Here is a 54,515-nt window from a genome sequence, read left to right on the forward strand (position 1 = left end):
CCGTGCGTGTCGATCTCGAGCTCGGCATGCAGATGCGATTGCAGGCCGACGGCGTGCAGCGGAACGCCCCGGTCGAGCAGATCCATGATGAGGTTGCGGTAAGCCGCGCGCTTGGCGATGAACGTGTCTTTTGCCGACTCGATGTCGTATTCGTTGATCGCGAGCTTGACGAACGGATCGGCCGCCGCCGCCGTGCGGAAGGCCAGCGGAATCCAGTTGTTGCCGAGATGCTGGGTCCAGAACGTATCGCGCCGGTCGGTGACCTTCTTCGGGTTGTCCGGGATCGGCTCGTTGACGACGTCCCACGACGTCAGCTTGTCCTTGTAGTAGGACACGACGGTGCCGATGTGGTCGACATAGGCGCGCTCGACGCCCCTGGTGTCCTTGATCTGCTTGGTCCAGTCCGGAATGTCGTGATACCAGGCGAGCGCGTGGCCACGCATGGTCAGATCGTTGTCCCGCGCGAAATCCAGGATCGCATCGGCGCGCTCGAAGTTGAACGTGTGCGCGTTCGGCCGCAGCATCGGCCATTTCAACTCGAGTACCGGCACCACCTGCGTGCAATAGGTGCTGAAGGCTTCGCCGAGCCTGGGATCGGCTTGCAGGTCCCAGAGTGTCGCCGCAGCGCCAAACCCCGGACGGCGCTGCGCGAGCTTTGACGCCGGTGCGGCCGACACCGTTGCGCTCGTTGCAAGCGTCGCGGCGCTGCCGAGGAGAAATTCACGTCGGTCGAGTTTGGTCACGTGGCGGGGCGTCCTTTCGGAACCAACGCACCATCGTACCAAGCGGCTTCTTGTGGCGCCGGGGTTTCCTGTTGTTGGGTTAACCCTTGCCGGATGCCTGGTAGGTCAACGCGCATGGCGGCGCATCGCTGTTCCAGTCTGGATCATGGTTTCGTCTCGTGATCGCGGGAACCGGTTCGCGGAAAGGGCAAATTTAACGCTAACGCGCGAAAGCGGCGTCGAAGCCTGGTTCGGCGTCCGATCTCCAAGACTTATGTGACACTGTTGGGAGATGCTGCGGCGCAGTTCATTCGTCCGCCAAGGTCCCATTGCAAGGTCCCATTGATTGACGACCGTCACAATCGCAACGCTGTTGCCGGTCCCGTGCTCGCATGCTGAACCGACATTTCTCGATTTATCTGGTCGCCTACATCCTGCCCGCGGCGGTGGGCTTCTTCGCGGTCACGGCCTATACGCGGCTGCTGACACTCGCTGAGTACGGCGTTTATGTCGTCGGCATCAGCCTTGCCGGCATTCTGGGCGCGATCTTCTTCGCCTGGATCAAGCTGTCGGTGTCCCGCTATCAGGCGATGTCGGCGGAGGTGGATTTCCGTGGCACCGCGATGGTCGCCTTCGGGCTCACGGCCGCGGTGCTTTGCGCCACGACTCCCTTGGTCTTCCTGTTCCGCAGCGATCTCAGCGTCGAACTGCTGCTGGCCAGCATGTTCGTCGCGATCATGGCCAATGCGGTCGATGTCGGCCAGGAGTTCGAGCGCGCCAAATTGCGTCCCTACCGTTTTGCGGCGATCTCGATCGTGCGCAGCGTATCGAGCGTCGGCTTCGGCCTGCTCGGCATCTGGCTCGGCTGGGGCGGATTGGGGCTGCTCGCCGCGTTCGGCCTGGGCTCGCTCACGGGCATCATCCTCAATCTCGTCGGCGACCGCACCAGGATCGCACGCTTCCAGCGCAGCCAGTTCATGCAGCTGGCGCGCTACGGCCTGCCGCTGACGCTGGCTGGTCTTTCCGTCGCGGTCTATTCCGCCTGCGACCGGCTCATCGTCGCTTACCTGCTCGGCAAGGACGCCGCCGGCATCTTTGGCGTCGCCGCCGATCTGCCGCGCCAGTTCATGGTCATGATCGCCTCCAGCGTCGCCGCGGCGACCGTGCCGCTGGTGTTCCGGTCGTTGTCGGAGAAAAACGACGAGACGACCCGGGAGCGGCTGACCGAGAGCCTCGAGCTGCTGCTCGTCGTCGTCGCGCCCGTTGCGGTCTGGCTCGCGCTCGCCGCCGACCAGGTCGCCGGCACGCTGGTCGGCATCGACTTCCGCGCCGGCGTGTCGGCACTGCTGCCGACCCTGGTACTCGCGCGCTTGTTCGGCATCGCCAACCAGTTCTATGTGCAGATCAGTTTCCAGCTCGCCGAGCGGCCCTTCATGCTGGCGATGCAATCCTTCCTCACGCTGGTCGTCAGTGTCGTCCTGATGTTCGCGCTGGTGGCCAGCTACGATCTTTACGGCGCGGCCCTGGCCACCCTTGCAACCGAGGCGATCGGCTTCGTAGTCGCCGTCGTCCTGATGCACCGCGCCCATCCCGTGCCGTTCGACCTCAACCGGCTCGCCAGTGTCGCGGTTTCGGCCGCGGCGATGGCGGCTGCGATCCTTCTTGCGCGCTCGCAAGTCAGCGGCACCGGTCTCGTGGCGTTGATCGTCGTCAGCCTCGCCGGCGGCTTCGCCTATGTTGCCGCGGCCTGGCTGCTCAACGTCGCGAATGTGCGAACCCTGTCGCTGCGCTTCCTGCGAACGTTCAACCGGAAGGCGCTGGGCACGTAGCGCTGCCTTGCGAGAATACCGGCGCAATTGACCAGGAACGCGGTAGAAGGCGCGCTTTGCCCAAGGCGAACGCCGCCGTGCGCCAGGAGTGGCTCGAGGTCTGGCGCCGCCTTCGGTGCGCATACGCACCCCGACACGATGGGGGCATGGCGCAATTTTCTGTGATTGCGGTCACATCCTGCTGCCCCGATTCTGTCTAGGATGGATCCGTTCATCTTCGCCCCGGATTCGACCATGACCACCACCGATCTTGCCTTCGTTTTGCGCAAGCTGGGTTTTGCCGCAGCCCTCATCTGTGTCCTTCTCAGCCTGACTGTGTTCGCAGTGCTGCTGGTCGTGGAGCATGAACCTGTCGGGCAGGCCGCGGCCCGCGCTCTGCCCCTCATGGCCTTTGCGCTGTTTGGCATGTTCGGCGCTGCAATGACCTGGGTGATCGGACGCCGGACCCGTTAACCGGACATTCTGCCGCAGGGATTTACCGCCGGCAGGCCAGCCTTGGCCCCGGGCCATCTTCCGCCTGTGCGAGCCCTCGTATATGAGAGATTTGCCGCCGGACCGTGCCGAATATCGCCGGATAGGGAACGCAGGGTGGCTGCGATTTCTTAATCCGGAGATCGCAATCTGATCGATACAGGCGCGGACTGGCACTGGACCGGGGTATGGCATGAAAGACCTGATGACGACGGCGCAATCCACCACGGCGGTGCGGCGTTGGCGGCCTCCCGGACTTGTTGCGCTGGCGGCGGTCGCCGCCCTGACGGTGCTGAGCGCCGGCGCCGAGGCGGCCAAGCAGGCGCGCCAACCGGTCGAGGCGGTAGCCCCGCGCGAGGCCGGCGAGCCGATCATGGCGATCGTGTCGATCAAGAGCCAGCAGGTCACCTTCTACGATTCCGATGGCTGGATCCTTCGCGCCCCGGTCTCGACCGGCACCACCGGCCGCGAGACGCCGGCCGGCGTCTTCGCCATCGTCGAGAAGGATAAGGACCACCGCTCGACCATGTATGACGATGCCTGGATGCCGAACATGCAGCGCATCACCTGGAACGGCATCGCGCTGCATGGCGGGCCGCTGCCCGGCTATGCCGCCTCGCACGGCTGCGTGCGCATGCCCTTCAATTTCGCCGAGGATCTGTTCGACAAGACCAACATCGGCATGCGGGTGATCATCTCGCCGAACGACGCGGCCCCGATCGATTTCGCCCATCCTTCGCTGTTCGTGCCGAAGCGCGAGGCCATCGCGGCGGCGCCGGGCCGCATCGACAAGCTCTCCAGCGAGGCTGAGCAGGCCACCCGGGATGCCGACGAGGCCAAGAAGGCCGCCTCCGTGGCGGCTAAGGAAGCCGCCTCGCTTCCCGCCTCGCTGCGCAAGCTGGAACAGCAGAAGACCCGCGCCGATGCCGAGAACGCCTACGCCGACAAGTTGGTTGCGAATGCCAAGACCGATCAGGCCAGGGCAAAGGCCGATGAGCTGAAGCAGAAAGCCGCGACCAAGGCTGTCGACGCGGCGTCGGCACTCGACGCCGCCAAGGCTGCCGCGCAGCCCAAGCGCGACGCCGTCGCCGCCACCAAGGAAGCCGCGAAGCTGGCGGCGGCCAAAAAGGCCGACGCGGTGAAGGCGGCAACCGATGCAAAACTCGCGCTCGAGCCGGTCTCGGTCTACATCAGCCGCGCGACGCAGAAGCTCTATGTGAGGCGGAACACGCACAAGCCGGCGCCCGATGGCGGCGGCGAGGTGTTCGACACCAGCATCGAGGTTCCCGTCACGATCCGCAATCCCGACCAGCCGCTCGGCACGCATATCTTCACGGCGATGGCGAAGACCGATACCGGCCTGCGCTGGAGCGTGGTCACGATCGAAAGCGGCGACGAGGCCAAGGGCGCGCTCGACCGCATCACCATCCCGCAGGAGGTGTGGGATCGCATCGGGCCGACCGCATTGCCGCGTTCCTCGATCGTCATCTCGGACGAGCCGCTGAGCGCCGAGACCAACTACCGCACCGAGTTCGTCGCCGTGCTGAGCAACCAGCCGCAGGGCGGCTTCATCACCCGCAAGCCGACCGCGCCGCCTCCGATGGAAATGGCAAGCGACGACGGCTGGGGCGGCAACGGTTTTGGCTTCTTCCAGCAGCGCGATCCGTATCCGCAGCCCGTCAATCCGCGCCGCCGCGGCCAGTATCAGTATTACCAGCCGGCGCAGCCGATGCCGCGGAGCTTCTGGTAGGGCGCTCCGCGTTGTCGGGCGGGCTCGTAGCTAGGGGCGCGCCTCGATCACGATCGCCTGGATCTTGCCTTCGATCGCTCCGGACCCATGGCGCGTTCGCAGCGCCTCGGCAACGACGTCCGTTGCGGCCTGCAGCTTGCCGGCGTCCCTTGCCTCGATCTCGCTGCGCAGCGGCGTGCCCTGGCAGAGCGCGGTCGCGGCATAGATGGCCGAGGGCGCGCTGCTGATGTCCGATCGTGTTTCGATCGAGATGTCACGGAAGCCCGCGCGTTCGAGATCGGTTCTGATCACGGCCTTGTCATGATAGCCGTGCGGCACCCGGACCATGAAACGGGGCGGATCATCGGGAAACACCTTGCCGAGCGCGATCGTCGCCTCCTGCGTGACCTCATTGTCCTCGATGCGATCCCAGACGTTGAACACGAACGTGCCATCGCCCTTCAGGACCCGCTTCACTTCTCCGTAGGCCTTGACGCGGTCGGGAAAGAACATGGCGCCGAACTGGCAGCAGACCACGTCGAACTCGGCCTCGCCGAAAGGTAGCGCCATTGCATCCGCCTGGCGCCAGATGATGCGACCATCATCCGCCTGACGCTGCGCCGCGACCGCGAGCATCGGCTCGTTGAGGTCGGTCGCGACATAACGGACGCCGCGCGGCAGCGCCGCCGCCACCGCGCGCGTCACCGCCCCGGTCCCTGCGGCGATCTCGAGCAGCACGGAAGGCGAGCGCGCCGCAACGCGTCTTGCGATGTCCTCGGCGTAGACGGAGAAGATCATCGGGACGAGATACTCGTCGTAGATTTTCGGAATCGAGCCGGCGAAAACCTTGTCAGTGCTGGACATATCTGCCTCCCTGACGGTTCGGACGCGAGCGCAGGTTACCATGGATCGCGCTCTAGCGCGCCAGCAGCACGGTGAATCCGGCCGGTTCCTGCATCGCCTTGCGGGCCTCCAGCGACATCGGCTCGTAGCGGCTGCCGTTGAAGATGCTGAGCCGGCTTTCGACGCCGTCCGAGCCGGCATAGCAGCCGTCAGGCGTGTAGCTGACATAGCCGTCGTCGCCGAAGCCGATCGCGGTGAGGAGCAGGCGCCGTTCAGCGATGTCCCAGATCCTGATGGTCTTGTCCTCGCTGGCCGAGATCAATCGCGTGCCGCCCGGGAAGAACGCGACGGCCTCGACGTCTTCCTGATGGCCCGCGAAGCTTGCGAGCAAGCGGCCGCTGTCGGCGTCCCACAAGTTCACCGACTTGTCGCGTCCGCCGCCGCCCGTGACGATGCGCTTGCTGTCCGGCGACCAGTTCGCCGACACGACATAGTCGCGATGGCCGGTGAGCAGCCGCGTTGCGCCGCTCTTGGCGTCGAAGATTTTCGCCGAACCGAGTTCCGCATCCGAGCCGGCGGTGACCACGCGCGAGCTGTCGGGCGAATAGGCCACGCGCAGCGCCTTGCGGCCATAGGCGTCCTTCGTGTCGATGGCACCGCTGGTGCGGTAGAACCTGATCCTGCCGTCGTAACCGGCCGAGGCGAATTCGCCGGAGCCAGAGGGGGCGTAGCTCAGCGAGCGCACCGCCGCGCGCGCGGGATCGGCGCTCTGGTGATCGAGCCGGCTCCTGGCGAGCTCGCGGGTACCGAGATTCCAGACCCGCACGACACCGTCCTCGCCGGCCGAAGCGAGGTATTTGAGCGAAGGCTCCGACGCGAAGGCGACCGCGAACTGCTTGGCGCCGGCATCGAAAGTCAGGCTCTGGCCGTCGCCTTTGAGGTTCCACACCTTGACCTTGCCGTCCCATCCGGCGGAGGCGAGCATCGTGCTGTCGGCCCAATAGTCGAGCGCATAGACTGCACCGGCGTGTCCTCGCAGCGCGCGCGTCTGCCGGAACGAGGATGCATCCCAGAGCCGGATCACGCCGTCGTCGCCGGCCGTGGCGATCTCTCGTCCGTTGGGAGCGACGGCAATGGTGCGGACGCTTGCGCCCTCGACATTCGGCTTGATCGAGACCGGAATGAAGGGGCCGCCGACGACATCATTGCCGCGTCGCGCGATTCGCGTGGTGCAGGTCGATGCAGGCACCGCGGCGACACTCTTCGTCTCGATTGCCGGTGCCGTGGTGAGTGCGAGCGGCGCAACGATCGCGGGCGCGGCCGCGAGCTTTGGCGCCGCGACCGGCTTTGCTGCCTCCGGCGGCGGCAGCACGGGTGAGGTCTGTACCTTCTTCACCTCGACCGGGACCGTGGCTGGCGCTGCCGCCGGCGCTGGACGTGCCGCCGCCGCGAGCTTGTTGCGCTGGACTTTCGCGAGATCGGCGTAGAACCCGCTCGGATGCGCCGTGATGTAGAGATCCCAGGCCTCCACCGTCCCGACGCGCTCGGCGAATTCGTAGTCGCGCGACGCGCTGGTGTCGGTGGATACGACGGGCGCAGGCGGTGGAACGACAGGCGCCGCAGCCGGCGCCAGCACGACATCGTCGCCGCCGAGCGAGCCGTAGATGAAGGGCTCCTGCCTGTTGGTCGTGGCCTGCAGTACCTCGTCGCGGACATAGCCGAACGCCTTGCGCAGATCGAGGCCCGGCGTTGCCAGATGATGTGCCAGCACGGTGGCGAACGGGCTGTTCTTGCCGTCGCCATCGAGCGCGGTGAGGCCGGCCTTGGCCGCGAACGCCACCAGCGTGTTCGGCCTCGACGGCTCGACCTTGGCGAGGCCGCGCGCAACCGCGCGCGAGGCCATCGTGCGCTTCATGTTCTTGGCGAATGGATTGTCGCGGCAGGCATCGAGAATGACGAGGCGCAGCGCTTCGCCGGCTCGATGGCGACCAGCACGCGGTCGAGGCCGATGGTCTCGTCATAGACGTCGGTGTCGTTCTCGAGCTGGGCGTCTACCGGAACGATATAGTTGTTGCCGTCGATCTCGATGCCGTGGCCGGCATAATAGACCACGGCGATATCGGCACTGCGGGCTTTGGCGCCGAAATCGCGCAGCGTTCGCCGCATGTCCTGAGCGGACAGGTCGTTGCGGGCATCGACGACCGTGAAACCGGCCTTCTTGAAGGTCTCGACCAGAAGGTTGGCGTCGTTGGTGGCGTTGGCGAGCTTGGGCGCGCGCTGATAGGCCGAATTGCCCATCACCAGCGCCATGCGCTGGTCGGCAAAGGCCGCGATCGGCTGAAAGATGAGCGCCAAGGCGCTGAGAGCAAAGAGACAAAAAAATTTCATCACGGCCCCCAAGCCGGGACATTCAAAACGTCAGTGAGAATATCCGACCGGGGCCGCAATACAATTTCTATTTGGTTTCGTCCGGCACGTCCCGGCCGCTGGCCGGTCCTATGTCTTCGTGGCGACAACCTCGCGGATCGGCCGCGTGCCGTCCCAGTTCTCCGCTGCCTGGCGAACCTTTTCGAAGAACGGCCCCTTGGTGCCGCTGATATCGGAAATTTCGATCACCGTGCCCGGATGCGCCTCTGTGTCGAAATAGGCAAAGCGCCCCTTGTCGCCGCCGATCTGGCCCTCATGGCCGATCGTGTAGCCGAGGCCGATCGCCTTGTCGTAGAGCGCCTGGTAGTCGTGGCTCCAGTAGGACATGTGCTGGAGGCCTTCGCGGCCGGCGTCCAAAAATTCCTTGTACAGCGAGGGTGCGTCGTTGCGCTGCTGGATCAGCTCGATCTGGAGATCGCCGGAATTGGCCAGTGCGATGCTCATCTCGACAGCGGAGTCCCGGCCGCGGTGGCGGAACCAGTCGGTCTTGACACGGTCCATGTAATACCAGGGACCGACGCCCATCACCTCGATCCAGTGTTTCATCGCGGTGTGGATGTCCCGCACCACATATCCGTTCTGGCGCACCGCGCCGAAGATGCGGCTCATGCCCGCGTTCCTCTTGTCATCTTCACTTGACCTCAATGCCCGCGTCCCTGGCAACCTGCTTCCAGGCCGCGATGTCGCGGGCGTTGATGTCGCGCTGCTCGTCGCCGGGCACGAATTGCGGCGTGATGCCGAGCCCCAAAAGCTTCTCTTTCACCACGGCATCGCCGAGCGCCTCCTTCAGCGCTGCCGACAATTTCTGCGCGATCGGCGGAGCGAGACCTGCGGGAGCATACATCGCCCAGGACAGGCTGCGGTCGAACGGCACGCTCTGCTCCTTGTAGCTGGCGACATCCGGCAGGCTCGGCGAGCGCTCGCCGCAGGCGGCCAGCGCCTTGATCGAGCCCTCCTTCACCAGCGGCGTCGCGGTCGCCACGTCGAGCGTCGCCAGCGAGATGTGGCCACCGAGCAAGTCGCCTGCGAGCTTGGCGATGCCGTTGAACGGCACGTGCTCCATCTTGATCCCGGTCTGCTGCATCAGGATCTCCGCGCAGAATTGCCCGGTCGAGCCGATGCCCCAGCTGCCGTACTGGACCGGTCCGCCCTTCCTGGCGAGCGCGATCAGGCCCTTGATGTCATTGGCGGGAAAATCCCTGGTTGCCACCAGCATGATCGACGAGACGCCGACGCGTCCGATCGTCGTAAAATCCCTGATCGAATCGTAGGGCAGCTTTGGATAGATCGCCGGTGCCAGCACATGCGTGGTCATGCCGCCGACGGTGATGGTGTAGCCGTCATTTGGCGACGTCGCGACCATCTGCGTGCCGAGCGTGCCGGCGGCACCCGTGTGGTTCTCGATATAGATGCTCTGTCCGAGCGTCTTGCCCATCTTGTCAGCCAGCAGCCGGCCGACCACGTCGCCGCCGCCGCCGGCCGCATAGGGCAGCAGCATTTTGATTTTGTGGGTGGGGTAGGCGGCGGGATCCTCTGCGCGGGCCGGCAGCGCCATGGACGACAAGGTGAGCAAAGACAGGGCGACGGTTTTCATGAGCGCTTTCCGCGCAGGCGAAAGGCGAGCGAAGAGCGCCATGACGTGGATCCCCCAATTTGCTCTCCGCTTCTCGATTGAGCGGAGTTGAACGCGAGACGGCTCCTGCAGGGCCGCGGCGACCGTTGCAGAACGAACGATCGTTCGTACGATTGACTAACGAACGATCGTTCGTTAGTCAAGCAGTCATGGCTGTCCACACCTCCGGCGCGGCGGCAGCGACCGCGCCCACCACCCGCGAGCGCATCCTGAGCGAGGCCCTGAATCTGTTCGCGCAGAGCGGCTATGGCGGCGCCTCGATGCGCGAGCTGGCGCGCCGCGTCGGCATTCGCGAGAGCAGCCTCTACAACCACTTCTCCGGCAAGGCTGCGATCCTGGAAGCGATCGTCAGCGAGCACGGCCCGGCGAGCTCGGCGAGCCGACTCGAGGAGCCGCGCTACAAACAGCTCTCGCGCCAGCCTGCCGCGTTCTGCCGACAGTTTGCACTGGACCTTGTCGAGCAATGGTCCGATCCGCGCGAACATCAATTCCAGAAGGTCATCACAGCCGAGCGTAACCGCGTGCCCGGCATCCGCGCCAAATTCGCCGATCATTTCTATGCGCGCGAGCAGAGCATGATGACGGATTATTTTCGCGGCTTTGCGCTGGCCGGCCTCGTGTCGACGCCCGATCCGCGCGAGACCGCAAGGCTGTTCGCCGCCGGTCTCATCTACATCCGGCTCGAGCATTACGTGATGGGCGCGGCGCCCTCTCCACGCCCGAACGTGATCGAGGCGATCGACCGCTATCTCGCCTTCTTCCTGTCGCTGATCGGGGCGGATGGCGGGACGAACGACAACAAGAAACGAAAACCCAAGGGAGAAACGCGTGGCAAGGCTGCCCCTGATTGATCCGGAGGCGACGAGCGGCGACATCCGCGCCTCGTTCGACCGCATGCCGGTCAAGCTCAACATCTTTCGCATGATGGCCCATGCCGAGGCCAACATGATCCCGGCGATGCGGCTCGGCAATTCGATCCTGCACAAGCAGAAGCTCAGCGCGGTCAACCGCGAGCTCCTGATTCTGCAAGCCGCGCAGCTCGAAGGCGGCGCCTATGAATGGCGGCAGCATGTGCCGATCGCGCTCGGTGTCGGCTGCACGCAAGCGCAAATCGACGCGGTCGAGCGAAGCGAGTATGACGCGGCCGTGCTGAACGAAGCCGAACGCGCGCTGCTGAAGTTCGGCCGCGAGGTCGTCGAGAACGTCCGCGTTCCCGAGGCGACCTTCGCTGCTGCGCGAAAACACTTCAGCGATCAGGAGATCGTCGAATCCATCGTCGCGCTCGGCTTCTACATGATGATGGCGCGTCTCACCGAGGCGACCGAGACCGATCTCGATCCGGCGGCCGGCATGAAGGTCTATGACGGCGGCAAGAAGTAGGCGAACAGCATGGCCGAGAATTCCGAAGTCAAGCCGGATCGCTATGTCCGTCCGCCGAGAGCATCCTTTGCGCCCGCGAGGGCGCGAAGGTTGCCGTGGCCGACCTGAACCGGACGTCCGCACAGCAGACCGTCAAGCACATCACCGACGAAGGCGGCGAGGGCTTTGCGATCGCAGCCGATGTCACGTCAGAGACCGACGTTCAGCGCATGATCGAACAGGCGCATCGCACCATGGGCGGGCTCGACGGCATGGTGCTCAACATCGGCACTTTCGGCAAAATTGGACTCGATGCCGTCAGCCCGGAGGAGTGGAACAGGATCTACGACGTCAACGTCCGCGGCCCGATGCTGTGCTGTCGCGCAGGCCTGCCGAGATTCGACAATGGCGGCGCCATCGTCTTCATCTCCTCGATCGCCGCGCTGAAAGCGGGATCGCAGATGGCGGTGTATGATTCATCGAAAGCCGCGCTCGGCGGCCTGATGCGCAACATCGCCCATCTCGGCGCGCGCCGCGGCATCCGCGCCAATCTGGTCTATCCCGGCCTCGTCGATACCCCCAACGGCCGCGAAGCCGGCGCCGGCCGTCCCAACCGTGGCAAGGGCCACGTCCCCTTCGGCCGCCAGGCCACCGCCTGGGAGATCGCCTATGCCGTGCTGTTCTTCCTGTCGGACGAAAGCGTCTACGTCACCGCGCAGACGCTGGCGGTCGACAGCGGCTTGAGCGGGATGTGAGACGGCATCCTATCGCGTGTGCGATCGCGCCCGCCCGATCAGATGGTCCAGCGAGACGCGCCCCGGCCCGTAAGCCATGATGCCGAGCGCCATCGCCGCCCAGGTGATGTGCACCGGCCAGCCGTCGGGCACGGTGAGCTCGACGATGACGGTCATGAACAAAAGTCCGAGAGCTGCGAACCGCGTGCCGAGGCCCAGCACCAGCAGGACCGGAAACATGATCTCGCCGCAGCCCGACAGGAACGCCATCACCGTCGGCGCGGGAAAGTGATAGGGGCCGCCCGGCAGGTGCAGCATGAATTCGTCGCTGAACAGCGTCAGCGCGGTGTCGTTCAGCCTGAGGAAGCCATCCCATTTGAGGATGCCCGAGCGCCAGAACGGCACGGCCAGCGCAAGGCGCAGCACGAGCTGGACGATCGAGGGGACGGCGATCGTCTCGACCAGGTGATTGGCCTTGTCGAGCAGCTGCCCGGGCGATGGCAGGCCGCTGCCCGCGGTGATGCGCTGGTCCGTGATCATCATGCGCCTCCAGGAGCAAGCGAGGTGAATGCGCCGGCCTCGATCAGGCCGGCGATGTTCGAAGCGATGTCGAAGTCCGCACAGACATCCAGCGCCGCGCGCGCGGCCTCGCCGAGCGGCTGGCCGGACATCAGGCTGGTGGCGAAGACGGCGCCGCCAGGTGGAAGGTGCCGCACCGCGACGTCGAATTCGGGCCGCGTGATCAGCGCGTCTTCCGGCGTCGATGCGTCGATGCGTGCGACCGGAGCGTCGTCGCGGTTGGCGGCGAAGATCGTCGCGGCCGAGAATGGCGAACCCACGATCCGCATCGCCGGATGCGGCGTGAAAACCAATTCGGCCAGCCGTTCCGGCGCGACGGCGGCCAGCCGGGCCGGCGCCAGCGGCGCGGCGTCGCACGCATGATACGCGTCGAGCCAGGCCCGCTCGATGCGGGCGACGTCGGCGAGCCAGGGCATCGCCTGCGCGTGCTCGTATCGAGCAATGAACTCCGGAAAGTCGCGGCCATACTCGAACAGCAGCGGTGAGGCCGGCGGATTGCTGCGAACATGAGAGCGCGCCATGGCGCGGAAGAAATCGGCACCGGTAATGCGTTGCACCGCCGGATAGATCGCGGCGAGCGCGGCGATCAGGCTCACCGTGACGTTGTTGCGGTAGACGGCGTAGCGTTTGCCGGCCGCCTTGCCGTTCGGGCCGGTCACGATCGCGGGTGCGGTTCGCGCCGGATCCAGCAGGGCCGGCGCGAAGGCCGCGGCAAAGGACAGATCCTGCTCAGGCGGCATGACGATCCCCCGTCAGCGTCGCGGGGCCGCAACGATCGAGGATCGCCTGCGCCGCGTCGGCTTCTGCCTTCAGGACCGGCCAGTCCGGGATATTGCTGTCCCATTCGATCAGCGTCGGCACTGGACCGCTGCGCCGGATGACGATCTCGTAGAGCTTCCACACGGCGTCGGCGACCGGGCCGTCATGGCTGTCGATCAGCAGCAGGTCGCCTTCGTCATCGGCCTGTTCGGCGTGGCCGGCGAGATGAATCTCTCCGACGCGGGACAGGGGAAAGTCCGCGAGATAATCGAGCGGCGCGAAGCCGTGATTGGCCGCGGAGACGAACACGTTGTTGACGTCGAGCAGCAGCCCGCAGCCGGTGCGCTCGGCCACGGTGCGGATGAAATCGGTCTCGCGCATCGAGGATTCGCGGAAGGCGACATAGGTCGACGGGTTTTCCAGCAGCAGCGGGCGGCGGATCGCGTCCTGCACCTGATCGATGTGGTCGCAGACGCAAGCTAGGGTCGCCTCCGTGTAGGGCAGCGGCAGCAGATCGTTGAAGAAGCTGGTCTCGTGTGTCGACCAGGCGAGATGCTCGGACACCAGCGCCGGCTGGTAGCGCGCCACAAGTTCGCGAAAGCGGGCCAGATGCGTCTTGTCGAGCGGCTGCGGCCCACAGATCGACATGCACACGCCATGCAGTGACAGCGGATGGTCCCGGCGGATCGCCTCCAGCGCGCGATGCGGCGGGCCACCCGCGCCCATGTAGTTCTCGGCGTGGACCTCGAAGAAGCCGCGCTGCCGGCCTGCGCCGAGAATGGCCTGGAGGTGTTCCGGCTTGAAGCTCGTCCCGGCCACACCGCCGATCGGAGTGGAATAGCGGAGGGCCACCGCAGACATGTCGGGCGCGATTGCCGTCGTCATGATTTCTCTCCGCTCTTCCCTGTTGTCGTGGTCGCGACGCAAGCGTGCTAGATCGGCTTGAGCGAGCCCTTCTTGCCGCCCGGCAGCTCGATGCTGGTGCAGGTGCCGCCCTGCACGAATTTCCAGGCGTTGCCCTGGAAATCGACGGTCGAGGTGCCCTGGCAGGTCGTGCCCGGTCCGGCCGCGCAATCATTCTGGCCCTTCAGCGCGACGCCGAAGCATTTTTCCTTCTTGGCGGCGACGGCCGCGTCGCCCTCGGCCTTGGTCAGCGGACCGGCGGCGGCGAGCGTGGCGAGTGCGGTCGACACTGCGCCGGCGAGAACGAGCGACGTAACAGTATACTTGGCATACATCGGAGTTTCTCCTGTTTCGAAATGGCATCGCCTGGCAGGCGAGGGCGCGTGATCTAGTTCGCTCCGCGCGGAGCCCGCGTTACCGCGAAGCTGCTCACGAATCCGTGAGACCGCCTGGATCGGGCGCACCGTCGGCGCGCCTGGTCGGGATAAGGGGGCAAGCGGCCGTTCAAATCCAATGCCTTGGCGCTATCGAGACATTAGCGGGAGGGCATTGGCCGCGGCCGGGCGAGCCCGCCAGAGGTAACGAACGGCCGTCATCTGCGTAGAGCGATGACAAGAGCCGTTCCCGGCCCGAGGTGGAAACAACGATGAACGTCGATCCCGGACGGCAGCTTCGCGCGATCGCTAGGCTAACGGTCAGCATTCGTCTCGCCGTGTCAGTGCTGGTATTGACTGCGATCCTGCTGACGGCGGGGCTTTCCAGCCTTTTGTGGTGGCGCACGGCGGAGGCCACCAGCCGGCAGCTGGCTTCGACCATCAACGAGCAGATCGTGGCGGCGGTGCGCAAGGAGGTCTCGGCCATCGTGGACGAGGCACGTGCCGCGCACACCGCGATCCGCACCCTGTTCCTTCAGAACGTGCTCGACACCCGCGAGGCCGACAAGCGCGAATTCGTCTTCCTGTCGCAATTGCAGTCGCAGGCGACGATCTCCTGGGTCGCCTTCGGCTGGCCCGACGGCTCCTTCTTCGCAGCGCACAAGCTCGGCGACCGCCGGCTGGAAATGATGGAGATTTCGCTGACGGACCATCCTGGTCAGCGCCGCGTCGATGAATATGACGTGGTGCCCGGCGACATCGAGTTTGCCAACCGCCGCTTCGAGCCGACCGATTTTCGCGTCGCCGACCGCGCCTGGTTCAAGACCGGGCTGGCGGCCGAGGAACCGCAATGGTTCAGGGTGATGGACCATCCGGCCGGCGAGCGGCCGTCGATCGCCTTTGCGGGCCCGATCGACGTCTACCAGGAGCGGCAGGGCGTCCTCGCCATCGTCATCGAGTACAGCAGGCTCGCCCGCTTCCTCGCGCAGCTTGAGGTCGGACGCACCGGAACGGCGTTCATTATCGACGGCAGCGGCGAGCTGGTCGCGGCGCCCGACAAGGACGCCGACGAATTGCACGTGGCGAAGGGCGATACGACGCTGCTGCCGTTGGCGCGGACGGCGCTCGCGAAGGCGGGCGAGGACGGCCGCAAGGAGGCCTGGCGCAGCCGGCTCACGTCAGGCGGTGCGGCCTATGAGGTCGCGCTCACGCCGCTGCCGTTTCCCGGCTGGTCGCTGGCAACCGTGATCCCCGAGGCCGAGTTTCTCGGACCGGTCGAGACGACGCTGCGGCGACTGATCCTCGGCCTTGCCGTCGGCGCCGTGCTCGCGGCGCTGGCCTCGGCGATGCTGGCGCGTTCGGTGATAGCCGCGCCGCTGTCGCGCGTCGTCGGCGAGCTCCGCCATGTCGAAGCTTTTGCGCTGGAGCGGGTGCGCCGCCACCCGTCGCGACTCAAGGAGATCGCGAGCCTGTCGGGCGCGATCGCCGAGATGGCGGCCGGCCTGTCCGCGTTCCGGAAATTCATCCCGGCCGATCTCGTCCGCGGTTTGTTGCGCCAAGGTGTCGAGGCCAGGCCCGGCGGCAGCATTCAGGAGCTCAGCGTGATGTTCGTCGACATCGCCGGCTTCACCGGATTGTCCGAGCGGCTCGGCGACCGGGTGGTGCCGCTGCTGTCGCGCTATCTCGACCTCGCCTCGGAGGCCGTCGTCGCCAATGGCGGCACCATCGACAAGTTCATCGGCGACGCGGTGATGGCGTTCTGGGGCGCGCCGCAGCCGCAGGCCGACCACGCGCTGCGCTGCTGCCGCGCGGCGCTCGGCTGCCGCATGGCGATCGAGCAGTCCGGACTCGCCGACGATCTCGGTCAGCCGCTCCAGATCCGGATCGGCATCAACTCCGGCCGCATGCTGGTCGGCAATATCGGTTCGGAGCTGCGCCTGAACTACACCGTGATCGGCGATGCCGTGAACGTCGCCAGCCGCCTCGAGGGCACCAACAAATCCTACGGCACGCAAATCCTGATCGGCGAGGCGACCGAACGGCTGGCCCGCGGCGCCATCGTCACGCGGGAAATCGACAGCATCGCGGTCTACGGGCGCGAGGAGGGATTTTCGGTCTACGAGTTGATCGCGCTGGCCGGGGAAGCTGAAGCTGCGGCCGGCTGGATCGGGCGTTACGAGCAGGGCCTCGCCAATTACCGCGCGCGCCGGTTTGCCGCAGCGCTCGCCGATTTCGAAGCCGTGCTGAACGAGCGCGGCCACGATCGCCCGGCCGAGCTCATGCGCGACCGGTGCCGGCAACTCGTCGCGACCGCGCCCGATGCGTCGTGGCGGCCGGTCGCGACGCTGACGACGAAGTAGCCGCGAGACCCGGACTACAATCGTGCCTGTGTGGTTCGCGCGTCGGCCGATTGGCAAAAGGTCTGCCATCACATCCTTGATGTGCTACGACATCCGCCCGCATGCCTTCCCGGACGATCCGATTCATGAAAACCACGCTGCTCAAATCCGAACACTATACCCGCTCGCCCTGGAAGAACGGCGGCGGCGTTTTTACCGATATCGCGGATGCGCATCGCGCGGACGCGCCGGTGAAGGATTGGGACAGCCTGCTCTGGCGCTTTGCGTCGACCCCGATCGTGGCGCCCGGTCCGTTCTCCTACATGCCGGGTATCGACCGCCTGCAGATGGTCGTCGGCGGACGCGGGCTGGTGCTGAAGTCTCCCGCGCAGGATTTCGACGAGCGTGAACCTTTTACGACGGTGCGCTTCACCGGCGAGCTCGAGATCGTGACCGAACTCGAGGCCGGCCCTGTCGAGGTCGTGAATTTGATGGCCCGGCGCGGTGCGGCCGAGATCGAGCTCGAGGCGCTTCGGGAGCCCGGCGATCGGCAACTTGCCGCCGGCACGCATCTGGTTTACGCGGTGTCCGGTGATTGCAGCATTCGTCTCAATAGCGAGGATTTTGCGATCCCCAACGGCAGCACGCTGAAGGTCGAGCTCACCGAGGCCTCCAGGCTGGCGCTCGTCTCGGGGCTGGCGGTGCTGGGATCGATCCGGCTCGCCGGCTAGACGGCGGCCATCCAGCCGATGCGCATAATCCATGCAACTGGCTAGGTTGACGCGGTCGCGCCGGAGCACGATATCTCCTTGCATGCAGACCGCCGCGAAGGGGCAGAGGCAGATATGAACGCGCCAGACGAAAATGCCCCCGCGACGCTGTCCGACGGCGTCATCGACTGGCTGACCAACGGCACGCGCGACGAGCGCTTCATCGACAACATCTTTGCGCAGATGTGCATCCGCCTCCAGCAGGCGGGCATTCCCCTCGCCCGGTCGACGCTTCACGTCCTGATCCATCATCCGCAATGGCTGGGGGCCCGCTTCATGTGGTCCGACGGCATGCGCGAGGCCGAGATCGCGCGGGTCGACTACGACGTGCGCGAGCGGTCCGAGTTCATCGGCAGTCCCGCCAGCGAGATGTTGGAGGGGGCAACCGAGCTGCGCGAAAATCTCGAACGCGATCCGGCGCTCGGCCGCAAGCACGCCCTCTATGACGAGATGCGGACGAAAGGCCTGACCGACTATGTGGCCTGGCCGCTCTACCACACCCTCGGCAAGCGCCATCTCGTCACCTTCGCGACCGAGCGGCCCGGCGGCTTTGACGAGACGCACATCGCGGCGCTGAAGAAGCTGCTGCCGGTGCTGGCGCTGGTCAGCGAGATCCGCATCAAGAACCGCCTGGCGCGAACGCTGCTGGAGACCTATGTCGGCTCTCACGCCAGCGAGCTGATCCTCGCCGGCGCCACCAGGCGCGGCGCCGGCACGACGGTACGGGCCGCGATCATGATCTGCGACTTGCGCGATTTCACCAAGATCTCCGACAATTGGCCGCGCGACGACGTCATCGACCTCCTCAACGACTATTTCGACGCGATGTCGGAGCCGATCGCGCGGCACGGCGGCGAGATCCTGAAATTCATCGGCGACGGCCTGCTCGCGATCTTCCCGCTTCATGAGCCCAATGCCTGCGCAAACCTGCTGCATGCCGTCACCGAAGCCCGTTTGGCCATGGCCGAGCTGAACGAGCGGAATGCCGGCAGCGGCCGCGCGCCGTTGAACTACGGCATCGGCGTCCATGTCGGCGACGTCATGTACGGCAATATCGGCTCGACCAACCGGCTCGACTTCACCGTGATCGGCCCCGCCGTCAACATGGCCTCACGCCTCGAAGCGCTCACCAAGCAGCTCGGACGTAAGGTGCTGCTGTCGCGCGACTTCGCCCAGCTGGTGCAGCCGAACTTCGAGCTGGAGCATGTCGGCAAATACGAGGTGCGCGGCTTCAGCGATCCGATCGAGCTGTTTGCGTTTCAGGGCTGAGGGCGTCCCCTTACTGCTTCTCGCGCCATTCGAAAGCAGCCGCCGGCATGCCACGGCTCCTTGCGTCGCATCACGCCGCAAGCCGGCGCGAAGCGCATGCTTAGCGATTTCCTATGTGGCGTTCCGACTACAGCCGGATCAGCGAATGACGACTATGAGTCGATCATCGCTTTAACCGAACTGCTGGGAAGTCGACTTATGAAGAGAATCATTGCCGCTTTGATCGCAACCACCGCCCTGACCTCCGCCGCCTCGGCGGCAGACCTCGCGGCGCATTACACCAAGGCGCCCGTGGCTGCGCCGATCACCGACTGGACCGGCGTCTATCTCGGCGTCTCGGCTGGCGGAGTTTGGGGCACGAACGAGTGGTCCTCCGACGAGACGGAACCCCTTCGGCCGGGCTCCTACAACACGTCCGGCTGGACCGCCGGCGGCATCGTCGGTGCCAATATTCAGGTCCGCAATGCGGTCATTGGCGTGGAGTTCGACGGCAACTGGGCCGACGTGACCGGTTCGAGGGCCGTCGGATCACCGTTCAACGGCATCGCCACCAATCTCTCGTCGATCGACAACAAGATCGACTGGACGGCGCATGCGCGCGCTCGCCTGGGTTACTCGTTCGGCAACTGGCTGCCGTTCGTCGCCGGCGGCGCGGCGATCGCCGGCGTGCGTGACAATCTGAATTTCATCACGCCCACCGCGTTCAATGGCGTCGTCTACCCGGGCTACCGCAACAGCGCCAAACGCGTCGGCTTCACGGTTGGCGGCGGCATCGATTTCAAGGTCACGCCGAACTGGATCGTTCGCGGCGAATATCTCTATGACAATTTCGGCACGACGTCCGGACGGGCGAGCCCCTCGACTTTCAACAACGAGGTGTTCACGCTCGACACGCACACGGTGCGCGCGGCGATCATGTACAAGTTCGACTGATTTGTTCTGCGACCTGTTCCAGTGAACTCAGCCCGGTCTCGCCAGGGGCCGGGCTTTTTCAATCGGCCGATGAGGCCGTGACGACCCGGAGCGTGCCGATGTCGCTCGGACGGCCGAGGCCGGTTGCCAACGCCGGAGCATGCAATTACGCTCCGTCTCAGCTCCGCCCAGACGTCTGCTTGATCGGCCGCGTGGTCATGCCAAAGTTTCTTCGTATCGGAGTCCATCAGTCCAACGTCTCAGGCTACACGTCGAAGGCGTGGTGTATCAGGCGCGTCGGCCCGGCGGTTTTCCTGAAGTGGGGTGCCGTCGAGGTCCAGGGCGCCGGCGACGGGCGCAAGGTTTACTGGACGCATCCTCCACAGGAGAAGACGGTCCGCTGCGGCACCGCGCAGCGCGCCCAGGACTACACCAAGGCCGCGATCGCCCGGCGCCGCAACCATCGCTACGAGCCGCTGGCCGGAGCTATTGCGGTCCGGCGCAAATCCGCCGCGCGCGATGCCGGGCTCAAGCAGGCGCTCGCCACCATCCTGATTGTCGATATCGTCGGCTCCACCGCCAAGGCGGCCAAGCTCGGGGATGCGCGCTGGACCAAGATCATGGGCCATTATTACGCGGCCGTCCGCAAGGAGCTGAAGAGTTCGCGCGGCAAGGAAGTCAACACGACCGGCGACGGCGTGCTGGCGACGTTCAAGGCGCCGGCGGCCGGCATCGCTTGCGCGACTGCGATCCAGAAGGCGGTGCGTACGCTGGGACTCGAGATCAGGGTCGGGCTGCACGCGGGGGAGTACACGATCAGCGGCGACGAGATGGTCGGCCTCGCCTTCCACATCGGCACCCGCGTCGCCGCCAAGGCGCGCGCCGGCGAAATTTTGGTGTCGAGCGCGGTGAAGGAGCTGATGAAGGCGCTGCCTCAGATCCGCTTTGCCGATCACGGCAGTCATCAGCTCAAGGGCGTGCCGGAGCGGTGGCGCCTGTATCGGGTTGTGGGGTGAGGGCAGGCCGGCTCGTGGTCGGGCCCTGCGGTCCTGCTATCGACGCTTGAGCACCAAAGCTTCCCAGAAGTACCGCGACGCTTCGGCCTGCGCGTCGTACACGCCGATGCCGATGTCGTGGAGAAGCTCGGGCTTTTCCCTCAGATCCGCGCGCAGCTCCGCCCTGAAACGCGACCGCTGCCACCATGTGACGGGCAGGCTGAGGATCGCGCGGATGCCAATTGCATCCGCGCGGATGCCAGGTGCCTCATGACCCGAGGCGAACCGCGTTGCCGGTATCACCGCGGCCCGCTCGGGACTGGCGGCTGGCGCCTTGAAGGGCGTCATTGTCTGCAAGGCTTGCGATTGCATGTCGTCAAAATCTCCAAGTGAAATCGTGGTCGCCGGCCTGCAACAAGGCGGCGACGGGGCAGTGGCCTCTCACCGGGCGACAATGCTCGCCACGATGGTTGCCTGGCGCCCAGGAAACATGGCGCCGTCGTGGCCGGCGTTAGTCCGGCGTGACAGAGCCGTTATTATTTCTCCGAAGGCGTGACGAGGTTAACAATGCGTTGGACGGGGGACGTCGGCCGCGCAAAATCGCAGGTTCCCCGGATGACGCGCGGTCCCGAGCCTTGCGGCATTATTGCGCTATTTCGCGTGCAATGCCCCGGGGCGTGCCGCAGAGAGCCGCTCGCGCCGAGATCGCCGGTTGCGGTCAGAACGCCCGAGCGATGCGGGTGGGCGGCGATGCCGCCGGTGCATCGAGCCGCAGGTCCTTTCGAATCCCGGCATCCACCAGACCGGCGGGGGCAAACCGGCGCAGAAATCGCAGGCGCTTCGCAAGGCTGCCGGCCGCATATTTGAGCTGCGGGCGCGCCGCGCTCGCCGCGGCAAGCACGGTCTCGGCGACGACGCCCGGCTGTTCGGCCGTCGCCATCACCTCGTTCACCCGCCTGGTCACGCCCGCGCGCGCCTCGCGGTATTCATCGAGCTTGGCATCGGGCTCCATGAAGTTCGCGTCGAACGGCGTCTTGGTGTAGGCGGGCTCGACCACGGAGACCCGGATGCCCCGCGTGCGCAGTTCATGGTCGAGCGATTCCGAATAACCGGCCACCGCGTGCTTGGTGGCGGCATAGAGCGCGCCATAGGGCATCGGCAGAAAGCCGAGCACGGAGCCGATGTTGACGATGCGGCCGCCGCCCTGGCGGCGCATGTGCGGCACGACCGCGCGCGTCATCCGGACCAGCCCGAAGAAGTTCGTCTCGAAGATCGCTCGTGCCTGCTCCATCGAGCTCTCTTCCGCACCGGCGGGGGCAACACCGAAGCCGGCGTTGTTCACGAGCAAATCGATGCGGCCCTCGCGCCGGACCACTTCGCTGACGGCGGCTTCCACCGATTCATCGCTGGTGACATCCAGCGACAGCATCTCGAACGGTTGTCCGCCGGCCTGCGCGCCCCGCCGGCTGGTGCCGTAGACTTTGTAGCCGGCGCTTGCGAGCCGCAGCGCCGTGGCTTCGCCGATCCCGGACGAGGCGCCGGTCACCAGCGCGATCTTGGGTGTGATCCTGTTCATGCGACTCTCCAACGCTGCCAATGGCTCTGAATCTGTTTGATTGCGATCGTAACTAATGATACAAATGACGATCGTAATGATAAATGTCAAGCCCCAGGACCCGCCACATGCGCGTTTCAAAGGAACAGGCCGCCAAAAACCGCGAGCGCATTCTTCAGGCCGCCTCCCGCCTGATGCGGGAGCACGGCATCGCCGGCGTCGGTGTCGACGCGCTCGCCGAGGCCGCCGGGATGACCCACGGCAGCCTGTACAGTCAGTTCGGCTCCAAGGAGCGACTGGTCGAGGAAGCGGTGGCCTATGCGATCAGCGCCAAGGGCGGCGAAGTGCCCGAGGATTTTGCGCTCGACGATTATGTGTCGGACTACCTGTCGCCGGGGCATCGCGACGAGCCGGCAAGCGGCTGCCCCTTCGCGGCCCTGGCTTGCGAAATCTCGCGCCAAAGCCGCGGTGTGAGGGACCGCTTCACTGCCGGCGTGCGCGGCACGATCGCCCTGCTGAGCAGCCGGATGCCCTCCACGCTGAAGCCGCGCCAGCGCGAGGACAAGGCGCTCGCGGCCGCCGCCTCCATGGTCGGAGCCCTCGTGCTGGCCCGGGCGGTGAACGATCCAAAACTGTCGGCGGATATTCTTCGCGCGACGAGGAATTCGCTGTCGGGGTGATGCTGATACTGCGCTATTTGCGGTTCGCTCCCGTGGAGCCGGAGCCTGGCTGGCCTCCCGCCGCGGGACGTGCCAATCGGGGGTTTGAGGTGCAGTGCGCTTCAGTCGCGAGCCTGCGCGTCCTCCGCCCACTTGCGGGACTGCGGACATCCGACTTGTGACACAACCACAGCTTGCGTTGCTGCTGGAAAACCAGCAGTATGCGTATTCGATCGAGGTCGATCTGGAGTTGAACGATGTCACCGCATCGCGGCGTCATCGTCCAGGATCGAGCCGACACGTCCGCGCTTCACCCTGGAAAACCCATGACCCGCATCGACGCAGTCGACTGCAACGCGAGTATTGCCATCGTCGGCGCGGGCCCGGCGGGCCTGTCGACCGCATGGTTCCTGTCAAAACACGGGTTTCACAACGTCACGGTGCTCGAGAAGCTCGGCCAGATCGGCGGGCTCTGCAAGAGTCTCACCGTCGACGGCATGAGCTATGACCTCGGTGCCAACTACGTCACGTGGGCTTACCGGGAGACGCTGGAGATCGCGGACGAAGTCGGCGCGACCACCTATGCCGAGAAGCCCTATACCTCGATCGACATCGCGCCGGACGGGAACAGCTTCAAGTACCGATCGCTCACCGAGGCCGTGCTCTACGATCCCTACACCAAGTCCACGATCTCGTGGTGGACGTTCCTCTGGGCGGCGATTCGATACCTTTATGTCCGGTGGCAGCTGAGCGGCATCATTGATGCGCCTGATTACCTCGATGCGATCCACGAGCACCCCGAGCTCTGCGTCGACTTCAAGTCCTGGCTGGCAAAACAGGACCTGATGCCGCTGGCAACCCTGTTCCAGTTTCCGATCACGATCATGGGCTACGGCCAGCTCGACGACATCGCGGCACCCTACGCGCTGCGCTACATGTCCGTCCGGACGTTCTTTCCGATGGTGTTCGGCCACGGCCCGGTCAACTGGATCATCGGGACCTGGCCGCGACGCTTCACCGACGGGTTTCAGCGGCTGTGGGAACGGGTGTCCTGGCGCGTCAACGTCCGGCTCAACGTCAACATCACCAGGATCGAGCGCTCGGCGGCCGGTGTCCGGATCGACATGGAATATCCGGAGCAGGATCTGAACGACATCAAGATCGTCAAGGACACCAAACTCTATGATTATCTGGTGCTCGCCTGTCCGTTGACGGTGGACGTGTTCACGCGGCTCGGCCTCGTTCCCAACGCCGCCGAGCAGAAGCTGAACCGCGAGATCCAGATCAATCCGTACTGCATGACGACGTTCTGGATCGACCTGACAATGGCGGCGCCGGTCGCGCCGGTGCTGCCGCTCACCGAGCAGGGCACGCCGTGGGCGGTCGCGCGGCAGTTTCAGGACAGCGGCAACATGTTCACGCAGTTCTACACGCGGCCCAAGGACAAGCAGACGCACGACCAGGTCATCGCGGAGGTCAGGCGCCTGACCAAACTCCTCGGCGGCGCGATCGACACCAGCCAGCCGCGCTGGCACACGTTCGACGAGTTCACCTACTTCCAGCACTTCAAGCCGGAGCAGATCAAGACCGGCATGTATGCCGACCTTGCCCGCATGCAGGGCGGCGAGCGGACGTTCTACGTCGGCGGCGCGACCGACTTCGAGCTGGTCGAGCCGATCGTCGTCCATTCGAAATACATCGTCGAGAAGCACTTCGCCGGCGGGCTCCGCGCGAAATAGCGCGGCGGGGAGGTCATCGTCTCGACGTCACCGCACGCCCGTGCCTTTGCAGCGCTGGCACTTCACCACCTTGTCGCCCTTCTTGAGCAGGCCCTTGCCTTCGCAGTTCTTGCACTTCTGCTTCTTCTTGATGTTCGGGCCTTTTTCACTGGTCATGGATGTCTCCTGCCGCGGGAGAGCTTTGTATAGGCCCGGCCGGGCGAGGGCGGTAGTCGATAATCCAAACGGACCTGGACTCCGTTAGGAACGAAGACTTCGCCCAGTCGTTCGCACTTCGCCCGGCGAGAGAGACAGCCCTCGGCTCCACGCCAGGGCTCATGAGCGCTGGTGGCGTCGCGAATGAGGTGGTGGATCGATGGAAAAACCGACCCAGGAGCAATTGGCGGAGCTCAAGAAGCTGAGCAAGGAAGCGCGCGTACCCGATGAGTCCGAGATCGTCACTTCGAAGGAGGAGGCAGAGCAACGCATCAGGGACCTGAAGGACAAGAGTTGGATGGAATAGTCACGACGGGCCGCTCGAACCGCGAAGCGGCTGGAGCCGTTGACTGCACTGTCACTGCGATCCGGACTCCCTCCAGCTCGGACCACGATACTGGACCCGGAAAGCAGGTCGATCGAATTCTAGGGCAGTTCCGAAATCAGGAACAAGTGGCAATTCCGGACGTTGAGGCCGGCATCCGAACGGGTGCGACTCACGTTGGAGGAGATCATAGATGAAAAACCTCTTTGCCGTCGCCTTGCTTGGCACTGCCGTGATCGGCGGCGCTGCTTTCGCGCAATCCACCCAGCCCGTAGATCGCGCCGCGCCGGCGGCGACCGCTCAGCCGGCCGATGCGAAGATGGCGCTCAAGGGAAATTGGCGCGCCTCGAAGCTCATGGGCCTGAACGTCTACAACGAGGCCAACGAGAAGCTCGGTGACATCAACGAGCTGCTTGTCGACAAGAACGGCAAGATCAACGCGGTGGTTATCGGCCTCGGCGGCTTCCTCGGCATGGGCGAGCACGACATCGCCGTCTCCATGGACAAGCTCAAGTTCGTCGAAGAGCCGGTCCGGACCAGCTCGAGCAGCACCTCGACCACGGCGCGCGACGCCACCACCGGCGCCGCGTCGACATCCACGACGAACCGCACCGCGAACGATTGGGTCCCTGACCATGCCGTCATGAGCGGCAACAAGGAGCAATTGAAGGCGCTCCCGCAGTTCAAATATTCCGACTACAACTAGCGCGACGAGCTCTCGGCGAATTGGGGCCCCAACTTGCGGGGCCCCTTTTTGTGCGCCCGGGGGCCAGTGTACGGATGTGCCGCAACGAAAAACGGCCCGCCCAAATCAATGGGCGGGCCGTTCATGCGAGCGGGTTATCCGCTCAGTGCATGTGAACCAGGAAATAGCCGACGCCGCCAACCAATAGGACGGCTTTAACGGCCCACAAAATCAGTACGGGCATTTTCTCCTCCTATGCTGTCAGAACGCTTCCGACGGATCGCTGCCGCGGCCGTGACCAGTTACTTCTCGGTGCAGACCTTCGTGGTCTTGACCGCGGACTCCGCCTCGACCCTCGTCTTGAAGACGCCGTCGCCCACGATCGTCGTGGTGGTGGTGGTCGGCTTGCTGTCGACGATGGTGCACTTCTTGGTGGTGGCGTCGCGCACGATGTAGAACTCGGCGGCGCTGGCTGCCTGCGTGCCGAGGGCGAAAGCGGCAAGAGCGCCGCATACGATAAGCTTCTTCATGGTGTTCTCCTAAAAGTGAAAAAAATGACTCGTAAGTAGTCATTGCCAACGACGCCGTGCGGCCGAAGTTCCGCATCCAGCGATCTGCGCCATTTCGGTACAGCAGAATTCGTCCGTCTCGCTCCAGCGAGATTGCCGAGTTTTCCCGAACTGGAACCCAGCCTCTCGCTCGAAGCTATTTCGATGTCCGCATTAGGAGCTTTCACATGAACAAACGTTTATTCTGGGCTACGACCGCCGATAGCCGCACCTACATCGTCGAACCTCGGGAGCGTCGCGTCATCGAAGAGATCGATTGATCTTGTCACACGAAGGAGAACGCATATGAGGATTATTGCTCTCGGAGGGTTTGCCGCCACCGCCATGCTGGCGTCAGCGGCCTCGGCAGCTCCGCTCAATCCCAGCCCGATCGGATCAGCGGAGGCGGCAAACGTCGACCAGGTTCGCTTGGTCTGCAACGAGTACGGCCGCTGCTACCGGACCCGTGGCCCCCGCTACGTGCAGCGTTACTACGGCGGAGACGACGGCTACGTGGTGCGCAGGAGCTATGGCGCCTACGGCGGCCCGGGTTATTACGATCGCGGGTATGGTTATTACGGAGGCGGACCGAGCGTTGGCTTCAGCTTCGGTACCAGCCGCTGGTGATTGATGATCTTGGCGCCGCCCTTCGGGGCGGCGCCTTGCCTGCGAACGTGTCGCCCTTCTTGAGCAGGCCCTTGCCCTCGCAATTCTTGCATTTCTGCTTCTTTTTGATGTTCGGGCCTTTTTCACTCGTCATGGAAGTCTCCAGCCGCGGGGTGCGGTCTCGTGTGGAGGCTCAGCGGAACAGCCGCGCGGTGCCGAACAAGCCCTACACTTATGCCGGCTTCGGCACCACCAGCACCGGCACGCTTCCGTCCACCAGGACCTCGGATGTCTGGCTGCCCAGAAACAGCTTCCTGAGGCCGCGACGCCCATGCGAGGCCATCACGATCAGGTCGCAGCCCCTGGACTTGGCTGTCTCGATGATCGCGGTCGCCGGGTGCGCATTCGGAACATGCAAGAATTCTGCAGGCGCACCGATCTGCTCCGACATCGCGCGCGCTTCCTCGAGCACCTTGCCCGCACGCGCCTTGCAGGCTGCGTCGAAGCTATCGGCTTCGTCCTGCGTCGGAATCCATCCCGAGTCGTGGCCGCCGCCATAGTCGATTGGTAGCGCTTCCGTCACCGTGATGATCGTCAGCGTGGCGTTGAGCGCCTTCGCCAGGGCGATGCCATGCTCGACACCCTTTCGCGCGACGTCCGATCCATCCGTGCTCAAGAGAATGTTGGCGTACATGCGGCGGCTCCCTTGCTCGTCGAACAAAGTGATGCGTGGGGAGTATGGGCCGGTATGCGGGGTGGGTCCATGTGCGCGAGGACAGCTATTGGGATTCGGCAGCTTTTGGATCCGGAGCGGACCTCGCTAGCTGCGCAAGCACTAGCCAGAACGATCACCGTCAAGCGAACGCGCGGCCTGTTCGATCTGGTCGGCAGCCTGGTGCGCGGGAGCACCGTCCGATAACATCGCGCTTCGCAGCGCCAGGGCGCCTTGTTGGAAACTTTCATCCTGCAAGACGCGCATGATAGCCGACCGAATGTCTCCGCATCCGGCATTGGCCGGCAGCCGGATTCCCGCATGACGGGCGGCCACGCGAGCCGCATTGTCGTGCTGATCGCCGACCAAGGGCAGACAAACCATCGGCACGCCATGCCTCAGGGACTTCGTCACCGTGCCGATGCCGCATTGAGTGACCAGCGCATGCGCATTCGGCAACACCAGATCGTGCGGGACGAAGTCCACCAAGCGCACATTCGCCGGGGGCTCGAATTGTCCGGCCTCCAGCGCTGGCCCGAGCGTGACCAGGGCGCGCACAGGCAAATCCGCAAGCGCCGCGAGGATCTTCCTTAATGTGCCGGATTGCCCTTGATCGAGCGTGCTGAGCGAGACAACCACAAGAGGCCCGGTGCCTTCGGTCAGCCAATCTTCGCTTGGCTTGATAGGGCCGGATCTGTCCTCCGGGGTACCCACGTGGCGCACATTGGCCGGAAAGCGCGGTGCAGGCCAGTCGAATGCCGGACTGACGAGGACCAGAACCCGCGCCGCCGTACCATATTGCTGGAGCGGCGAACGCACGGCCTGCAGTCCGCTAAGCAACCGCGCGCTGTTGAGGGGCGAGAGGGCATTGCGTATCCATAGCCGATCGACGATCGCTCGGCCGATCACGTCCCGACAGAAGCCCGAGAGTCCCGCCTTCGGTGCGTAACCCGGTCCGTAAGGCGGGCCGCCAGCGACAGGCCAGGGATAGATGGTGTGCATCAGGGCTACGGACGGAATCCGTGCAGCCTCGGCCGCGACCAGGGCGCCAAGCAAGACAAAGTCGGCCACGACGACGTCCGCTTTCTCGCGACGCAATTCGTCCGCCACATTCCGCGACCAGGCGGGTGCCCATACGGCGGTGCGTGCCTCGCGCTGCGGGCTTCGAAATGATGCCGGCGTCCAGGATGCGATCAGGGGTCGCTCCGAATATCTCCCTTCGTCAAAAGGATGAACCTCGGGCTCGTCAAATCGAACGAGCTCGGCTCCGATGTCGGAGATGCGCTGCAGGAGTGAAGCGCTGATCGGCAGGCGGGAATGACGGACGCCCGGACCTGCCATGACGCGCACCCGGTGGCCGCGCGCAGCCAGCTCCTGGAGGATTGGCACGATCAGGGGAACGTTGCCTCCGCCCTGAAACATGCAGGCAAGTATGTTCAAAGGGGCCCCCCCAGCGGCAGGCACGGGCTTCAATCAATCGGAGTGAAGCCGGTGGCCTCGACAATGGTTCTCCACCGCCGCGATTCCGATCCGATCAACCGGCTGAAGTCGCCCATGGAGACCGCGTCGATCTCAACGGCCAATTTCTCCATGCCCAATCTGACCTCATCATTGTGCAGGGTCTGCTGGATGGCGTCATTGAGCCTCTCGACGACGTTTGCCGGCGTCCGCGCCGGAACGAAAAATCCGTACCGCGTCAGATCCTCGAGTGACGGATAACCGCATTCCGCCACCGTCGGCACGTCGGGAAGAAACAAGCTGCGGCGCGGACCGGTGGTCGCCAGCGCACGAAGCTCGCCGGACCGGACAAGGCCAAGCGAACTGCCGATTGGCATGATGGCGGATGCGATCTCGCCCTTGAGCAAATCCTGAATTGCGGAGCTGCCCTGATACGGTACGTGGAGGAATTCGATGTTTGCGGCCCGCCCCAACATCGCTCCGATCAGATGCAGCGTGGTTCCAATACCCGGTGTGCCGTAGGTTGCCGCTTTCGGGTTGGTACGGCACCATTCGACGAAGTCGGCTAGCGTCCGCGCATGATTTGGTACCTTCGGGCCAACCGTCAGCAATGCCGGAAACGAGGCAACGGCCGATACCGGGATAAAATCCCCTGGGGTGTATCTGAGCGTCTTGTAGATGAGCGGGAACAGTATGACGAAACCAAGCGGCGCGAACAGAATGACCGATCCGTCGGCATCGGCCGCCTTCACGGCCTCGACCGCAATTCGGCCGCTCGCCCCCGGCCGGGTTTCGACAACGACCGAGGCTGCATAATCCTTGAACTGTCCGGAAATGAGCCTTGCCACCCCGTCGGTCAGCCCCGGCGCGAAACCGGTCACGACCTGCACGGTCTTTGCCAGCGTCTGGGCCTTGCTCTGCGGCAGGAGAGCCGCTGCTGCGCCCGCCGCAGATGCCATCAACAGATCACGACGGGTCACCACAACAGATGTCCGCATAGCTCCCTCCGGGGCCCTGCCGCTGAAGCCTGCGCTCGGCAAATCTCCAGCAGTTGCGCCTGGAGGATGCTTCGGGCACACATATCAGTCCAATGCTATTGTCTGAGGTTTCCATAACCATTCTGATAGGGCTCGAACATGCAATCCATCGAGCTGGCTCGGCGCCGCCTCAAACTCCGCGACCTGCATATTCTGCTTGTGGTGGCGATGCGGGGCAGCATGGCGAAGGCCGCGGCTGAGCTTGCGATTTCTCAGCCGGCGGTTTCGAGGGCAATCTCCGAGATGGAGAACGAACTGGGGCTTCGCCTGCTCGATCGCGGCCGCAATGGCGTTGAACCGACCGCCTATGGTCGCGCCCTCATCCGGGCGCGGTGTTGCCATTTTCGACGAGCTGACGCAGGGCTTGCAGGAACTCGAATTCCTGGCCGATCCGACGGTTGGACTGCTGCGCATCGGCAGTTCCGAGAACGTCGCGGCCGGCCTGCTCCCCGCCGTGATCGATCGCTTCTCGCGCCAGCATCCCGGCATTCGCTTGGACGTCTCACAAGCCGTGCTCAGCACGACCCAGTACCGCGAATTGCGCGAGCGGAGCATCGATCTGTTGCTGGGCTGGATTCCGACGCCTTTCGCGGAAGAGGACCTGGTCGCGGAGCGGGTCGTGGACGATCCCGGCGCCATCGTGGCTGGCACGCAGAGCAAATGGGCACGGTTGTCCAAAATCGCCCTGTCCGATCTCGCCGACGAAGCCTGGATCTTGCCACCCGCTGACACGTTTCCCGGTGCCGCGGCGGCTAGGCTGTTCCGCGAAGTCGGCCTGAGTCTGCCTCGCACGCCTCTGACCACGCTATCCATTCATCTCTGCTGCAGGCTGGCCGCGACCGGGCGCTTTGTCACCATGCTGCCAAGCTCGATTGTGCGGTTCGGGGGGCGTGATCTGTCGCTGAAAATACTTCCCGGTAAAGCTACCCCGAAGATCACCCGTGCAGGTGGCTGTTGTCAGATTGAAGAACCGCACCCTCAGTCCGGCGGCCGAGAAGTTCATCGAATGCGTTCGCGAAGTCTCCACCTCCATGGCTGGCAAGCGGCAGGTTCGCAGATGACAAATCCCGCGTCGAAATTCCGGTGAGAGTGCACCCAACAATCTTCGCCCTGCCGCGAGCCAAACCACACATCTTGCAGGTACCGACCTCGAAGCCGCGCGATCCGGCGTCGTGCCGGATACAGCGGGAGCGATGCGGGCCCCGCCTTCGCTCCCTGGGCTTCGACGCAGCAGCCTTCGCCCGCTTCGCTTGTCATTTGTGGCTCCGGCTTGCCGAGCCGAAGCTCGCGAAGCGAGCGAAGGCTGGTGGGCCCGGCAGGACTCGAACCTGCAACCAGACCGTTATGAGCGGCCGGCTCTAACCATTGAGCTACAGGCCCCGCCGCGGGACGGCCCGCGGGAACGCGCGGCCGGCAACGGTGCGCGGTTCGTTTACAGGGATGGAGGCGGGGGTGCAATGCCGGCTCTGGCGCATCGAAACGCCGGCGCGCATTGCCGGATATTTTGGAATACCCGAAATTCGCGATGATGCCCTTATAGTCCTGTTTTGCCCGACGGGTCAAACGGTCCGCGCCCGGGCCTGGTCGTCCATTTCTGTAACACCTTGTAATCGCTGGCCTCGTCTACTGTGCATGGGGTTGTTTTCGCACATTTTGGTTGGAGGGGCCTGCGGGTCCCCTCCAACGCCTGTGAGCGAGTTGCATGGCCGCCGACGAAGCCTGCTTAGTCCACCGACACCCCCGCGAACTCCACGACCTTGCGCCACTTCTCGGTTTCGTCCGTCACCAGCTTGCCGAACTCGGCCGGCGACATCGGCTTGGGGATGCCGCCGATCTCGGCCAGGCGCGCCACCAGCTTCGGGTCCTTCAGCGCCTCGCCCACGGCCTTGTTGAGGATCTCGACCACCTCCGCCGGCGTGCCCTTCGGCGCGGAGATGCCGTAGAAGCCGACCGATTCGAAGCCCGGCACGGTCTCGGCGATCGCGGGCACGTCGGGCACGCTCGGCCAGCGCTGTGGCGAGGTCACGCCCAGCGCGCGGACATTGCCGCCCTTGGCCTGCTCCAGCGCGGAGGGCAGGTTGTCGAAGATCAGCTGCACCTTGTTGGAGATGATGTCGGGGAAGGCGATCGCAGATCCCCGATAGGGCACGTGCACCATGTCGCACTTGGTCATCACCTTGAACAGCTCGGCCGACATGTGCACCGAAGTGCCGTTGCCGGAGGAGGCAAACGAGATCTTGCCGGGATTGGCCTTACAGTAGTCGATGAACTCCTGAACCGTCTTGGCGGGAAACGCGTTGGAGACGACCAGCATGTTGGTGAGCTGCATGATGCTGGCGACCGGCACGGTGTCGCGCAAAAAGTCGAACGGCAGCTTCTTGTAGAGCGAGGTCGAGATCGCGTTGTTGGGCGCGACGAACAGCAGCGTGTAGCCGTCCGGCGGCGAGGCGATCGCAGCAGCTGCCGCGATGTTGCCGCCGGAGCCGGTGCGGTTCTCGACGATGAATTGCTGGCCGAGACGGTCAGACAGCCACTGCGCCATGATCCGCGCCACGATGTCGACCGGGCCGCCGGCAGAGAAGCCGATCAGCCAGTGCACGGGGCGGTCGGGATAAGCGGCGGAGGCGGGAGGGGCGGCGCTGAGCAGGGTTGAAAGAAAGACCAGAGCAAAAAAACCGCACCGCAAAATTCGCAACATGAAGCCTCCCATTGTTCTATTGTCGTTGGTGCCATGCTTTCACAAAAACCGCTTCGTGCCTACATCGCCGGAAGTCGATGTTGACGCGGGACGGCCGGGACTCACCATGAAACTCGCTGCGATCATCCTTCTCGGCGCGGCACTGCTCGCAAGCCCCGCCGCCGCTCAAACCGGAGTCAACGCCATTCCGACCACGACACTCAGCCTGGGCACCGCAACCCCGGGCGGCGGCTTTCCGCTCTATGGCAATGCCTTCGCGCAAGTGATGAACGCGGCCGATCCGCAAATCACCATCGCGTCCCGCAACACCAAGGGCAGCAACGAGAACATTCCGCTGCTGGAGAAAGGCGAGCTCGATCTCGCGCTGGTCGCGGGCGAGCCGGCCTACGAGGCCTTTGCCGGCATCGGCCGTGCACCGGTGCGATTGAAGATTCTCACCGCGATCTATTCCAACCCCGGCATGTTCGTGGTGCGGGCGGACAGCCCTTACAAGACGATTCGCGATCTGGTCGGTCAGCCGGTGGCGTTCGGCGCCAAAGGCTCCGGCCTGCCGATCCTCGCGCGCTACGTGCTCGATGGCCTCGGCCTGAAGCAGGACGAGGATTTCAAGGCGATCTATCTCGACCGCGCCGGCGACGGGCCCGCGATGGTCGAGGACGGGCGCGTTGCCGCGCTCTGGGGCGCCGGCATCGGCTGGCCCGGCTTTGCCGCGGTGGCATCGAGCGCGTCCGGCGCGCGGTTCATCGCGCCCAGCGCGGAGGAGATCACCCGCATCCGCGTCAGGCATGCGTTCCTGAAGCCGCTGACCGTGCCGGCCGGCAGCTACCCGAAGCAGTCCGAGCCGATCGCCTCGCTCGGCTCCTGGAGTTTTGTGCTGACGCGCGAGGATCTGCCCGACGATGTCGCCTATCGCCTCGCCAAGACGCTGCACGGCGTCGAAGCGACCTTCTGCAAGCAGCTCGCGCAGGCCTGCGAGACCACCGCGGCGAACACGGTCGCGGCCGCGCCGAGGCCGGAGCTGATCCATCCCGGCGTGATGAAATATTTTCGCGAGATCAGCGTGGTGAAGTGACGGTCGCTCCTTAAGCGGCCGTCATTCCGGGCGCGCAAAGCGCGAACCCGGAATCTCGAGATTCTCAGGTGCGCAATTGCGCACCATAGTTCGGTGCTTTGCACCGCCCTGGAATGACGATCGCCTTAAGCGATCGTCACTTCTTCAGCATCGGACACGCCGGGTCCGGGGGCCCGAATGCCTTGTCGCCAGAGATGGTCGTGAGGATCTTGTAATAGTCCCACGGATATTTGCTTTCCTCCGGCGTCTTCACCTGCACCAGCCAGAGGTCATGCACCATCAGATTGTCCTCGCGCAGTCTGCCGTTGCGGGCGAAGAAATCCTCGACCGGCTTCTCCCGCATCTTCGCCGCGACCTTGAGCGGATCGTCGGTGCCGGCCTCCTTGATGGCGTTGAGATAGTGCATCACGCTCGAATAGACGCCGGCCTGCCACATCGACGGCATCTTGTTCATCTTGGCGAAATAGCGCTTCGACCATTCGCGCGTCTTGTCGTCCATGTCCCAATAGAACGACGTCGTCAGCAACAGGCCCTGGGCTGCCTGCAGGCCGAGGCCGTGGATGTCCGTGATCAGCGCCAGCAGCGCCGCCATCTGCTGGCCGCCCTTGAACACGCCGAATTCGGAGCCGGTCTTGATCTCGTTCATGTTGTTGGGGGGACCGGCGGCGATGCCGATGATCTTGGCCTTGGAGGCCTGCGCCTGCAGCACGAAGGACGAGAGATCGGGCGTTGCCAGCGGCGGCCGCACCGAACCCAGCACCTTGCCGCCATTGGCGGTGACGACGCTGGAGGCGTCGCGTTCGAGCGAGTGGCCGAAGGCATAATCGTCGGTGATGAAGAACCAGCTGTCACCGCCGCGCTTGACCACGGCGTCCGCGGTGCCGACCGCGAGCGCGCGGGTGTCGAACACCCACTGCATCGCATAGGGCGAGCAGAACTTGCCGTGGAAATCGGCGGTACCGGTGGAGTGGGTGATGAACAGCCGCTTCTTCTCGTTCGCGACGTTCTGCACCGCGAGCCCGACCGCCGAGACCGGCACGTCGACGATCAGATCGACCTGGTCGACGTCGAACCAGCGCCGGGCGATCGCACCGCCGATGTCGGCCTTGAGCTGATGGTCGCCGATCACGATGCTGATCGGCTTGCCGAGCACGGCGCCGCCGAAATCGTCGATCGCCATCTGCGCCGCCGTGACCGAGCCCTGGCCGGTCGGCGCGGAGGCGGGGCCGTTCATGTCGGTGAGCACGCCGATCTTGACGAGGTTGTCGGACACCTGCGCCGATGCCGCACCCGGCAGCAACGCCGCACCCAGGAACGTTGCTGCAAAGCCAGCCGCAACTGGCAGTCCAAATCTGGTTGGATTCACGCTTGTCCTCCCCTGATCCGGCTCGTTGGCCGGTGTTGCCCCGGGTATGGCCCGGCTGAATTGGTTTCTTTTGCAACTATTTGGGGGCAGCCGTCAACGTCAGGCCGCGAAGCGAATCTGTCCCGCCGGCGAGGGATCGTAGCCGGTCAGTTCCTCCGCGCGCTGCTGCAGCCGTCTTTCGCCGAGGAACCGGATCAGGGCCTGCATGGCGGGACGGAAGTAGCTGCGCTGCCGCATCGCGAGATCAAGGTTCTCCCAGACCAACGGTACGAAATGAGACCGGCCGAGCGCGCCGCCGCACGCGTCCCGATGCCGCAATCGGCTTGTCCCGCGCGGACGATCTCGGCGATATCAGGTCCGGTCAAGGCCGGCGTCTCGACCCGGCGCAGATCGCGCATCGAGGCGCCGGCGCGCTTCAACAGCACGTCGAGCAGCATCTGCGCGCCTGTGCCTTGTTGCCGCGTCGCCATCCTGACGCCGAGCGCAAGCACGTCGGAGAGGCCGTGCAGCCGTTTCGGATTGCCCGTTGGCAGCACGAGACCCTGCTCGCGGCGCACGAATGCGACCAGCACGGCGTCATGCAGGTCGGGAGCGTCACGCAATGTCGCCGCATTGGCGTCGGAGGCGAGATTGCCGTCGGCCTCGAGGCTGTGGAAGTGCATCGCGACCGCCATCACCTCGTCACGCTGCAAGCGCTCGAGCCCCCGCGCGCTGCCTTCGCTCGTCGATCCCAGGCCCGTGCCGGATTCACGCAGGCTCCAGGCCAGAAGCTCATCCTGGCTGCCGCCCACCACCGGCGGCGGCTCCGCAGTCAGCATGCCGGCCGGGCGCGCCATTCCCGACAGCACCCAGAGGTCGAGTTCGTGGCGCGGGAAGAGCCATTTGCCGGTCACCTTGGTGCAGGGGATCGCTCCGTTGGTAACGAGTTCGTACAGCTTGCGTTCGCCGAGCCGAAGATAGTCGGCGGCTTCACTGGTCGTCAGGAATTCCATCCTGCATTCCTATGCAAATTCTTGCTTCTTTTTGACGTTCGACGCAGGTGGAATTCTGCATTTCAATTTTTGTCCGGCGGAACCATGCCCGATCATCTCGCTGCTTTGCAACACATCCTCACACGCGATTTCTGCTTTGGTGAACAATCCTGAAGCGCTGGTGCTGCGGGTCCTGCGCTCGTCGCTCGTCGCTCGGCGCATTGCCGAAATGTCCCGAATAAGGGAGCGCGACGGCAAGCGCGTCACGAGGGCGGCGCAATCGATCATCATGATCGCGTCATATCAATGAGGAACCCGATCATGGTCGTCCGCCGCCTGTCCGTTGCATTCGCGCTTGTCTGCGGCCTCGCCGCGGGCGTTGCGGCGTCATTCGCGGAGGAGCGCGCGATCGTTCTGGCCTCGACCACGTCGACGCAGGATTCCGGCCTGCTCGATTATCTGCTGCCGATCGTCCGCGAGAAGACCGGCATCAACGTGACGGTGATCGCACGGCGCGCCGACGAGGTGCTCGACGCGCCGCGACGGGGCGAGGTCGACGTCGTGCTGATGCATGCACGCCCGCAGGAGGAAAAGTTCGTCGCCGACGGTTTTGCCGTGAAGCGCTTCGACGTGATGTACAACGACTACGTCCTGGTCGGGCCGAAGAGCGATCCGGCCGGCGTGAAGGGCAAGGACATCGCGACGGCGCTGAAGGCGATCGAGGCCAAGGGTGCGCCGTTCGTGACGCGCGGCGATCGCTCCGGCACCCACGCGGCGGAGCTTGCGCTCTGGATCGTCGCCGGCATCGATATCGCCGGAGCCAAGGGCGCCTGGTATCGCGAGGTCAAGCAGGGCATGGACGCAGCCCTCGGGACCGCGCGCGCCGCGAATGCCTATGTGCTGACCGACCGCGGCAGCTGGATCGCCTTCAAGGATCGCGGCGATCTCGACATCGTCGTCGAGGGCGACAAGCGACTGCTCAATCAGTACGGCGTGATGCTGGTGAACCCGGAAAAGTTTCCGAGCGTGAAGAAGGAGCTGGGGCAGACCTTCATCGACTGGCTGATCTCGCCGGAGGGGCAGGCGGCGATCGCCGGCTACAAGGTCGACGGACAACAGCTGTTCTTCCCCAATGCGGGCAAGTCCGGCGGCTGATGATCGCATCGCCGCCGGTTGCCAAATCGGGCGATGCATGGTCCATCATGGCGCATGACCCAGCGCCTGACGCCATCCCTGACGCCGCTCGACACCGCGCTCGCCGGATTGCTGCAAGACGTTGGACCGATAGCGACGATCGAGTTGCCCCTGACCGAGGCCGCCGGCTGCATCGCGGCAGGGACGCCGCTGCTTGCGGCCCATCCGCCGCGCGACAGCGCCGCCGCGGATGGCTGGGCACTTTGCGCCAACGATATTGTCGGTGCGTCCGCCTATTCGCCACTGCCTCTGGCAACGGCGCCTGTCTGGGTCGATGCCGGCGAGCCGATGCCGCCGGGATGTGATTGCGTGCTCGATGCCGACGCGGTCGAGGTGTCAGGCCCGCTCGCCCAGGTGCTGGCGGAGGGTGTGACCGGACAGGGCGTCAGGCGCGCCGGAAGCGACATCGCCGGACGCGTGCCTGCCGCGGCGGAAGGGCAGTTGATCGATCCTGCCGCTTTGCTGCTCGCGCGCGCCGCCGGTGTCGAAAAGCTGGCCGTACGGCAGCCGCGCTTGTGCATCGTCAACGTGCCGGGTGCAGCAGCCGTGACAACGAGCATGATTGCGGAGATCGCGCGCGCAGCGGGGCTGCATGTGAAAACGCGCGAAGCTGCTGCGCGAGATGCGGCATCGATCGCGCAAGCGTTCGTCGATCTCGCCTGCGATCTCGTCGTGACGATCGGCGGCAGCGGCGTCGGACGTCGCGACGCCGCCGTCAACGCGCTGGCTCGGCATGGCGACGTGCTCGCCCATGGCCTCGCGCTCCAGCCCGGACGCACCGCCGCCGTGGCGCGGCCCGGAAAAGTTCCCGCCGTCGCTTTGCCGGGCTCGCCGGATCATGCGCTCGCAGCCTGGCTCGCGCTGGTGCTTCCGCTCGTCGATCGTCTGTCGGCGCGGCTGCCGCGCCGACAGGTGACGTTGCCGCTCGCGCGAAAAATCGCATCCAGCGTCGGCATCGCCGAGATCGCGCTGCTGGTCGAGGAACATAAGACGTGGATGCCGCTTGCCGTGGGCGAATGGCCGCTCCAGGCCATCGCCCGTGCGGATGCATGGCTGCTCATTCCCGCCAGCGACGAGGGATTTGCGGCAGGCGTGCCGGTTGATGCATATCTGACGCGGGAATGATATGGGTTCCGGCATGACCAGGATCTTGCAAACGCCAGACCGCAGCGCGCTCGACCAGGAGCAATTCCTCAAGGTCCTGTCGCGCGAGGAGGCGCTGGCGCGCTTCGAGGCGGCGCTGTTCCCGCGCGCGATTCCGAGCGAGCTGCGCAAGCTCGGCGATGCGCTCGGCATGGCGCTTGCGGAAGACGTCACCGCGCCGATCGACGTGCCGCCGTTCGACCGTTCCAACGTCGACGGCTTTGCCGTGCGCGCGGCGGATCTTGCCGCGGCCGGCGAGGGCACGCCCCGGCGCCTTGCGCTGAACGGTGAGACCATCCACTGCGGCACCACGCCGGCGCTGCAGGTCGCAGCAGGAACCGCAACGCCGATCGCCACCGGCGGTCCGCTGCCGCGCGGTGCCGACGCCGTCGTCATGGTCGAGCACACCCAGCCGGCCGGCTCGGATGCGATCGACGTTCGCCGCGCCGCGTCTCCTGGACAATTCGTCTCCTATGCGGGATCGGACATCGCGCGCGGCGAGGCATTGCTGCGCGCCGGCACGATCATCGGCTCGCGCGAGATTGGCATGCTGGCGGCCTGCGGCATTGCCGACGTGACTGTCGCGCGAAAGCCGCGGGTTGCCGTGATCTCCACCGGCGACGAACTGGTGCAGCCCGGCGAGGCGCTGGCGCCGGCGGCGATCTACGATACCAACGGCACGATTGTCGCCGCTGCGATCGACGAGAACGGCGGCAAGGCGGTCTTCCTCGGCGCCATTCCCGACGACGAAGCCAAGCTCGATGCCGTGATGCGGCGCGCGCTTGCAGATGCCGACATGCTGGTGCTCTCGGGCGGCACGTCGAAGGGCGCGGGCGACCTGTCCCACCGCATCATCGCCCGGCTGGGCCGGCCCGGCATCATCGCGCATGGCGTTGCGCTCAAGCCCGGCAAGCCGCTGTGCCTCGCAGTGTGCGACGGCAAGCCGGTGGTGATCCTGCCGGGCTTCCCGACCTCGGCAATGTTCACATTCCATGACGTGATCGTGCCGGTGCTGCGCAGGATGGCCGGACTGCCGCCGCGCTCCGACGCCAAGGTGGGCGCAACCGTGCCGGTCCGCATCGCGTCCGAACTCGGCCGCACCGAATTCGTCATGGTCTCGCTGGTCGAGGGCAGGGACGGACTGATCGCCTATCCCTCGGGCAAGGGCTCGGGGGCGATCACCTCCTTCGCGCAGGCCGACGGCTTTCTGCGCATCGATGCGCTCGCCGACCAGATGCCGGCCGGGACTGAAGCCGAGGTGACGCTGTTCACGCCGCATGTGCGCGTGCCCGATCTCGTCATCGTCGGCAGCCACTGCACCGGCCTTGATCTCGTCACAGCACAGCTCGCGCATTCCGGTCTCACGGTGCGCTCGATTGCCGTCGGCAGCCTCGGCGGCCTCGCGGCCGCGAAGCGCGGCGAATGCGATCTCGCGCCGATCCATCTGTTCGACGACAAGAGCGAGACCTACAACGCGCCTTATCTCGTCGAGGGGCTCGAGCTCGTCCCTGGCTGGCGCCGGATGCAGGGCATTGTGTTTCGCAAGGGCGACAAGCGCTTCGAAGGCCTGAGCGCGAAGCAGGCCATTGCCAAAGCGCTCGCCGATCCCGCCTGCATCATGGTCAACCGCAACCAGGGCGCCGGCACGCGCATCCTGATCGACCGGCTGCTCGGCGGCGCGCGGCCGGAGGGCTATTGGAACCAGCCGCGCTCGCACAACGCCGTGGCCGCGGCCGTCGCGCAGCGCCGTGCCGACTGGGGCATGACCATTGCGGCGGTCGCCCATGCGGTCGGCCTCGGTTTCATTCCGCTCGCGGAGGAGCATTATGATTTCGCGCTGGTGACAGCGCGCAAGCATCGCCCGGCGGTGCAGGCCTTTCGCGATGCACTCGGCTCGGATGAGGCGCGTGCGGCACTCGAAGCCGCGGGTTTCCGGCCCGCGTAGACGACAGACGACGACGCGGCGTTCAAGCTGCACGCGCGACGCGGGTCCAGCAGACGTCGCGCGCAAATGTCTGGCTGAAGGAGCGGACCGATACGAGCCGGGTCTACGGCTACGCCGCTTGGTCGGTGCCGCTGGCGGCTCGAGCGGCCCGTGCGCGCTCGCGCTCCTCGGCCTCGGCAAGCGCACGGCGCGCGGCGAGCGGCACCGGCTTCGGGTCCGGCGGAACCTCGACGATGTCAGGCTTGCTCAGCTGCTTCGTGCGATCGACGCTCTCAGAGAGATCGAATACGAAATCGACAAATTCGAAGATGGTATTCAAGAGGGGGGCTGTCATGGCTCATCCGGGGATTGTTCAGACCTGTGGTCGCTCCCTTTCCCGGTCTGGTTCAAGACGTCATGAACTTGGATGGCCGCCGTCGCGACCAAGGAATGTGAGCCAAGTCATGACCGCGTCAACGCCCCTCAATTTCCGCAAGTTCGCTGCACTGATCGCTGCGGCCGGTACGCTGTTCTGGCTGTACACGTTCTATTTCATCGCGAATGTCCCGCCCGGGGACGGCAGCGGCTTTCACTGGCTCGCGGTGTTTCCGCTGGGCATGGTGTTCGGGTCGTTCTTCCTGCCGGCATGGCTGCTGGTTGCGATCGGGCGTTTGCCACGATTCACCACTGCCGTCGGTCTTTGCGGCCTGATCGCCTTCGCGATCATCTGGGCGCAGCTTCTCAACGAGTTTCCGAAATCGTAAAGCTGCTAGGCCGCGTCATCCAGCGCCGCCAGCCGTTCGGCCTCGGCGATGTCCTCGACCGTATTGGCATTGAAGAACGGATCGAACGGCTCGGTTGGCCACCTCACCGTCGCGAGCGGATAGCGCGCGGTCCAGCGGTCGATCTTACGGAGCTCTTCGACGACCAGCGCGTGACGCAGCTCGTCGCGCAAGGCGACGCGCCACAGGCCGATCACCGGATGCGACTGGTCGCCTGATGCGGCGACCACGAGCTGCGCGCTCTCGCGCTCGCGTGCTTCATGCAGGCGGGCAACCAGATCGCGCGGCAGGAACGGGCAATCGCCGGCGGCGCTGAGCACCCAGTCGATCTCCGGCCAGTTGGCCGCGGTCCAGTCGAGCGCGGCCAGAATGCCGGCGAGCGGGCCGGGAAAGCCGGGCACGTCGTCGGCGACGACCTGCAAGCCGAACGCGGCGAAGCGCACGGGGTCGCCATTCGCATTGAGGATCAGTTCGCTGCACTGCGGCGACAGGCGCGCGATCACGCGCTCCAGAATAGTGCGGCCGCCGATGGTGCGCATCGGCTTGTCGCCGCCGCCCATGCGTCGCGCCAGGCCGCCGGCGAGCAAAACGCCTTGTGTGGCCGGAATATCAGTCGTCACCACCTTCACCCTTGCGCTTGTGCTTGGCCGATTCGTCCTCGACGTAAGCGAGGTTCTGGTCGTAGACGATGCGCTCCGCGCCCGCGAGCGCGATGAAGCGCTTGCCGCGGGTGCGACCGACCAGCGTCAGCCCGACCTGCCTTGCGAGATCGACGCCCCAGGCGGTGAAGCCGGAGCGCGACACCAGGATCGGAATCCCCATGCGGACCGTCTTGATCACCATCTCCGAGGTGAGCCGTCCCGTTGTGTAGAGGATCTTGTCGGACGCATCGACGCCGTGGCGGTACATCCAGCCCGCGATCTTGTCGACGGCATTGTGGCGGCCGACGTCTTCGGTGTAGCAGAGCGGCTCGCCCTCCCTGCACAGCACGCAGCCGTGGATCGCGCCGGCCTCGAGATAAAGCGAGGGCATGGTGTTGATGGTCTGCGTCATCTGGTAGAGCCAAGAGGTGCGCAACTCGGCCCTCGGCAGCGCGACGCTCTCGACCGCCTCTAGCAGATCGCCGAACGCGGTGCCCTGCGCGCAGCCCGAGGTCTGCGTGCGCTTCTTCAGCTTGGCTTCGAAATTGGTGTGGTGCTCGGTCCGCACCACGACCACCTGGAGGTCGTCGTCGTATTCGACCCCGGTGACCGCGTCATTATATTTCAGCATGTTCTGGTTCAGCAGGTAGCCGAGCGCCAGATACTCCGGGTAGTCGCCGATCGTCATCATGGTGACGATCTCCTGTGAATTCAGGTAAAGCGTCAGCGGCCGCTCCATCGGTACCTTGATCTCGACCCTGGCGCCGGTCTGGTCGGTGCCGGTCACGCTCTGGGTCAGGCGCGGGTCGTCCGGATTGGGGACGATCAGGGGCACCGGGGCTTTGTCGATCTTCATCATGGCCGCGACGTTAGCATGACATTCGGGTCAAGCCGATATAAGCATGCTTATGACGATGGAGAAGGCGGTTCCGTCCGCGGAGATCGAGTTGCGATGAAAGTCATCGGCCTTGCAGGCTGGAGCGGTGCGGGCAAGACCACGCTGTTGACGCGGCTGATCCCGCATTTCAACGCGCAAGGCCTGCGCGTCTCCGTCATCAAGCATGCGCATCACCAGTTCGACGTCGACGTGCCCGGCAAGGATTCCTGGCGCCATCGCGAGGCGGGCGCGGCCGAGGTGCTGGTTGCTTCGTCAAACCGCTGGGCCCTGATGCATGAATTGCGTGGTGCGGCCGAGCCGCGGCTGCCGGAACTCCTGAGCAAGCTGTCTGCCGTCGATCTCGTCGTGGTCGAGGGCTTCAAGCGCGAGCCGCATCGCAAGATCGAGGTGCATCGCGCCGCCAACGGCAAGCCGCTGCTGTTTCCCGACGATCCCGGAATTGCCGGGATTGCAACCGACACGGCGGTTGAAACCCAGCTGCCGACTGTCCATCTTGATAATATCGAGGCTGCCGCGGCGCTGTTGCTGCGCGCGGCGATGCCGGTCGAGGAAGCGGTGGCGAAATGCGCCGCGATGCGCTGACGAGGCACCATGGCGCAACTGTCGGACGATTGTTTTGCTTTCGGCGGACCGATGTTGTCGGTCGACGACGCCGTTGGTCTCATCACGACGCGGGTCAATGCGGTTGCCGATCTCGAAACGGTGGCCCTCGTCGATGCGGACGGGCGCGTGCTGGCGCGCGACATCGCGGCGCCTTTGCCGCTGCCGCCGTTCACCAACTCCGCCGTCGACGGCTATGCGGTGCGCAATGCCGACCTTCCGCAAAAGGCGGAGCAAGCGCTGCCGCTCGACGGCCGTATCCAGGCTGGCGGTCTGGCGCAGGCTGCAATCAAGCCCGGTCGCACCGCGCGCATTTTTACTGGCGCGCCAATGCCGCCGGGTGCCGACACCGTCTTCATGCAGGAAGATGTCCGCCTCGATGAGGTCGGCAGGATCGTGCTGCCGCTGGGGCTGAAGCCGGGCGCGAATGTCCGGCCCGCAGGCGAGGACATTCCCGAAGGGCACGTCGCGCTGCGCGCCGGCCAGCGCTTGCGGCCGCAGCACATCGCGCTTGCGGCGGCGTTCGGCCTTGTCAGGCTCGATGTTGTCAGGCGCATTCGCGTCGCGGTGTTCTCGACAGGTAACGAGCTTGCATCGCCCGGCGGGCCGCGCGCGGTTTCGCAGCTGTTCGACTCCAACCGTTTCATGCTGATGGCAATGCTGCGCCGGCTCGGCTGCGAGGTCAGCGATCTCGGCATTTTGCGCGACGAGCGCGAGTTGCTTGCAAACGGCTTGAAGCAGGTCGCAGGCGACCACGACCTGATCCTCACAACAGGCGGCGTTTCGACCGGCGAGGAGGATCACGTCAAGGCGGCGGTCGAGAGCATCGGCTCGCTGGTGCTGTGGCGAATGGCGATCAAGCCCGGCCGTCCCGTGGCGATGGGCATCATCGGCGGTACGCCGCTGATCGGACTGCCCGGTAATCCCGTCGCGAGCTTCGTCACCTTCGTCCATGTGGTGCGGCCGACGGTGCTGGCACTTGCAGGCAGCCTGCCCGAGCCGTTGTTGCCGATCCCGGTGCGCGCCGCGTTCACCTACAAGAAGAAGATCGGCCGCCGCGAATATGTTCGAGCCTCCTTGCGGCGCGCGGAGGGCGGCACTCTCGAGGCGGTCAAGTTCCCGCGCGAAGGTGCCGGACTGTTGTCCTCGCTGGTCGAGACCGACGGTCTCGTTGAGCTCGGCGAGGATATCACCTCTGTCGAGCCGGGGCAGAGTGTGGGCTTCTTGTCCTATGCCGGTCTGATCTGAGCGGTTGCGTTGACGTCATCGACTCATCTCGCCATGTTGCGCCCATGACCAGAACGACGCTCGATCTCGCCGGGTTGAAATGCCCGCTGCCAGCCCTGAAGACGCGCAAGGCGCTGAAGCCGTTGCAGCCGGGCGATCAGCTCGAAGTGTGCTGCACCGATCCGTTGTCGGTGATTGATATTCCGAACCTGATCCGGGAGACCGGCGATGAGGTGGAGATCACGGAGCGCAACGACGCACGCATCGTGTTTCTGATAACGAAGGCCGATCGCTCGATAGAGAATATCAATGGTGCGCCGCCCAATTAGCGAGCGGTCACTCGGTTGATACCTACCTTTTATCTATCGACATAGATCACCACTTCTGCCCAATTGGCTTCCTTCGCCGAAACGCGGAGGTCGAGTCTTGCCTGCGATACGCGAAGCAAACGGGCCCATCGAAAAGCCTGAATGCCATGTCGGGCATAGAACCTCGCTGAGGGGGTAACGTCTCAAACGCGCGTGATGATCCTGGCGCGCGTTCAACGATCATGCGGGGCAGCGGGGACATCGGCTGCGCTGCTTGAGGATCAGGATCCTATTGGCAGGCCGCTCAGAAGGGTGGCTGTAGGGGAGGATTGCATGGCTTCAGTTGAAAGCGCTGGGACACTTTCGGGCGCTGGCGCAGGTTTTCTGGATCGCGAGCGAACCATCGCGACCGCCGGCTTCAATCGCTGGCTGGTGCCGCCGGCGGCGCTGTGCATCCATCTGTGCATCGGCATGGCTTATGGCTTCTCGGTGTTCTGGCTGCCGTTGTCGCGCGCGATCGGATTGACCGCGCCGAAGGCGTGCGCAGACATGTCGCTGTTTCAGGAACTGTTCACGACCAGCTGCGACTGGAAGGTCGCCAGCATGGGATGGATGTACACGCTGTTTTTCGTGCTGCTCGGCATCGCGGCTGCGGTCTGGGGCGGCTGGCTCGAGCGCGTTGGCCCGCGCAAGGCCGGCTTCGTCTCGGCGCTATGCTGGTGCGGCGGCCTCTTCCTCGGTGCGATCGGAGTCTACACCCATCAGCTCTGGTTGTTGTGGCTGGGTTCGGGCGTGATCGGCGGCATCGGTCTCGGCCTCGGCTATATCTCGCCGGTGTCGACGCTGGTGAAGTGGTTCCCGGACCGCCGCGGCATGGCGACCGGCATGGCCATCATGGGCTTCGGAGGCGGCGCCATGATCGGTGCGCCACTGGCGAACCTCTTGATGAACTACTTCAAGGGCCCGACGTCGGTCGGCGTCTGGGAGACCTTCGTTGCGATGGGCGTCATCTACTTCGTGTTCATGATGATCGGCGCGTTCCGCTATCGCCTGCCGCCGGCCGGGTGGCAGCCCGAGGGCTGGACCCCGCCGTCGAAGGCCAACGCGATGATCTCGAAGAATAACGTCCATCTCAACGATGCGCACAAGACGCCGCAGTTCTGGCTGATCTGGTGGGTGCTCTGCCTGAACGTGTCGGCAGGCATCGGCGTGATCGGCATGGCCTCGCCAATGCTGCAGGAGATTTTCGGCGGCAAGCTGATCGGTCTGCCTGACGTCGGTTTCAACGCGCTCGATGCCGGGCAGAAGGCGCAGATCGCGGCGATCGCCGCAGGCTTCGCCGGATTGCTGTCGCTGTTCAACATCGGCGGCCGCTTCTTCTGGGCGTCGCTGTCCGACAAGATCGGGCGCAAGAACACCTACTACACCTTCTTCATCCTCGGCATCGTGCTCTATGCGCTGGCGCCGACCTTTGCGACGATGGGCTCGAAGCTGCTGTTCGTGCTCGGCTTCGGCATCATCCTGTCGATGTATGGCGGCGGCTTCGCGACCGTGCCGGCCTATCTCGCCGACATGTTCGGCACGCAGTTCGTCGGCGCCATCCATGGCAGGCTGCTGACGGCGTGGTCCACCGCGGGCATCATCGGCCCCGTCGTGGTCAATTACATCCGCGAGTTCCAGCTCGCGGCCGGCGTGCCGCGCGACCAGCTCTACAACACCACCATGTACATCCTGTGCGCGATGCTGATTGCGGGCCTGATCTGCAACTACCTGATCAAGCCGGTCGATTCGAAGTGGCACATGAAGGACGCCGATGTCGCCAAGTTGCAGGCAGCGAGCGCCAGCGCCGCGGCCGCGGGGCCGCACGGCTCCTATGGCATCGGATTTGGCGGGCTCGATGCCAAGGCGGCGTTGTTCTGGGCCTTCGTCGGCGTTCCCCTGCTTTGGGGTGTCTGGAAGACGCTGGAGAGCGCGGTCAAGATCTTCTGATCGCCGTCGAGACGGCCGTGGGATGCTCGTCAGTGCGTCCCGCGGCGTTCGCCTTTTAGACATCACCGAGAATGGGACTTAGGGGAACTTCAATGTATCGCACCCGACCTTGCCTTGCGGCCGTGTTGCTCGTCGCTGGTCTTCATGCCGCATCCGCGCAGACGGCCACGACACCGGCGGCCCCTGCTGCAACGACCGAGGCCAAGCCTGGCAAGATCAAGCTCACCATGCAGAAGTTGAAGGACATGAAGGCGAAGTGGGCGGCTAATAAGCCGAAACTCAAGGCGTGCCGTGCCGACGTGAAGGCCAAGGGCCTCGCCGGCGACGACCGCTGGTTCTACATCGAAGAGTGCATGGGCAAGAGCTGACCTAGCATAGAGAGTCACCTCGGAGCGAGAGCGCGATACGTTTTCGCTATTGCAGCATGGGAAGCCTTTATTGATCTCGAGACCAATTCAGGCTTCGTTTCATCAGTCGACGCGTCGGATCGAAGGTGAGGCCGGATCCAGGCCGCGATCCAGGGTTGCCCCTCGGGGCCGTGCTTAACTGATCTCGCGCATATGATAATTCCCTTGGCATCTGGCATGCCAGCAGCTAGAACTTGAACCGTTCTAAAAGACGAGATCGAGACGAATCGATGAGCGATGACGTGCACAAGGTCCGCCCGTTCGAGCATCCCGGTGAGGGACGCCGACGCGCTAAGGCCACCCCTAAAGGGCGCCAAGTTGATCCGACCGCCGCGCACGAGATCGAGCTTCTGCTCGGCGACAAACCGCGGCGTCGCGATCTCCTGATCGAATATCTGCACCTCATCCAGGACAAATATCACCAGATTTCCGCCGCGCATCTCGCCGCGCTTGCGGACGAGATGAAGCTCGCCTTCGCCGAGGTGTTCGAGACCGCGACCTTCTACGCGCATTTCGACGTGGTGAAGGAAGGCGAGCCTGACATCGCGCCGCTGACGATCCGGGTCTGCGATTCTCTCACCTGCGCGATGCTCGGCGGCGAGAAGCTGCTCGAGGATCTGCAGAGCGCGTCGGGTCCCGGCATCCGCGTCGTGCGCGCGCCGTGCGTTGGCCGCTGCGATACCGCGCCTGCCGCCGAAGTCGGTCACAATTTCGTTGACCACGCGACCGTCGCCAATGTCCTGGCCGCGGCGAAAGCGGGCGACACCCACGCGCATCTACCAAAATACATCGGCTACGAGGCCTATGTTGCCGGCGGCGGCTACAAGCTGCTCAATCGCGTGCGCTCCGGTGAATTGCCGACCGACGATCTCCTGAAGTCGCTCGACGACGCCTCCTTGCGTGGTCTCGGCGGCGCTGGCTTCCCGACCGGCCGCAAATGGCGTGCGGTGCTAGGGGAGCCCGGACCGCGGCTGATGGCGATCAACGGCGACGAGGGCGAGCCCGGCACGTTCAAGGACCGCGTCTATCTCGAAAGCGATCCGCATCGCTTCATCGAGGGCATGCTGCTCGGCGCGCATGTGGTGCAGGCGTCCGACGTCTACATCTATCTGCGCGACGAATATCCTGCGTCGCGCGAGATCCTCGAGCGCGAGATCGCAAAGCTGCCGCCGGGGGGCCCGATCCTGCACATGCGCCGCGGCGCCGGCGCCTATATCTGCGGCGAGGAATCCTCGCTGCTCGAAAGTATCGAGGGCAAGCGCGGTCTGCCCCGGCACAAGCCGCCTTATCCCTTCCAGGTCGGCCTGTTCGGCCTGCCGACGCTGATCAACAACATCGAGACGCTGTGGTGGGTGCGCGACATCGTCGAGAACGGCGCGGACTGGTGGAAGGGTAATGGCCGCCACGAGCGGCACGGCCTGCGCAGCTTCTCGGTCTCGGGGCGCGTGAAGAATCCCGGCATGAAGCTCGCGCCTGCGGGCATCACCGTGCGCGAGCTGATCGACGAATATTGCGGCGGCATGGCCGACGGCCATCAGTTCTATGCTTACCTGCCGGGCGGCGCATCCGGCGGCATCTTGCCGGCGGCGATGGACGATATCCCGCTCGATTTCGGCACGCTGGAAAAATACGGCTGCTTCATTGGCTCGGCCGCGATCGTGATCCTGTCGCAGCAGGACAGCGTGCGCGGCGCGGCGTTGAACCTGATGAAGTTCTTCGAGGACGAGAGCTGCGGCCAGTGCACGCCGTGCCGTGTCGGAACCCAGAAGGCGGCGCTGCTGATGCAGAAGCCGGTCTGGAATCGTGCCTTGCTGGAAGAATTGAGCCAGGCGATGCGCGATGCCTCGATCTGCGGGCTCGGACAGGCGGCATCGAATCCGCTGGCCACCGTGATCAAATATTTCCCTGACGAGTTCAAGGAAGCGGCCGAATGACCAAGATTACCTTCGAGCTCGACGGCAAGCAGGTCGAGGCCAACGCCGGCGAAACCATCTGGCAAGTCGCAAAACGCCAGGGGCGGGAGATTCCGCATCTGTGCTATTCGCCGGCGCCCGACTATCGCCCCGACGGCAATTGCCGCGCCTGCATGGTCGAGATCGAGGGCGAGCGCGTGCTCGCAGCGTCCTGCAAGCGCACGCCGTCGGTCGGCATGAAGGTAAAGACCGAATCCGCGCGCGCGGTGTCGGCGCAGAAGATGGTGATGGAGCTGCTGGTCGCCGACCAGCCGGCGCGCGAGACTTCGCACGATCCGGAGTCGAAATTCTGGCACTGGGCCGAGACCACCGGCGTCACCGAAAGCCGCTTCCCCGCCGCCGAGCGCTGGGAGACCGACGCCAGCCATCCGGCGATGCGCGTCAATCTCGATGCCTGCATCCAGTGCGGCCTGTGCGTGCGCGCCTGCCGTGAGGTTCAGGTCAACGACGTCATCGGCATGGCCTATCGCAACCATGGTTCGAAGATCGTGTTCGACTTCGACGATCCCATGGGCGAGTCCACCTGCGTTGCCTGCGGCGAATGCGTGCAGGCCTGTCCGACCGGCGCGTTGATGCCGGCTGTGATGCTGGACGAGGCGCAGACCCGCGTCACCTATGCCGACAAGAAGGTGGATTCGCTCTGCCCGTTCTGCGGCGTTGGCTGCCAGGTGACCTACGAGGTCAAGGACGAGAAGGTGATCTACGCCGAGGGCCGCGACGGCCCCGCCAATCACAATCGTCTTTGTGTGAAGGGCCGCTTCGGCTTCGACTACATCCACCACCCGCATCGCCTGACCAAGCCGCTGGTGCGGTTGCCGAATGCGAAGAAGGATTCCAACGATCAGGTCGATCCGGCTAATCCCTTCACGCATTTCCGCGAAGCGAGCTGGGAAGAGGCGCTCGACATTGCCGCCAAGGGCCTGGTCAAGATTCGCGACGAAAAGGGCGTGAAGGCGCTCGCGGGCTTCGGCTCGGCCAAGGGCTCGAATGAAGAGGCCTATCTGTTCCAGAAGCTGGTGCGCACCGGTTTCGGCTCGAACAATGTCGACCATTGCACCCGTCTGTGCCACGCCTCGTCCGTGGCGGCGCTGTTCGAAGGCCTGAGCTCGGGCGCGGTGTCGGCGCCGTTCTCGGCGGCCATGGACGCCGAGGTCATCATCGTGATCGGCGCCAACCCGACCGTGAACCATCCAGTCGCCGCGACCTTCATCAAGAACGCGGTCAAGCAGAACGGCGCCAAGCTGTTCGTGATGGATCCGCGCCGGCAGACGCTGTCGCGCCATGCGACCAAGCACTTGCAGTTCAAGCCGGGCTCCGACGTCGCGATGCTGAACGCGATGATCAATACGATCATCACCGAAGGCCTGACCGATGATCAGTACATCGCCGGCTACACCGAGGGTTTCGAGGACCTCAAGGAGAAGATCAAGGAGTTCACGCCGGAGAAGATGGAGCCGATCTGCGGCGTCCCGGCGCAAACCTTGCGCGAGGTCGCACGAACCTATGCGCGCGCAAAATCGTCGATCATCTTCTGGGGCATGGGCATCAGCCAGCATGTCCACGGCACCGACAATGCGCGCTGCCTGATCGCACTGGCGCTGATCACCGGCCAGGTCGGCCGGCCCGGCACCGGCCTGCATCCGCTGCGCGGCCAGAACAACGTGCAGGGCGCCTCCGACGCCGGCCTGATCCCGATGTTCCTGCCGGATTATCAGCCGGTCGGCCGCGACGACCTGCGCGGCGCTTTCGAAAAGGTGTGGGACCAGGACCTCGATCCCGTCCGCGGCCTGACCGTGGTCGAGATCATGAACGCGATCCACGCCGGCGAGATCACGGGCATGTATATCGAGGGTGAGAACCCCGCGATGTCCGACCCCGATCTGCAGCATGCGCGCCACGCGCTCGCCATGCTCGATCATCTCGTGGTGCAGGATCTCTTCGTCACCGAGACCGCGTTCCACGCCGACGTTATCTTGCCGGCCTCGGCCTTTGCGGAAAAGGACGGCTCGTTCACCAACACCGATCGCCGCGTGCAGCTCGCGCGCCAGGTGATCAAGCCGCCGGGCGATGCGCGGCAGGATCTCTGGATCATCCAGGAGATCGGCAAGCGCATGGGCCTGCCGTGGAATTATGCCGGCCCCGGCGACGTCTTCACCGAGATGGCAGAGCTGATGCCGTCACTCAAGAACATCACCTGGGAACGGCTGGTGCGCGAAGGCGCGGTCACCTATCCCGTCGACGATCCGGACAAGCCCGGCAACGAGATCATCTTCACCACGGGATTCCCGACCGCGAGCGGCCGCGGCAAGATCGTGCCGGCCCACGTCATCCCGCCGGACGAGATTCCCGACGCCGAATATCCGATGGTGCTGTCGACCGGCCGTGTGCTCGAGCACTGGCACACCGGCTCGATGACGCGCCGCGCCCAGGTGCTCGACCAGATCGAGCCCGAGGCGGTCGCGTTCATGTCGCCGAAGGACATGCACAGGAAGAAGCTCGCGCCGGGCGATTTCATTCGCCTCGAGACCCGCCGCGGTGCCGTCGAAGTCAAGGTCCGTTCCGACCGCGACGTGCCGGAGAACATGGTGTTCATGCCGTTCTGCTACGCCGAGGCGGCCGCCAATCTCCTGACCAACCCGGCGCTCGATCCGTTCGGCAAGATTCCAGAGTTCAAGTTCTGCGCGGCGAGGGCCGAACGCGCCGAGATGCGGGACGCGGCGGAGTAAGGGAAGGTCTCGTCGTCACCGTACACGAGGCTTGCCAAAAGCTGCTGTCATGCCTCGCCTAGTGCGCAATTGCGCACAGGGGCGGGGCATCCGGTACGCTGCGGCCCATCGATTTAATCACAACTTTCTCGGAGTACTGGATCGCCCGGTCAAGGCCGGGCGATGACAGTGATTATGTGGTGCCGGCTTGCCCCACGTCGCTTCGCTCCTCGCAATGACGGTGGTAGACGTGACCCATGTCCAAAGTCACCCCAGCCACGCGCGCGCTTGAAGCCGCCGGTGTCGCCTTCACCATCCACGCTTACGACTACGATCCCGATGCCGCGAGCATTGGCCTCCAGGCGGCCGCCGCGCTCGGTGAAGTCCCGGCGCGCGTCTTGAAGACGCTGATGGCGCTGGTCGACGGCAAGCCGTTCTGCGTTATCGTCCCATCCGACCAAGAAGTCTCGATGAAGAAGCTGGCTGCGGCCGTGAGCGGCAAGTCGGCGCAGATGATGAAGCCGCCGGAGGCCGAGCGCCTTACCGGCTACAAGGTCGGCGGCATTAGTCCGTTCGGGCAGCGCAAGCTCGTGCGCACCGTGATCGAGAGAAGCGCGCTCGCGCATGACTCGTCTATCTCAATGGCGGCCAGCGCGGCTTGCAGGTGCGGCTGAAGCCCACCGATGTACGGGATATGTTGAAGGCTGTCGTTGCGGATGTGGTCGCGTGAACGTCTCGGCTATTGCTTCTGCAACAGCTTTAATCGGCAGCGCAGCGCTTCGCGGATGTGCGCACGCGCAAGCTGTTCGGCCTTGTCGCCGTCGCGCGCGGCAACGGCCTCGATGATGGCCTGATGCTCCCCGTGGCTGGTCGCCGGACGGCCCGTCACGGTGAAGGTGGTGGGACCGAGCAGGGCGATCCAATCCTGCAACTCGCGGGAGGCGTTGTCGAGATAGCGGTTTCGCGCGGCGCGGCAGATAGCTGCGTGAAAGGCGCGGTTGAGCCGTGCCATCTCGGCGGCGTCGGTCTCGGACGCCTCGATGAAGGCCTGCTCGATGTCCCTGATGGCATCGAGTTCCGTTGCTGAGGCATGTTCGGCGGCGAGGCGGGCGGCGGCGCCCTCCATGATCTCGCGCATGGCGTAGAGCTCGAGCACCTCAGAGATGTCGAGATTGCGCACGATCAGTCCGCGACCGCCGGCGGGTTCGACGAAGCCGCGCGCCGCGAGCCGGCCCAGGGCCTCTCGCACCGGCGTGCGGCTGACCTTCAGCCGCTGCGCGACCTCCTCCTCGCGGAGGCGATCACCGGCGCGATAGCTGCCGGCCTGCAGCGCCTCGCAGAGCGAACGGAATACGGCTTCGCCCAGCGCGACACCGCCACTGCGCGCGATCGATCCGCCTGCCTTTGTCGGGCGTCTTGCCATGCATCCTCGTGGGCTCGCCACGCGCATCCTGCCCATGCAGGGACGGCGCTTGCCGGATCATCGTATATCTTTGTATACAAAGGTGCGCAATGGCGAACCGGATTGACCGGGGCCGCCGGCGGGCAGGATGTCTCCAACTCCGTCGCATCGGATAGACGGCATGAGCAGAAAATACGACGTGCTGGTGATCGGCGGCGGCAACGCGGCGCTGTGCGCCGCGATCGCGGCGCGCCGCGGCGGCGCGTCCGTCCTGGTGCTCGAAGGCGCGCCAAAGTTCTACCGCGGCGGCAATACCCGCCACACCCGCAACATGCGCTGCGCGCACGACGCCGCGACCGAGATCCTCACCGGCCCATACACCGAGGACGAATTCTGGGAGGATCTGCTGCGCGTGACCGGGGGGCAGACCGACGAGGTGCTCGCCCGCCACATGATCCGGGAGTCCAAGGACATTCTGAACTGGATCGTGGATCAGGGCGTGCGCTGGCAGCCTTCGCTCGGCGGCACGCTGAGCCTCGGCCGCACTAACTCCTTCTTCCTTGGCGGCGGCCGCGCGATGCTGAATGCGCTCTATCTCACCGCTGAGAAGCTCGGCGTCGACGTCGAATACGACGCCGAGGTCACGGACCTCGTGATCGAGGACGGCATGTTCCTCGCCGCCCGTCTCAAGCGGTCGATCAAGGGCGAGACCGAGATCCGCGCGACCTCGCTGGTTGCCGCGGCCGGCGGGTTCGAGGCCAACATCGAATGGTTGAAGCAATATTGGGGCGAAGCCGCCGACAATTTCCTGATCCGCGGCACGCCCTATAACCGCGGCTCGATCCTGAAGATGCTGCTCGACAAGGGCGTTCAGGAGGTCGGCGATCCCACCCAGTGCCATGCGGTCGCGATCGACGCCCGCGCGCCGAAATTCGACGGCGGCATCATCACGCGCCACGACTCCGTCGTGTTCGGCATCGTCGTCAACAAGCATGCGCAGCGCTTCTATGACGAGGGCGAGGACATCTGGCCGAAGCGCTACGCGATCT

At 65.0% G+C, this 54,515-nt stretch carries 54 protein-coding genes, 1 tRNA gene and 4 pseudogenes (2 of these 59 only partly in view); 32 read left to right on the forward strand and 27 right to left on the reverse strand.

Annotated elements, in window-relative coordinates:
* Positions 1 to 743: the 5' portion of an endo-1,4-beta-xylanase gene (locus tag QSV46_RS28230; protein WP_314959252.1), read on the reverse strand. It extends 325 nt beyond the left edge of the window; the window shows 743 of its 1,068 coding nt (coding positions 1-743); the start codon lies at positions 741 to 743; its stop codon lies beyond the left edge, outside the window.
* 371 nt (positions 744 to 1,114) lie between these two features.
* On the opposite strand from QSV46_RS28230, the gene QSV46_RS28235 reads away from it, so the two are divergent.
* From QSV46_RS28235 to QSV46_RS28245, 3 genes are all read left to right on the forward strand, one after another.
* Positions 1,115 to 2,551: a lipopolysaccharide biosynthesis protein gene (locus QSV46_RS28235; RefSeq protein ID WP_314959253.1), complete on the forward strand. Its 1,437-nt coding sequence runs from the start codon at positions 1,115 to 1,117 to the stop codon at positions 2,549 to 2,551.
* 234 nt (positions 2,552 to 2,785) lie between these two features.
* Positions 2,786 to 3,004, forward strand: coding sequence for a hypothetical protein (locus tag QSV46_RS28240; RefSeq protein WP_314959256.1), 219 nt, complete (start codon positions 2,786 to 2,788; stop codon positions 3,002 to 3,004).
* 211 nt (positions 3,005 to 3,215) lie between these two features.
* On the forward strand, positions 3,216 to 4,772 hold the full coding sequence (locus tag QSV46_RS28245; RefSeq protein ID WP_314959259.1) for a L,D-transpeptidase: 1,557 nt from the start codon (positions 3,216 to 3,218) through the stop codon (positions 4,770 to 4,772).
* Between the two features lie 30 nt (positions 4,773 to 4,802).
* On the opposite strand, the gene QSV46_RS28250 is transcribed toward QSV46_RS28245, so the two are convergent.
* The 5 genes from QSV46_RS28250 to QSV46_RS28270 all read right to left on the reverse strand — a co-directional run bounded on the left by QSV46_RS28250 (position 4,803) and on the right by QSV46_RS28270 (position 9,615).
* On the reverse strand, positions 4,803 to 5,615 hold the full coding sequence (locus tag QSV46_RS28250) for a class I SAM-dependent methyltransferase (protein WP_314959260.1): 813 nt from the start codon (positions 5,613 to 5,615) through the stop codon (positions 4,803 to 4,805).
* Between the two features lie 52 nt (positions 5,616 to 5,667).
* Positions 5,668 to 7,509, reverse strand: a complete 1,842-nt coding sequence (locus tag QSV46_RS28255; protein ID WP_409997215.1) for a caspase family protein — start codon at positions 7,507 to 7,509, stop codon at positions 5,668 to 5,670.
* Positions 7,506 to 7,982: a caspase domain-containing protein gene (locus QSV46_RS41455; protein WP_409997216.1), complete on the reverse strand. Its 477-nt coding sequence runs from the start codon at positions 7,980 to 7,982 to the stop codon at positions 7,506 to 7,508. The genes QSV46_RS28255 and QSV46_RS41455 overlap by 4 nt, the downstream gene beginning before the upstream one ends.
* A 108-nt stretch (positions 7,983 to 8,090) precedes the next feature.
* The gene (locus QSV46_RS28265; RefSeq protein ID WP_314959262.1) at positions 8,091 to 8,630 is read right to left on the reverse strand and encodes a VOC family protein; all 540 of its coding nucleotides are present in this window, start codon (positions 8,628 to 8,630) and stop codon (positions 8,091 to 8,093) included.
* Between the two features lie 22 nt (positions 8,631 to 8,652).
* Positions 8,653 to 9,615, reverse strand: a complete 963-nt coding sequence (locus QSV46_RS28270) for a tripartite tricarboxylate transporter substrate binding protein (protein ID WP_314959264.1) — start codon at positions 9,613 to 9,615, stop codon at positions 8,653 to 8,655.
* Between the two features lie 188 nt (positions 9,616 to 9,803).
* On the opposite strand from QSV46_RS28270, the gene QSV46_RS28275 reads away from it, so the two are divergent.
* The 3 genes and pseudogenes from QSV46_RS28275 to QSV46_RS28285 form a co-directional block, all read left to right on the forward strand.
* Positions 9,804 to 10,505 (forward strand): TetR/AcrR family transcriptional regulator, encoded by a 702-nt coding sequence (locus tag QSV46_RS28275; RefSeq protein WP_314959266.1) that lies wholly within the window; start codon positions 9,804 to 9,806, stop codon positions 10,503 to 10,505.
* Positions 10,483 to 11,034, forward strand: coding sequence for a carboxymuconolactone decarboxylase family protein (locus QSV46_RS28280; protein WP_314959268.1), 552 nt, complete (start codon positions 10,483 to 10,485; stop codon positions 11,032 to 11,034). Before QSV46_RS28275 ends, QSV46_RS28280 begins: the two co-directional genes overlap by 23 nt.
* Positions 11,035 to 11,087: 53 nt before the next feature.
* Positions 11,088 to 11,768: pseudogene (locus QSV46_RS28285) on the forward strand (SDR family NAD(P)-dependent oxidoreductase); the annotation flags it as partial.
* Positions 11,769 to 11,777: 9 nt separating this feature from the next.
* On the opposite strand, the gene QSV46_RS28290 reads toward QSV46_RS28285, so the two are convergent.
* Genes QSV46_RS28290 through QSV46_RS28305 form a run of 4 tightly spaced genes read right to left on the reverse strand, consistent with a single transcriptional unit; the run spans position 11,778 to position 14,323 of the window.
* Positions 11,778 to 12,287, reverse strand: coding sequence for a DoxX family protein (locus QSV46_RS28290; protein WP_314959518.1), 510 nt, complete (start codon positions 12,285 to 12,287; stop codon positions 11,778 to 11,780).
* Positions 12,287 to 13,066 carry a DNA-binding domain-containing protein gene (locus tag QSV46_RS28295; protein ID WP_314959270.1) on the reverse strand — a complete coding sequence of 260 codons (780 nt, stop codon included), beginning with the start codon at positions 13,064 to 13,066 and terminating at the stop codon, positions 12,287 to 12,289. Before QSV46_RS28295 ends, QSV46_RS28290 begins: the two co-directional genes overlap by 1 nt.
* Positions 13,056 to 13,970: a DUF692 domain-containing protein gene (locus QSV46_RS28300; protein ID WP_314959272.1), complete on the reverse strand. Its 915-nt coding sequence runs from the start codon at positions 13,968 to 13,970 to the stop codon at positions 13,056 to 13,058. The genes QSV46_RS28295 and QSV46_RS28300 overlap by 11 nt, the downstream gene beginning before the upstream one ends.
* A 47-nt stretch (positions 13,971 to 14,017) precedes the next feature.
* On the reverse strand, positions 14,018 to 14,323 hold the full coding sequence (locus tag QSV46_RS28305; protein WP_314959273.1) for a DUF2282 domain-containing protein: 306 nt from the start codon (positions 14,321 to 14,323) through the stop codon (positions 14,018 to 14,020).
* A gap of 311 nt (positions 14,324 to 14,634) precedes the next feature.
* Here QSV46_RS28305 and QSV46_RS28310 point away from each other — a divergent pair, with 311 nt between their 5' ends.
* The 5 genes from QSV46_RS28310 to QSV46_RS28330 all read left to right on the forward strand — a co-directional run bounded on the left by QSV46_RS28310 (position 14,635) and on the right by QSV46_RS28330 (position 20,668).
* Entirely contained in the window at positions 14,635 to 16,722 is a 2,088-nt protein-coding gene (locus QSV46_RS28310; RefSeq protein ID WP_314959275.1) for an adenylate/guanylate cyclase domain-containing protein, read from the forward strand.
* A gap of 125 nt (positions 16,723 to 16,847) precedes the next feature.
* Entirely contained in the window at positions 16,848 to 17,432 is a 585-nt protein-coding gene (locus tag QSV46_RS28315; RefSeq protein WP_314959276.1) for a HutD family protein, read from the forward strand.
* Between the two features lie 114 nt (positions 17,433 to 17,546).
* Positions 17,547 to 18,740 (forward strand): adenylate/guanylate cyclase domain-containing protein, encoded by a 1,194-nt coding sequence (locus tag QSV46_RS28320; RefSeq protein WP_314959279.1) that lies wholly within the window; start codon positions 17,547 to 17,549, stop codon positions 18,738 to 18,740.
* 198 nt (positions 18,741 to 18,938) lie between these two features.
* Positions 18,939 to 19,673, forward strand: coding sequence for an outer membrane protein (locus QSV46_RS28325; RefSeq protein ID WP_314959281.1), 735 nt, complete (start codon positions 18,939 to 18,941; stop codon positions 19,671 to 19,673).
* 197 nt (positions 19,674 to 19,870) lie between these two features.
* Positions 19,871 to 20,668, forward strand: coding sequence for an adenylate/guanylate cyclase domain-containing protein (locus QSV46_RS28330; protein ID WP_314959283.1), 798 nt, complete (start codon positions 19,871 to 19,873; stop codon positions 20,666 to 20,668).
* 36 nt (positions 20,669 to 20,704) lie between these two features.
* On the opposite strand, the gene QSV46_RS28335 is transcribed toward QSV46_RS28330, so the two are convergent.
* Together QSV46_RS28335 and QSV46_RS28340 are read right to left on the reverse strand one after the other, a co-directional pair.
* Positions 20,705 to 21,019 (reverse strand): hypothetical protein, encoded by a 315-nt coding sequence (locus QSV46_RS28335; RefSeq protein ID WP_314959285.1) that lies wholly within the window; start codon positions 21,017 to 21,019, stop codon positions 20,705 to 20,707.
* A gap of 346 nt (positions 21,020 to 21,365) precedes the next feature.
* On the reverse strand, positions 21,366 to 22,223 hold the full coding sequence (locus tag QSV46_RS28340; protein ID WP_314959286.1) for an oxidoreductase: 858 nt from the start codon (positions 22,221 to 22,223) through the stop codon (positions 21,366 to 21,368).
* Between the two features lie 107 nt (positions 22,224 to 22,330).
* On the opposite strand from QSV46_RS28340, the gene QSV46_RS28345 reads away from it, so the two are divergent.
* Both QSV46_RS28345 and QSV46_RS28350 read left to right on the forward strand, forming a co-directional pair.
* A complete protein-coding gene (locus QSV46_RS28345) occupies positions 22,331 to 22,882 on the forward strand; it encodes a helix-turn-helix domain-containing protein (RefSeq protein WP_314959288.1) in 552 nt (183 codons plus the stop codon).
* A 305-nt stretch (positions 22,883 to 23,187) separates the two neighbouring features.
* Positions 23,188 to 24,600: an FAD-dependent oxidoreductase gene (locus tag QSV46_RS28350; RefSeq protein ID WP_314959291.1), complete on the forward strand. Its 1,413-nt coding sequence runs from the start codon at positions 23,188 to 23,190 to the stop codon at positions 24,598 to 24,600.
* A 27-nt stretch (positions 24,601 to 24,627) separates the two neighbouring features.
* Here QSV46_RS28350 and QSV46_RS28355 read toward each other — a convergent pair whose 3' ends face one another.
* Positions 24,628 to 24,756 (reverse strand): hypothetical protein, encoded by a 129-nt coding sequence (locus QSV46_RS28355; protein WP_007600646.1) that lies wholly within the window; start codon positions 24,754 to 24,756, stop codon positions 24,628 to 24,630.
* Positions 24,757 to 24,955: 199 nt separating this feature from the next.
* Here QSV46_RS28355 and QSV46_RS28360 point away from each other — a divergent pair, with 199 nt between their 5' ends.
* Entirely contained in the window at positions 24,956 to 25,102 is a 147-nt protein-coding gene (locus QSV46_RS28360) for a hypothetical protein (RefSeq protein ID WP_314959306.1), read from the forward strand.
* A 211-nt stretch (positions 25,103 to 25,313) separates the two neighbouring features.
* Positions 25,314 to 25,826 (forward strand): PRC-barrel domain-containing protein, encoded by a 513-nt coding sequence (locus QSV46_RS28365; protein WP_314959309.1) that lies wholly within the window; start codon positions 25,314 to 25,316, stop codon positions 25,824 to 25,826.
* A gap of 281 nt (positions 25,827 to 26,107) precedes the next feature.
* Here the strand turns inward: QSV46_RS28365 and QSV46_RS28370 are convergent, their stop codons facing one another.
* Positions 26,108 to 26,335 (reverse strand): hypothetical protein, encoded by a 228-nt coding sequence (locus QSV46_RS28370; RefSeq protein WP_314959311.1) that lies wholly within the window; start codon positions 26,333 to 26,335, stop codon positions 26,108 to 26,110.
* Between the two features lie 324 nt (positions 26,336 to 26,659).
* On the opposite strand from QSV46_RS28370, the gene QSV46_RS28375 reads away from it, so the two are divergent.
* Positions 26,660 to 26,980 carry a hypothetical protein gene (locus QSV46_RS28375; protein WP_314959313.1) on the forward strand — a complete coding sequence of 107 codons (321 nt, stop codon included), beginning with the start codon at positions 26,660 to 26,662 and terminating at the stop codon, positions 26,978 to 26,980.
* Here QSV46_RS28375 and QSV46_RS28380 read toward each other — a convergent pair.
* The 4 genes from QSV46_RS28380 to QSV46_RS28395 all read right to left on the reverse strand — a co-directional run bounded on the left by QSV46_RS28380 (position 26,955) and on the right by QSV46_RS28395 (position 30,127).
* Positions 26,955 to 27,113, reverse strand: coding sequence for a hypothetical protein (locus QSV46_RS28380; RefSeq protein WP_314959316.1), 159 nt, complete (start codon positions 27,111 to 27,113; stop codon positions 26,955 to 26,957). The two genes, QSV46_RS28375 and QSV46_RS28380, sit on opposite strands and share 26 nt — an antisense overlap.
* 78 nt (positions 27,114 to 27,191) lie before the next feature.
* The gene (locus QSV46_RS28385) at positions 27,192 to 27,653 is read right to left on the reverse strand and encodes a universal stress protein (protein ID WP_314959318.1); all 462 of its coding nucleotides are present in this window, start codon (positions 27,651 to 27,653) and stop codon (positions 27,192 to 27,194) included.
* Between the two features lie 141 nt (positions 27,654 to 27,794).
* Positions 27,795 to 29,111 carry a glycosyltransferase gene (locus QSV46_RS28390; RefSeq protein ID WP_314959321.1) on the reverse strand — a complete coding sequence of 439 codons (1,317 nt, stop codon included), beginning with the start codon at positions 29,109 to 29,111 and terminating at the stop codon, positions 27,795 to 27,797.
* Between the two features lie 29 nt (positions 29,112 to 29,140).
* Positions 29,141 to 30,127, reverse strand: coding sequence for a tripartite tricarboxylate transporter substrate binding protein (locus tag QSV46_RS28395; protein WP_314959323.1), 987 nt, complete (start codon positions 30,125 to 30,127; stop codon positions 29,141 to 29,143).
* A 219-nt stretch (positions 30,128 to 30,346) separates the two neighbouring features.
* Here QSV46_RS28395 and QSV46_RS28400 point away from each other — a divergent pair.
* Both QSV46_RS28400 and QSV46_RS28405 read left to right on the forward strand, forming a co-directional pair.
* Positions 30,347 to 30,421: pseudogene (locus QSV46_RS28400) on the forward strand (LysR family transcriptional regulator); the annotation flags it as partial.
* 52 nt (positions 30,422 to 30,473) lie between these two features.
* On the forward strand, positions 30,474 to 31,253 hold the full coding sequence (locus tag QSV46_RS28405; protein WP_314959326.1) for a substrate-binding domain-containing protein: 780 nt from the start codon (positions 30,474 to 30,476) through the stop codon (positions 31,251 to 31,253).
* 217 nt (positions 31,254 to 31,470) lie between these two features.
* On the opposite strand, the gene QSV46_RS28410 is transcribed toward QSV46_RS28405, so the two are convergent.
* Together QSV46_RS28410 and QSV46_RS28415 are read right to left on the reverse strand one after the other, a co-directional pair.
* Positions 31,471 to 31,546, reverse strand: a tRNA-Ile gene (locus QSV46_RS28410).
* A 343-nt stretch (positions 31,547 to 31,889) separates the two neighbouring features.
* Entirely contained in the window at positions 31,890 to 32,864 is a 975-nt protein-coding gene (locus QSV46_RS28415) for a tripartite tricarboxylate transporter substrate binding protein (RefSeq protein WP_314959328.1), read from the reverse strand.
* Positions 32,865 to 32,970: 106 nt separating this feature from the next.
* Here QSV46_RS28415 and QSV46_RS28420 point away from each other — a divergent pair, with 106 nt between their 5' ends.
* On the forward strand, positions 32,971 to 33,936 hold the full coding sequence (locus tag QSV46_RS28420; protein WP_314959330.1) for a TAXI family TRAP transporter solute-binding subunit: 966 nt from the start codon (positions 32,971 to 32,973) through the stop codon (positions 33,934 to 33,936).
* A 136-nt stretch (positions 33,937 to 34,072) separates the two neighbouring features.
* Here QSV46_RS28420 and QSV46_RS28425 read toward each other — a convergent pair whose 3' ends face one another.
* The 3 genes and pseudogenes from QSV46_RS28425 to QSV46_RS28435 form a co-directional block, all read right to left on the reverse strand.
* Complete coding sequence (locus QSV46_RS28425; protein ID WP_314959332.1) at positions 34,073 to 35,302, reverse strand: ABC transporter substrate-binding protein; 1,230 nt, start codon at positions 35,300 to 35,302, stop codon at positions 34,073 to 34,075.
* A gap of 99 nt (positions 35,303 to 35,401) precedes the next feature.
* Positions 35,402 to 36,294: pseudogene (locus QSV46_RS28430) on the reverse strand (substrate-binding domain-containing protein).
* Positions 36,295 to 36,303: 9 nt separating this feature from the next.
* Positions 36,304 to 36,564 (reverse strand): hypothetical protein, encoded by a 261-nt coding sequence (locus tag QSV46_RS28435; RefSeq protein WP_314959335.1) that lies wholly within the window; start codon positions 36,562 to 36,564, stop codon positions 36,304 to 36,306.
* A 30-nt stretch (positions 36,565 to 36,594) separates the two neighbouring features.
* On the opposite strand from QSV46_RS28435, the gene QSV46_RS28440 reads away from it, so the two are divergent.
* Genes QSV46_RS28440 through QSV46_RS28450 form a run of 3 tightly spaced genes read left to right on the forward strand, consistent with a single transcriptional unit; the run spans position 36,595 to position 40,555 of the window.
* Positions 36,595 to 37,428, forward strand: coding sequence for a substrate-binding domain-containing protein (locus tag QSV46_RS28440; RefSeq protein ID WP_314959339.1), 834 nt, complete (start codon positions 36,595 to 36,597; stop codon positions 37,426 to 37,428).
* 54 nt (positions 37,429 to 37,482) lie between these two features.
* Complete coding sequence (locus QSV46_RS28445) at positions 37,483 to 38,592, forward strand: molybdopterin-binding protein (RefSeq protein WP_314959341.1); 1,110 nt, start codon at positions 37,483 to 37,485, stop codon at positions 38,590 to 38,592.
* Positions 38,593 to 38,605: 13 nt separating this feature from the next.
* Positions 38,606 to 40,555 carry a molybdopterin biosynthesis protein gene (locus tag QSV46_RS28450; protein ID WP_314959343.1) on the forward strand — a complete coding sequence of 650 codons (1,950 nt, stop codon included), beginning with the start codon at positions 38,606 to 38,608 and terminating at the stop codon, positions 40,553 to 40,555.
* A 109-nt stretch (positions 40,556 to 40,664) separates the two neighbouring features.
* Here QSV46_RS28450 and QSV46_RS28455 read toward each other — a convergent pair whose 3' ends face one another.
* Complete coding sequence (locus QSV46_RS28455) at positions 40,665 to 40,889, reverse strand: hypothetical protein (protein WP_314959346.1); 225 nt, start codon at positions 40,887 to 40,889, stop codon at positions 40,665 to 40,667.
* Positions 40,890 to 40,998: 109 nt separating this feature from the next.
* Here QSV46_RS28455 and QSV46_RS28460 point away from each other — a divergent pair, with 109 nt between their 5' ends.
* A complete protein-coding gene (locus QSV46_RS28460) occupies positions 40,999 to 41,298 on the forward strand; it encodes a hypothetical protein (protein ID WP_314959348.1) in 300 nt (99 codons plus the stop codon).
* A gap of 5 nt (positions 41,299 to 41,303) precedes the next feature.
* On the opposite strand, the gene mobA is transcribed toward QSV46_RS28460, so the two are convergent.
* Positions 41,304 to 41,939: a molybdenum cofactor guanylyltransferase MobA gene (mobA, locus tag QSV46_RS28465; protein ID WP_314959350.1), complete on the reverse strand. Its 636-nt coding sequence runs from the start codon at positions 41,937 to 41,939 to the stop codon at positions 41,304 to 41,306.
* Positions 41,926 to 42,816: a formate dehydrogenase accessory sulfurtransferase FdhD gene (gene fdhD, locus QSV46_RS28470; protein WP_314959352.1), complete on the reverse strand. Its 891-nt coding sequence runs from the start codon at positions 42,814 to 42,816 to the stop codon at positions 41,926 to 41,928. Before fdhD ends, mobA begins: the two co-directional genes overlap by 14 nt.
* 93 nt (positions 42,817 to 42,909) lie before the next feature.
* Between fdhD and mobB the strand changes: the two genes are divergently transcribed.
* The 8 genes and pseudogenes from mobB to ybaK all read left to right on the forward strand — a co-directional run bounded on the left by mobB (position 42,910) and on the right by ybaK (position 52,794).
* Positions 42,910 to 43,437: a molybdopterin-guanine dinucleotide biosynthesis protein B gene (mobB, locus tag QSV46_RS28475; protein ID WP_314959354.1), complete on the forward strand. Its 528-nt coding sequence runs from the start codon at positions 42,910 to 42,912 to the stop codon at positions 43,435 to 43,437.
* 9 nt (positions 43,438 to 43,446) lie between these two features.
* Entirely contained in the window at positions 43,447 to 44,703 is a 1,257-nt protein-coding gene (gene glp / locus QSV46_RS28480) for a gephyrin-like molybdotransferase Glp (RefSeq protein WP_314959356.1), read from the forward strand.
* Between the two features lie 44 nt (positions 44,704 to 44,747).
* Positions 44,748 to 45,011 (forward strand): sulfurtransferase TusA family protein, encoded by a 264-nt coding sequence (locus QSV46_RS28485; RefSeq protein ID WP_314959357.1) that lies wholly within the window; start codon positions 44,748 to 44,750, stop codon positions 45,009 to 45,011.
* Between the two features lie 312 nt (positions 45,012 to 45,323).
* A complete protein-coding gene (locus tag QSV46_RS28490) occupies positions 45,324 to 46,979 on the forward strand; it encodes an OFA family MFS transporter (protein WP_314959360.1) in 1,656 nt (551 codons plus the stop codon).
* A 92-nt stretch (positions 46,980 to 47,071) separates the two neighbouring features.
* A complete protein-coding gene (locus tag QSV46_RS28495; RefSeq protein WP_314959362.1) occupies positions 47,072 to 47,347 on the forward strand; it encodes a hypothetical protein in 276 nt (91 codons plus the stop codon).
* A gap of 269 nt (positions 47,348 to 47,616) precedes the next feature.
* Positions 47,617 to 49,320 (forward strand): NADH-ubiquinone oxidoreductase-F iron-sulfur binding region domain-containing protein, encoded by a 1,704-nt coding sequence (locus QSV46_RS28500; RefSeq protein ID WP_314959365.1) that lies wholly within the window; start codon positions 47,617 to 47,619, stop codon positions 49,318 to 49,320.
* The gene (fdhF, locus tag QSV46_RS28505; RefSeq protein ID WP_314959368.1) at positions 49,317 to 52,085 is read left to right on the forward strand and encodes a formate dehydrogenase subunit alpha; all 2,769 of its coding nucleotides are present in this window, start codon (positions 49,317 to 49,319) and stop codon (positions 52,083 to 52,085) included. Before QSV46_RS28500 ends, fdhF begins: the two co-directional genes overlap by 4 nt.
* A gap of 236 nt (positions 52,086 to 52,321) precedes the next feature.
* Positions 52,322 to 52,794 (forward strand): annotated as a pseudogene (gene ybaK, locus QSV46_RS28510) (Cys-tRNA(Pro) deacylase).
* A gap of 9 nt (positions 52,795 to 52,803) precedes the next feature.
* Here the strand turns inward: ybaK and QSV46_RS28515 are convergent.
* The gene (locus tag QSV46_RS28515; protein WP_314959371.1) at positions 52,804 to 53,487 is read right to left on the reverse strand and encodes a GntR family transcriptional regulator; all 684 of its coding nucleotides are present in this window, start codon (positions 53,485 to 53,487) and stop codon (positions 52,804 to 52,806) included.
* A 160-nt stretch (positions 53,488 to 53,647) separates the two neighbouring features.
* Between QSV46_RS28515 and tcuA the strand changes: the two genes are divergently transcribed.
* Positions 53,648 to 54,515, forward strand: partial view of an FAD-dependent tricarballylate dehydrogenase TcuA gene (gene tcuA, locus QSV46_RS28520; protein ID WP_314959373.1) — the 5' portion only. Its footprint extends 524 nt past the window's final position; the window shows 868 of its 1,392 coding nt (coding positions 1-868); it begins with the start codon at positions 53,648 to 53,650; the stop codon falls past the right edge of the window.

This window comes from Bradyrhizobium cosmicum (assembly GCF_032290525.1).
In the GTDB taxonomy this organism is placed as follows: Bacteria; Pseudomonadota; Alphaproteobacteria; order Rhizobiales; family Xanthobacteraceae; genus Bradyrhizobium; species Bradyrhizobium cosmicum_A.

Excerpts from the sequence above, each read along its gene's own strand:
- QSV46_RS28330 (WP_314959283.1), top strand. The coding sequence starts at position 19,871 with ATGCCAAAGTTTCTTCGTATCGGAGTCCATCAGTCCAACGTCTCAGGC.
- fdhF (WP_314959368.1), top strand. The coding sequence starts at position 49,317 with ATGACCAAGATTACCTTCGAGCTCGACGGCAAGCAGGTCGAGGCCAAC.
- QSV46_RS28500 (WP_314959365.1), top strand. The coding sequence starts at position 47,617 with ATGAGCGATGACGTGCACAAGGTCCGCCCGTTCGAGCATCCCGGTGAG.
- QSV46_RS28315 (WP_314959276.1), top strand. The coding sequence starts at position 16,848 with ATGAAAACCACGCTGCTCAAATCCGAACACTATACCCGCTCGCCCTGG.
- QSV46_RS28375 (WP_314959313.1), top strand. The coding sequence starts at position 26,660 with ATGAGGATTATTGCTCTCGGAGGGTTTGCCGCCACCGCCATGCTGGCG.
- QSV46_RS28305 (WP_314959273.1), bottom strand. The coding sequence starts at position 14,323 with ATGTATGCCAAGTATACTGTTACGTCGCTCGTTCTCGCCGGCGCAGTG.
- QSV46_RS28515 (WP_314959371.1), bottom strand. The coding sequence starts at position 53,487 with ATGGCAAGACGCCCGACAAAGGCAGGCGGATCGATCGCGCGCAGTGGC.
- QSV46_RS28495 (WP_314959362.1), top strand. The coding sequence starts at position 47,072 with ATGTATCGCACCCGACCTTGCCTTGCGGCCGTGTTGCTCGTCGCTGGT.
- QSV46_RS28355 (WP_007600646.1), bottom strand. The coding sequence starts at position 24,756 with ATGACCAGTGAAAAAGGCCCGAACATCAAGAAGAAGCAGAAGTGCAAG.
- QSV46_RS28415 (WP_314959328.1), bottom strand. The coding sequence starts at position 32,864 with ATGTTGCGAATTTTGCGGTGCGGTTTTTTTGCTCTGGTCTTTCTTTCA.
- QSV46_RS28435 (WP_314959335.1), bottom strand. The coding sequence starts at position 36,564 with ATGATGATCGATTGCGCCGCCCTCGTGACGCGCTTGCCGTCGCGCTCC.
- QSV46_RS28240 (WP_314959256.1), top strand. The coding sequence starts at position 2,786 with ATGACCACCACCGATCTTGCCTTCGTTTTGCGCAAGCTGGGTTTTGCC.
- QSV46_RS28310 (WP_314959275.1), top strand. The coding sequence starts at position 14,635 with ATGAACGTCGATCCCGGACGGCAGCTTCGCGCGATCGCTAGGCTAACG.
- QSV46_RS28420 (WP_314959330.1), top strand. The coding sequence starts at position 32,971 with ATGAAACTCGCTGCGATCATCCTTCTCGGCGCGGCACTGCTCGCAAGC.
- QSV46_RS28395 (WP_314959323.1), bottom strand. The coding sequence starts at position 30,127 with ATGCGGACATCTGTTGTGGTGACCCGTCGTGATCTGTTGATGGCATCT.
- QSV46_RS28275 (WP_314959266.1), top strand. The coding sequence starts at position 9,804 with ATGGCTGTCCACACCTCCGGCGCGGCGGCAGCGACCGCGCCCACCACC.
- glp (WP_314959356.1), top strand. The coding sequence starts at position 43,447 with ATGGCGCAACTGTCGGACGATTGTTTTGCTTTCGGCGGACCGATGTTG.
- QSV46_RS28350 (WP_314959291.1), top strand. The coding sequence starts at position 23,188 with ATGACCCGCATCGACGCAGTCGACTGCAACGCGAGTATTGCCATCGTC.
- QSV46_RS28440 (WP_314959339.1), top strand. The coding sequence starts at position 36,595 with ATGGTCGTCCGCCGCCTGTCCGTTGCATTCGCGCTTGTCTGCGGCCTC.
- QSV46_RS28335 (WP_314959285.1), bottom strand. The coding sequence starts at position 21,019 with ATGCAATCGCAAGCCTTGCAGACAATGACGCCCTTCAAGGCGCCAGCC.
- QSV46_RS28245 (WP_314959259.1), top strand. The coding sequence starts at position 3,216 with ATGAAAGACCTGATGACGACGGCGCAATCCACCACGGCGGTGCGGCGT.
- QSV46_RS28250 (WP_314959260.1), bottom strand. The coding sequence starts at position 5,615 with ATGTCCAGCACTGACAAGGTTTTCGCCGGCTCGATTCCGAAAATCTAC.
- QSV46_RS28320 (WP_314959279.1), top strand. The coding sequence starts at position 17,547 with ATGAACGCGCCAGACGAAAATGCCCCCGCGACGCTGTCCGACGGCGTC.
- QSV46_RS28325 (WP_314959281.1), top strand. The coding sequence starts at position 18,939 with ATGAAGAGAATCATTGCCGCTTTGATCGCAACCACCGCCCTGACCTCC.
- QSV46_RS28270 (WP_314959264.1), bottom strand. The coding sequence starts at position 9,615 with ATGAAAACCGTCGCCCTGTCTTTGCTCACCTTGTCGTCCATGGCGCTG.
- QSV46_RS28405 (WP_314959326.1), top strand. The coding sequence starts at position 30,474 with ATGGTCGCGCCCTCATCCGGGCGCGGTGTTGCCATTTTCGACGAGCTG.
- QSV46_RS28300 (WP_314959272.1), bottom strand. The coding sequence starts at position 13,970 with ATGACGACGGCAATCGCGCCCGACATGTCTGCGGTGGCCCTCCGCTAT.
- QSV46_RS28490 (WP_314959360.1), top strand. The coding sequence starts at position 45,324 with ATGGCTTCAGTTGAAAGCGCTGGGACACTTTCGGGCGCTGGCGCAGGT.
- QSV46_RS28360 (WP_314959306.1), top strand. The coding sequence starts at position 24,956 with ATGGAAAAACCGACCCAGGAGCAATTGGCGGAGCTCAAGAAGCTGAGC.
- fdhD (WP_314959352.1), bottom strand. The coding sequence starts at position 42,816 with ATGATGAAGATCGACAAAGCCCCGGTGCCCCTGATCGTCCCCAATCCG.
- QSV46_RS28370 (WP_314959311.1), bottom strand. The coding sequence starts at position 26,335 with ATGAAGAAGCTTATCGTATGCGGCGCTCTTGCCGCTTTCGCCCTCGGC.
- QSV46_RS28295 (WP_314959270.1), bottom strand. The coding sequence starts at position 13,066 with ATGCCGCCTGAGCAGGATCTGTCCTTTGCCGCGGCCTTCGCGCCGGCC.
- QSV46_RS28345 (WP_314959288.1), top strand. The coding sequence starts at position 22,331 with ATGCGCGTTTCAAAGGAACAGGCCGCCAAAAACCGCGAGCGCATTCTT.
- QSV46_RS28485 (WP_314959357.1), top strand. The coding sequence starts at position 44,748 with ATGACCAGAACGACGCTCGATCTCGCCGGGTTGAAATGCCCGCTGCCA.
- QSV46_RS28445 (WP_314959341.1), top strand. The coding sequence starts at position 37,483 with ATGACCCAGCGCCTGACGCCATCCCTGACGCCGCTCGACACCGCGCTC.
- QSV46_RS41455 (WP_409997216.1), bottom strand. The coding sequence starts at position 7,982 with ATGAAATTTTTTTGTCTCTTTGCTCTCAGCGCCTTGGCGCTCATCTTT.
- QSV46_RS28340 (WP_314959286.1), bottom strand. The coding sequence starts at position 22,223 with ATGAACAGGATCACACCCAAGATCGCGCTGGTGACCGGCGCCTCGTCC.
- QSV46_RS28450 (WP_314959343.1), top strand. The coding sequence starts at position 38,606 with ATGACCAGGATCTTGCAAACGCCAGACCGCAGCGCGCTCGACCAGGAG.
- mobB (WP_314959354.1), top strand. The coding sequence starts at position 42,910 with ATGAAAGTCATCGGCCTTGCAGGCTGGAGCGGTGCGGGCAAGACCACG.
- QSV46_RS28235 (WP_314959253.1), top strand. The coding sequence starts at position 1,115 with ATGCTGAACCGACATTTCTCGATTTATCTGGTCGCCTACATCCTGCCC.
- QSV46_RS28365 (WP_314959309.1), top strand. The coding sequence starts at position 25,314 with ATGAAAAACCTCTTTGCCGTCGCCTTGCTTGGCACTGCCGTGATCGGC.
- QSV46_RS28460 (WP_314959348.1), top strand. The coding sequence starts at position 40,999 with ATGACCGCGTCAACGCCCCTCAATTTCCGCAAGTTCGCTGCACTGATC.
- QSV46_RS28385 (WP_314959318.1), bottom strand. The coding sequence starts at position 27,653 with ATGTACGCCAACATTCTCTTGAGCACGGATGGATCGGACGTCGCGCGA.
- QSV46_RS28290 (WP_314959518.1), bottom strand. The coding sequence starts at position 12,287 with ATGATCACGGACCAGCGCATCACCGCGGGCAGCGGCCTGCCATCGCCC.
- QSV46_RS28380 (WP_314959316.1), bottom strand. The coding sequence starts at position 27,113 with ATGACGAGTGAAAAAGGCCCGAACATCAAAAAGAAGCAGAAATGCAAG.
- QSV46_RS28265 (WP_314959262.1), bottom strand. The coding sequence starts at position 8,630 with ATGAGCCGCATCTTCGGCGCGGTGCGCCAGAACGGATATGTGGTGCGG.
- QSV46_RS28255 (WP_409997215.1), bottom strand. The coding sequence starts at position 7,509 with ATGAAGCGCACGATGGCCTCGCGCGCGGTTGCGCGCGGCCTCGCCAAG.
- QSV46_RS28455 (WP_314959346.1), bottom strand. The coding sequence starts at position 40,889 with ATGACAGCCCCCCTCTTGAATACCATCTTCGAATTTGTCGATTTCGTA.